The sequence below is a fragment of the Planosporangium spinosum genome, assembly GCF_049999945.1.
GTDB lineage: Bacteria > Actinomycetota > Actinomycetes > Mycobacteriales > Micromonosporaceae > Planosporangium > Planosporangium spinosum.
Map to the genome: position 1 here is coordinate 57,672 of NZ_JBLYUB010000004.1, position 57,215 is coordinate 114,886.

The 57,215-nt window shown below is 72.9% G+C and carries 54 protein-coding genes, 2 tRNA genes and 1 pseudogene (2 of these 57 cut by a window edge); 43 read left to right on the top strand and 14 right to left on the bottom strand.

From position 1 onward, the window contains the following. Positions 1-91: the 3' end of a hypothetical protein gene (locus tag ACNTMW_RS06905; RefSeq protein ID WP_426632570.1), read on the top strand. It extends 656 nt beyond the left edge of the window; only the last 91 of its 747 coding nucleotides appear in the window; its start codon lies beyond the left edge, outside the window; it ends in the stop codon at positions 89-91. Here the strand turns inward: ACNTMW_RS06905 and ACNTMW_RS06910 are convergent. Then, positions 75-932, bottom strand: a complete 858-nt coding sequence (locus tag ACNTMW_RS06910; RefSeq protein ID WP_426632571.1) for a 3-methyladenine DNA glycosylase — start codon at positions 930-932, stop codon at positions 75-77. The two genes, ACNTMW_RS06905 and ACNTMW_RS06910, sit on opposite strands and share 17 nt — an antisense overlap. A gap of 124 nt (positions 933-1,056) precedes the next feature. Here ACNTMW_RS06910 and ACNTMW_RS06915 point away from each other — a divergent pair, with 124 nt between their 5' ends. Then, positions 1,057-1,875 carry a shikimate 5-dehydrogenase gene (locus ACNTMW_RS06915; RefSeq protein ID WP_426632572.1) on the top strand — a complete coding sequence of 273 codons (819 nt, stop codon included), beginning with the start codon at positions 1,057-1,059 and terminating at the stop codon, positions 1,873-1,875. 195 nt (positions 1,876-2,070) lie between these two features. On the opposite strand, the gene ACNTMW_RS06920 is transcribed toward ACNTMW_RS06915, so the two are convergent. After that, positions 2,071-2,283 (bottom strand): hypothetical protein, encoded by a 213-nt coding sequence (locus tag ACNTMW_RS06920; RefSeq protein WP_426632573.1) that lies wholly within the window; start codon positions 2,281-2,283, stop codon positions 2,071-2,073. 148 nt (positions 2,284-2,431) lie between these two features. Here ACNTMW_RS06920 and ACNTMW_RS06925 point away from each other — a divergent pair, with 148 nt between their 5' ends. The 3 genes from ACNTMW_RS06925 to ACNTMW_RS06935 all read left to right on the top strand — a co-directional run bounded on the left by ACNTMW_RS06925 (position 2,432) and on the right by ACNTMW_RS06935 (position 3,505). Continuing rightward, positions 2,432-3,247 (top strand): fumarylacetoacetate hydrolase family protein, encoded by an 816-nt coding sequence (locus ACNTMW_RS06925; protein ID WP_426632574.1) that lies wholly within the window; start codon positions 2,432-2,434, stop codon positions 3,245-3,247. Positions 3,248-3,333: 86 nt separating this feature from the next. Further along, positions 3,334-3,405: transfer RNA gene (locus tag ACNTMW_RS06930), tRNA-Gln, on the top strand. A gap of 27 nt (positions 3,406-3,432) precedes the next feature. Further along, positions 3,433-3,505: transfer RNA gene (locus ACNTMW_RS06935), tRNA-Glu, on the top strand. A 436-nt stretch (positions 3,506-3,941) separates the two neighbouring features. On the opposite strand, the gene ACNTMW_RS06940 is transcribed toward ACNTMW_RS06935, so the two are convergent. Beyond that, positions 3,942-4,628, bottom strand: a complete 687-nt coding sequence (locus ACNTMW_RS06940) for an IclR family transcriptional regulator (RefSeq protein ID WP_426632844.1) — start codon at positions 4,626-4,628, stop codon at positions 3,942-3,944. Between the two features lie 49 nt (positions 4,629-4,677). On the opposite strand from ACNTMW_RS06940, the gene leuC reads away from it, so the two are divergent. From leuC to ACNTMW_RS06955, 3 genes are all read left to right on the top strand, one after another. Further along, positions 4,678-6,087, top strand: coding sequence for a 3-isopropylmalate dehydratase large subunit (leuC, locus tag ACNTMW_RS06945; RefSeq protein WP_426632575.1), 1,410 nt, complete (start codon positions 4,678-4,680; stop codon positions 6,085-6,087). 10 nt (positions 6,088-6,097) lie between these two features. Beyond that, the gene (gene leuD, locus ACNTMW_RS06950; protein ID WP_426632576.1) at positions 6,098-6,685 is read left to right on the top strand and encodes a 3-isopropylmalate dehydratase small subunit; all 588 of its coding nucleotides are present in this window, start codon (positions 6,098-6,100) and stop codon (positions 6,683-6,685) included. Between the two features lie 156 nt (positions 6,686-6,841). Further along, positions 6,842-7,579: an HU family DNA-binding protein gene (locus tag ACNTMW_RS06955; protein ID WP_426632845.1), complete on the top strand. Its 738-nt coding sequence runs from the start codon at positions 6,842-6,844 to the stop codon at positions 7,577-7,579. A 98-nt stretch (positions 7,580-7,677) separates the two neighbouring features. On the opposite strand, the gene ACNTMW_RS06960 is transcribed toward ACNTMW_RS06955, so the two are convergent. The 4 genes from ACNTMW_RS06960 to cofC form a co-directional block, all read right to left on the bottom strand. Then, entirely contained in the window at positions 7,678-8,556 is an 879-nt protein-coding gene (locus ACNTMW_RS06960; RefSeq protein ID WP_426632577.1) for an NUDIX hydrolase, read from the bottom strand. A gap of 134 nt (positions 8,557-8,690) precedes the next feature. Next, entirely contained in the window at positions 8,691-11,132 is a 2,442-nt protein-coding gene (locus tag ACNTMW_RS06965) for an RNA degradosome polyphosphate kinase (RefSeq protein WP_426632578.1), read from the bottom strand. Between the two features lie 48 nt (positions 11,133-11,180). Then, positions 11,181-11,378, bottom strand: coding sequence for a cold-shock protein (locus ACNTMW_RS06970; RefSeq protein WP_426632579.1), 198 nt, complete (start codon positions 11,376-11,378; stop codon positions 11,181-11,183). 63 nt (positions 11,379-11,441) lie between these two features. After that, the gene (cofC, locus tag ACNTMW_RS06975) at positions 11,442-12,074 is read right to left on the bottom strand and encodes a 2-phospho-L-lactate guanylyltransferase (RefSeq protein ID WP_426632580.1); all 633 of its coding nucleotides are present in this window, start codon (positions 12,072-12,074) and stop codon (positions 11,442-11,444) included. 129 nt (positions 12,075-12,203) lie between these two features. Here cofC and ACNTMW_RS06980 point away from each other — a divergent pair, with 129 nt between their 5' ends. From ACNTMW_RS06980 to ACNTMW_RS07000, 5 genes are all read left to right on the top strand, one after another. Beyond that, complete coding sequence (locus tag ACNTMW_RS06980) at positions 12,204-12,986, top strand: lysophospholipid acyltransferase family protein (protein ID WP_426632581.1); 783 nt, start codon at positions 12,204-12,206, stop codon at positions 12,984-12,986. Positions 12,987-13,047: 61 nt separating this feature from the next. After that, positions 13,048-14,043, top strand: a complete 996-nt coding sequence (locus ACNTMW_RS06985; protein WP_426632582.1) for an NAD(P)H-dependent glycerol-3-phosphate dehydrogenase — start codon at positions 13,048-13,050, stop codon at positions 14,041-14,043. Between the two features lie 35 nt (positions 14,044-14,078). Beyond that, complete coding sequence (locus tag ACNTMW_RS06990; RefSeq protein ID WP_426632846.1) at positions 14,079-15,197, top strand: cystathionine gamma-lyase; 1,119 nt, start codon at positions 14,079-14,081, stop codon at positions 15,195-15,197. Between the two features lie 10 nt (positions 15,198-15,207). Then, positions 15,208-15,882, top strand: coding sequence for a uracil-DNA glycosylase (locus ACNTMW_RS06995; protein WP_426632583.1), 675 nt, complete (start codon positions 15,208-15,210; stop codon positions 15,880-15,882). A 74-nt stretch (positions 15,883-15,956) separates the two neighbouring features. Continuing rightward, entirely contained in the window at positions 15,957-17,048 is a 1,092-nt protein-coding gene (locus ACNTMW_RS07000; protein ID WP_426632584.1) for a D-alanine--D-alanine ligase family protein, read from the top strand. Positions 17,049-17,106: 58 nt separating this feature from the next. Here the strand turns inward: ACNTMW_RS07000 and ACNTMW_RS07005 are convergent, their stop codons facing one another. Together ACNTMW_RS07005 and ACNTMW_RS07010 are read right to left on the bottom strand one after the other, a co-directional pair. Continuing rightward, entirely contained in the window at positions 17,107-17,667 is a 561-nt protein-coding gene (locus ACNTMW_RS07005; RefSeq protein ID WP_426632585.1) for a DUF3515 domain-containing protein, read from the bottom strand. A 46-nt stretch (positions 17,668-17,713) separates the two neighbouring features. Next, positions 17,714-17,947: an Lrp/AsnC ligand binding domain-containing protein gene (locus ACNTMW_RS07010; protein WP_426632586.1), complete on the bottom strand. Its 234-nt coding sequence runs from the start codon at positions 17,945-17,947 to the stop codon at positions 17,714-17,716. 331 nt (positions 17,948-18,278) lie between these two features. On the opposite strand from ACNTMW_RS07010, the gene ACNTMW_RS07015 reads away from it, so the two are divergent. Together ACNTMW_RS07015 and ACNTMW_RS07020 are read left to right on the top strand one after the other, a co-directional pair. Next, the gene (locus ACNTMW_RS07015; RefSeq protein ID WP_426632587.1) at positions 18,279-19,220 is read left to right on the top strand and encodes a thiamine-phosphate kinase; all 942 of its coding nucleotides are present in this window, start codon (positions 18,279-18,281) and stop codon (positions 19,218-19,220) included. Positions 19,221-19,326: 106 nt separating this feature from the next. Beyond that, entirely contained in the window at positions 19,327-19,794 is a 468-nt protein-coding gene (locus ACNTMW_RS07020) for a GNAT family N-acetyltransferase (RefSeq protein WP_426632588.1), read from the top strand. Positions 19,795-20,046: 252 nt separating this feature from the next. Here the strand turns inward: ACNTMW_RS07020 and rpmB are convergent, their stop codons facing one another. Then, positions 20,047-20,238 (bottom strand): 50S ribosomal protein L28, encoded by a 192-nt coding sequence (gene rpmB / locus ACNTMW_RS07025; RefSeq protein WP_426632589.1) that lies wholly within the window; start codon positions 20,236-20,238, stop codon positions 20,047-20,049. Positions 20,239-20,455: 217 nt separating this feature from the next. Between rpmB and ACNTMW_RS07030 the strand changes: the two genes are divergently transcribed. Then, a complete protein-coding gene (locus ACNTMW_RS07030; protein WP_426632590.1) occupies positions 20,456-22,531 on the top strand; it encodes a DAK2 domain-containing protein in 2,076 nt (691 codons plus the stop codon). Next, on the top strand, positions 22,528-24,714 hold the full coding sequence (gene recG, locus ACNTMW_RS07035) for an ATP-dependent DNA helicase RecG (protein ID WP_426632591.1): 2,187 nt from the start codon (positions 22,528-22,530) through the stop codon (positions 24,712-24,714). The genes ACNTMW_RS07030 and recG overlap by 4 nt, the downstream gene beginning before the upstream one ends. A 46-nt stretch (positions 24,715-24,760) precedes the next feature. Here recG and ACNTMW_RS07040 read toward each other — a convergent pair. Further along, positions 24,761-24,877, bottom strand: a pseudogene (locus ACNTMW_RS07040) (LPXTG cell wall anchor domain-containing protein); the annotation flags it as partial. A gap of 430 nt (positions 24,878-25,307) precedes the next feature. Here ACNTMW_RS07040 and ACNTMW_RS07045 point away from each other — a divergent pair. From ACNTMW_RS07045 to mutM, 10 genes are all read left to right on the top strand, one after another. Then, positions 25,308-25,439: a hypothetical protein gene (locus tag ACNTMW_RS07045; protein ID WP_426632592.1), complete on the top strand. Its 132-nt coding sequence runs from the start codon at positions 25,308-25,310 to the stop codon at positions 25,437-25,439. After that, complete coding sequence (gene rsmD / locus ACNTMW_RS07050; RefSeq protein WP_426632593.1) at positions 25,436-25,996, top strand: 16S rRNA (guanine(966)-N(2))-methyltransferase RsmD; 561 nt, start codon at positions 25,436-25,438, stop codon at positions 25,994-25,996. Before ACNTMW_RS07045 ends, rsmD begins: the two co-directional genes overlap by 4 nt. Beyond that, entirely contained in the window at positions 25,993-26,478 is a 486-nt protein-coding gene (gene coaD / locus ACNTMW_RS07055; RefSeq protein WP_426632594.1) for a pantetheine-phosphate adenylyltransferase, read from the top strand. Before rsmD ends, coaD begins: the two co-directional genes overlap by 4 nt. 261 nt (positions 26,479-26,739) lie before the next feature. Continuing rightward, a complete protein-coding gene (locus tag ACNTMW_RS07060) occupies positions 26,740-27,234 on the top strand; it encodes a hypothetical protein (protein WP_426632595.1) in 495 nt (164 codons plus the stop codon). 82 nt (positions 27,235-27,316) lie between these two features. Beyond that, positions 27,317-27,883 (top strand): YceD family protein, encoded by a 567-nt coding sequence (locus ACNTMW_RS07065; protein ID WP_426632596.1) that lies wholly within the window; start codon positions 27,317-27,319, stop codon positions 27,881-27,883. A 5-nt stretch (positions 27,884-27,888) separates the two neighbouring features. After that, positions 27,889-28,062 (top strand): 50S ribosomal protein L32, encoded by a 174-nt coding sequence (rpmF, locus tag ACNTMW_RS07070; protein ID WP_265253153.1) that lies wholly within the window; start codon positions 27,889-27,891, stop codon positions 28,060-28,062. A gap of 61 nt (positions 28,063-28,123) precedes the next feature. Then, positions 28,124-29,128 carry a phosphate acyltransferase PlsX gene (locus ACNTMW_RS07075; RefSeq protein WP_426632847.1) on the top strand — a complete coding sequence of 335 codons (1,005 nt, stop codon included), beginning with the start codon at positions 28,124-28,126 and terminating at the stop codon, positions 29,126-29,128. Further along, positions 29,125-29,988 (top strand): ribonuclease III, encoded by an 864-nt coding sequence (rnc, locus tag ACNTMW_RS07080; RefSeq protein WP_426632597.1) that lies wholly within the window; start codon positions 29,125-29,127, stop codon positions 29,986-29,988. Before ACNTMW_RS07075 ends, rnc begins: the two co-directional genes overlap by 4 nt. A 3-nt stretch (positions 29,989-29,991) precedes the next feature. Further along, positions 29,992-31,170, top strand: coding sequence for a mannosyltransferase family protein (locus ACNTMW_RS07085; RefSeq protein ID WP_426632598.1), 1,179 nt, complete (start codon positions 29,992-29,994; stop codon positions 31,168-31,170). An 11-nt stretch (positions 31,171-31,181) separates the two neighbouring features. Next, positions 31,182-32,036: a bifunctional DNA-formamidopyrimidine glycosylase/DNA-(apurinic or apyrimidinic site) lyase gene (mutM, locus tag ACNTMW_RS07090; RefSeq protein WP_426632599.1), complete on the top strand. Its 855-nt coding sequence runs from the start codon at positions 31,182-31,184 to the stop codon at positions 32,034-32,036. Here mutM and ACNTMW_RS07095 read toward each other — a convergent pair. Then, positions 32,033-32,695 (bottom strand): spherulation-specific family 4 protein, encoded by a 663-nt coding sequence (locus ACNTMW_RS07095; protein ID WP_426632600.1) that lies wholly within the window; start codon positions 32,693-32,695, stop codon positions 32,033-32,035. The two genes, mutM and ACNTMW_RS07095, sit on opposite strands and share 4 nt — an antisense overlap. A 35-nt stretch (positions 32,696-32,730) precedes the next feature. Then, positions 32,731-33,660: a CAP domain-containing protein gene (locus ACNTMW_RS07100; protein ID WP_426632601.1), complete on the bottom strand. Its 930-nt coding sequence runs from the start codon at positions 33,658-33,660 to the stop codon at positions 32,731-32,733. A gap of 361 nt (positions 33,661-34,021) precedes the next feature. Between ACNTMW_RS07100 and ACNTMW_RS07105 the strand changes: the two genes are divergently transcribed. The 3 genes from ACNTMW_RS07105 to ACNTMW_RS07115 all read left to right on the top strand — a co-directional run bounded on the left by ACNTMW_RS07105 (position 34,022) and on the right by ACNTMW_RS07115 (position 38,642). After that, on the top strand, positions 34,022-34,213 hold the full coding sequence (locus tag ACNTMW_RS07105; RefSeq protein WP_426632602.1) for a hypothetical protein: 192 nt from the start codon (positions 34,022-34,024) through the stop codon (positions 34,211-34,213). A gap of 215 nt (positions 34,214-34,428) precedes the next feature. Further along, positions 34,429-38,004, top strand: coding sequence for a chromosome segregation protein SMC (gene smc, locus ACNTMW_RS07110; protein ID WP_426632603.1), 3,576 nt, complete (start codon positions 34,429-34,431; stop codon positions 38,002-38,004). Positions 38,005-38,015: 11 nt separating this feature from the next. Next, positions 38,016-38,642 (top strand): HAD family hydrolase, encoded by a 627-nt coding sequence (locus ACNTMW_RS07115; RefSeq protein ID WP_426632848.1) that lies wholly within the window; start codon positions 38,016-38,018, stop codon positions 38,640-38,642. A 60-nt stretch (positions 38,643-38,702) separates the two neighbouring features. On the opposite strand, the gene ACNTMW_RS07120 is transcribed toward ACNTMW_RS07115, so the two are convergent. After that, the gene (locus tag ACNTMW_RS07120; protein ID WP_426632604.1) at positions 38,703-40,349 is read right to left on the bottom strand and encodes an alkaline phosphatase D family protein; all 1,647 of its coding nucleotides are present in this window, start codon (positions 40,347-40,349) and stop codon (positions 38,703-38,705) included. Positions 40,350-40,525: 176 nt separating this feature from the next. On the opposite strand from ACNTMW_RS07120, the gene ftsY reads away from it, so the two are divergent. The 13 genes from ftsY to ACNTMW_RS07185 all read left to right on the top strand — a co-directional run. Then, the gene (gene ftsY / locus ACNTMW_RS07125; RefSeq protein WP_426632605.1) at positions 40,526-41,887 is read left to right on the top strand and encodes a signal recognition particle-docking protein FtsY; all 1,362 of its coding nucleotides are present in this window, start codon (positions 40,526-40,528) and stop codon (positions 41,885-41,887) included. Beyond that, complete coding sequence (locus ACNTMW_RS07130) at positions 41,888-42,763, top strand: aminoglycoside phosphotransferase family protein (RefSeq protein WP_426632606.1); 876 nt, start codon at positions 41,888-41,890, stop codon at positions 42,761-42,763. It begins immediately after the preceding gene. A 204-nt stretch (positions 42,764-42,967) separates the two neighbouring features. Further along, complete coding sequence (locus tag ACNTMW_RS07135; RefSeq protein ID WP_426632607.1) at positions 42,968-43,744, top strand: DUF4190 domain-containing protein; 777 nt, start codon at positions 42,968-42,970, stop codon at positions 43,742-43,744. A 321-nt stretch (positions 43,745-44,065) separates the two neighbouring features. After that, positions 44,066-45,454: an ammonium transporter gene (locus ACNTMW_RS07140; RefSeq protein WP_426632608.1), complete on the top strand. Its 1,389-nt coding sequence runs from the start codon at positions 44,066-44,068 to the stop codon at positions 45,452-45,454. Positions 45,455-45,478: 24 nt separating this feature from the next. After that, complete coding sequence (locus tag ACNTMW_RS07145; RefSeq protein ID WP_426632609.1) at positions 45,479-45,817, top strand: P-II family nitrogen regulator; 339 nt, start codon at positions 45,479-45,481, stop codon at positions 45,815-45,817. A 9-nt stretch (positions 45,818-45,826) separates the two neighbouring features. Next, complete coding sequence (locus ACNTMW_RS07150; RefSeq protein ID WP_426632610.1) at positions 45,827-48,034, top strand: [protein-PII] uridylyltransferase; 2,208 nt, start codon at positions 45,827-45,829, stop codon at positions 48,032-48,034. A gap of 89 nt (positions 48,035-48,123) precedes the next feature. Next, positions 48,124-48,657, top strand: coding sequence for an AAA family ATPase (locus ACNTMW_RS07155; protein ID WP_426632611.1), 534 nt, complete (start codon positions 48,124-48,126; stop codon positions 48,655-48,657). 198 nt (positions 48,658-48,855) lie between these two features. Further along, on the top strand, positions 48,856-50,400 hold the full coding sequence (ffh, locus tag ACNTMW_RS07160) for a signal recognition particle protein (protein WP_426632612.1): 1,545 nt from the start codon (positions 48,856-48,858) through the stop codon (positions 50,398-50,400). A gap of 296 nt (positions 50,401-50,696) precedes the next feature. Continuing rightward, positions 50,697-52,820, top strand: coding sequence for a transglycosylase domain-containing protein (locus ACNTMW_RS07165; RefSeq protein WP_426632613.1), 2,124 nt, complete (start codon positions 50,697-50,699; stop codon positions 52,818-52,820). A gap of 117 nt (positions 52,821-52,937) precedes the next feature. Continuing rightward, the gene (locus tag ACNTMW_RS07170) at positions 52,938-54,017 is read left to right on the top strand and encodes an amidohydrolase family protein (RefSeq protein ID WP_426632614.1); all 1,080 of its coding nucleotides are present in this window, start codon (positions 52,938-52,940) and stop codon (positions 54,015-54,017) included. Positions 54,018-54,134: 117 nt separating this feature from the next. Further along, positions 54,135-55,541, top strand: a complete 1,407-nt coding sequence (proS, locus tag ACNTMW_RS07175) for a proline--tRNA ligase (protein ID WP_426632615.1) — start codon at positions 54,135-54,137, stop codon at positions 55,539-55,541. Beyond that, entirely contained in the window at positions 55,541-56,227 is a 687-nt protein-coding gene (locus ACNTMW_RS07180) for a ribonuclease FAU-1 family protein (RefSeq protein WP_426632616.1), read from the top strand. Before proS ends, ACNTMW_RS07180 begins: the two co-directional genes overlap by 1 nt. A gap of 63 nt (positions 56,228-56,290) precedes the next feature. Then, positions 56,291-57,215, top strand: the 5' portion of a protein-coding gene (locus ACNTMW_RS07185) for an alpha/beta fold hydrolase (RefSeq protein WP_426632617.1). The gene runs 665 nt beyond the window's last position; only the first 925 of its 1,590 coding nucleotides appear in the window; it begins with the start codon at positions 56,291-56,293; the stop codon falls past the right edge of the window.

The following is a 57,215-nucleotide window of genomic DNA, read 5'->3' on the forward strand; positions in this document are numbered from 1 at the left end:
CTCGGCGAAGCTGACCATGATGGTCCAGTCGGCGGTCTCGCTGCTGATCGTCGCGCTCGTGGTGGCGCGGGCGGTCAACATCCTGCGGTGACGTCCAGCAGTGACGCGGCCTGTACCAGGGCGGCCCGCAGCGGCGCCGCGCGCTCGGCGAACCCGCGCTGTGCGGCGGCGTACTCGGCGCGCCCCTCGGCCGTCTCGATCCGCACCGGCGGGTAACCGAGGGCGGCCAGGTCGTACGGGCTCGCCCGCATGTCCAGCACGCGGATGTCGCGGGCCAGCGCGAAGCAGTCCGCGATCAGCTCCGCGCCGGTGAGCGGGTACAGCTTGTAGGACCATTTGTACAGGTCCATGTTGGCGTGCAGGCAGCCCGGCTGCTCGTGCTCGGCCTGCGTTTCGCGGGTCGGGCGCAGCAGGTTCAGCGGCCGGGCCGGCGCGGTGAAGAACCGGTACGCGTCGAAGTGGCTGCACCGGATGCCGCGCTCCTCGACGACCCGGGCGATCCCGTCCGGCGGCAGGCGCAGCGGCCACGCGTTGTGCCGGACCTCGACCTGGGTCTGCCGGTAGACCATGGCCCACTCGTGGACACCGAAGCAGCCGAAGTGGGCCGTGCGGCCCGCGGTGGCGGTGAGCAGGTTCCGGATCCACCGCACCGACTCGCCGCGCTGCGCGCGGACCGCGTCGAGATCCACGCCGGCCGCGGCGTAGAACGGCCCCCACACGGCCGGGTCCGCGCCCTCGGCCACCACCCCGGGCCCCGGATGCCAGCGGCGCAGCTGCGCCGGCCGGTACGAGTAGTACGTGAAGAGGAAGTCCTCGACCGGATGCTTGATGCCGGCCCGGCGGCGGGCCAGGTGCGGGGTGATCCACCCGTCGACCCGCGACTCGTGCGCCGCCACGAGGGCGCGCCACTCCGCCTGGGCCAGAATCGTCACCCGCCAAGTGTGGCAGGTCGCAGCGGTGCCGGTCCCACCCTGTTGCTCAGGGCCGTCACCTGGGTGATTGGCTACCCTCTGGCGGGCTGGTAACCGGCCGCCGGACGAAAGGGTGTGGATCCACGTGGGCCGAGAGATCAACAAGGACACCGTGCTGTGCATGTCGCTGGCCGCCAGGCCGAGCAACCACGGGACGCGGTTCCACAACTTCCTGTACGACGAACTCGGCCTGAACTACGTCTACAAGGCGTTCACCACCACCGACCTGGCCGCCGCGATCGGCGGCATCCGGGCCCTGGGCATCCGCGGCTGCGGCGTCTCCATGCCGTACAAGGAGGAGTGCATCCGGTACGTCGACGCGATGGAGCCCTCCGCCGAGGCCATCCGGTCGGTGAACACGATCGTCAACACCGACGGTTACCTGCGCGCCTACAACACCGACTACATCGCGATCGCCACCCTGCTGGCCGAGCACGGGGTGGCGACGGACAGCGACTTCGCGGTCCTCGGCAGCGGCGGCATGGCCAAGGCAGTCGTCGCCGCGCTGCGTGACGGCGGGTTCGGCACGGGCACCGTCGTGGCGCGCAACGAGCAGACCGGCAAGACGCTGGCCGACCGGTACGGGTACACCTGGCGGCCGGCCCTGGGCCCGGCCCGGCCCCGGCTGATCGTCAACGCCACCCCGGTCGGCATGGCGGGCGGTCCCGTGGCCGAGGATCTGCCGGTCGACGCCGACGTCGTGGACGCCGCGGAGACCGTCTTCGACGTGGTCGCGATGCCGGTGCTGACCCCGCTCGTACGCCGGGGGCAGGCCCGAGGCAAGAAGGTCATCACCGGCGGCGAGGTGATCAGCCTCCAGGCGCTGGAGCAGTTCGCGCTCTACACGGGCGTCCGGCCCACCGTCGACCAGGTACGCCGGGCGTCGGAGTACGCCCGCTCGTAGGGCCGACCCCTCGGCGCGCGGCGCCCGTCGGTCGGGCCGGCGCCCGTCGGTCGGGCCGGCGACCGGGTCGGTCGGGACCACGATGATCCGCGCGTACGGTCCCCAGCCGCGGAACCGGACCGCCCCGATCACGCTCCACGGCACCCGGACCTCGCCGTGCTGCGCGGTCCCCACCGCCAAAGCGGTGGGGGATACCTACACCCGCCACGGTGTGCCGAACGTGCCACGGACTGCCAGAGCCATGGTCAGTACCCCGTACAACCCGCTCCCGATGCCGGCGGTCGGCGGTTCGCCGGAGATCAGCCACCAGGCCAGAGGCGCCGTCGCGTAGGCGGGCAGTAGCACCGGGACCGTCGCGGCGATCGCCCGGACACGGGAGCCGGTGAACACGACCGGCTCGTCGGGCACGGGAGCCGGTGAACACGACCGGCTCGTCGGGCACGGCGGACACGGCTGATCCGGGAGGGGTGCGGCGGGACGTGCCGGCTTGGTCCCACGGAAGGGCGAAGGGCCGGCGGGCGGTGTCCCGAGATCACGCAGCGGATAAATTGGCCAGATGCGTATCGCTCGTTTCGCCCACGCCGGTGGGATGTCGTTCGGAGTCGTCGAAGGTGAACCCGCGGCCGGCACGGAGGCGTTGACCGTGGCCCAGGTCGAGGGCCACCCGTTCGGGGAGATCCGGTTCACCGGGGAGCGCTGGGCGCTCGCCGACGTACGTCTATTGTCGCCCATCCTGCCGAGCAAGGTGGTCGCGATCGGCCGCAACTACGCCGAGCACGCCGCCGAATTCGGCAACGAGGTACCGGCCGAGCCGCTGATTTTCCTCAAGCCCACGACCTCCGTGATCGGCACCGGTGACGTGGTACGGCTGCCGGAGCAGTCCAAGCAGGTCGAGCACGAGGCCGAGCTCGCCGTGGTGATCGGTGCCTCGGGGGCCCGCCGCGCCGACCGGGCGGCCGCCGAACGGGCCATCTTCGGGTACACCTGCGCCAACGACGTGACCGCGCGTGATCTCCAGCGCAAGGACGTCCAGTTCACCCGGGCCAAGGGGTTCGACTCATTCTGTCCGCTCGGCCCGTGGATCGTCACCGGGGTTGACGCGTCCGACCTGGAGGTGCGCTGCGAGGTGCTGCCCGCCGGCTCACCGCCCGGCGCCGAGGCGGAGGTCCGCCAGCTCGGTCGGACCAGCCAGATGATCTTCGACCCGGTCACACTTGTGTCATATGTGTCACACGTGATGACGCTGCTGCCTGGCGACGTGATCCTCACCGGCACGCCGTCCGGTGTGGGGCCGATCGTGGACGGCGACACCGTCAACGTGACAATTTCGCAGGTGGGGACGCTGACGAACCGGGTTGTGGCGGTCGAGTAGCCGGGTCCGCCACGCCGATTCGGGGATCCGATTTGGCGGTGCGAATCGCGTCGGGTAATGTTCATCCCCGGTGCGGCAAGCACCGATGGGGTATGGGGTAATTGGCAGCCCAACGGATTCTGGCTCCGTTAGTCTAGGTTCGAGTCCTGGTACCCCAGCACTGTCGATGCTCGCATCGACGTCCTGGCCCCGTCGTCTAGCGGCCTAGGACGCCGCCCTCTCAAGGCGGTAGCGCCGGTTCGAATCCGGTCGGGGCTACAAGCAAGGCCCGCGCCACCCTCCGGGGTGGTGCGGGCCTTTTGCTGTGCCCGGGTGGAGTCGTGGGGCCGCTGTGGTTGCTGTGCCGTGCCCGGGTGGAGTCGCCGGGCCGCTGTGGTTGCTGTGCCCGGGTGGAGTCGCCGGGCCGCTGTGGTTGCTGTGCCCGGGTGGAGTCGTGGGGCCGCTGTGGTTGCTGTGCCGTGCCCGGGTGTGGGTTGCTGTGCCTCCGGTCGCTATCTGGCCGCCCGGGTGTCCGAACGCCCCGCGTTCCGCAACCTCAAGATCCGCGCAATGTCGCGAACATTGCTGTCTCGGCGACGGTGGTAGCAGCAATGTTCGCGACATTGCACGGATCTTGAGGGCGTGACGACGGCAGGGTGCGCGGCAACGGCGCGGGTGCGGGCGCGTGGTGGGCGGGCCGGCGCTGTGAGCTGGCTTACAGCCCCGACAGGCGCTGGCCGGCACGGACCACGGCCATCGCGTGCCGGTCGCCGGGCCGGCGTCCCAGGCGCTCGATCGGCCCGGAGATGCTGATCGCGGCGATCACCCGGCCGGTCCGGTCGCGGATCGGCGCTGAGACGCTCGCCACACCCGGCTCGCGCTCGGCGACGCTCTGTGCCCAGCCGCGGCGGCGTACCTCGGCCAGGGTGCGGCCGGTGAACTTGCAGCGGGGCAGCAGTGGCATCACGGCCTCGGGGGGCTCCCAGGCCAGTAACACCTGGGCGGCCGACCCCGCCGTCATCGGCAGGACAGAGCCGACCGGCACGGTGTCGCGCAGGCCGCTGGAGCGCTCGGCGGCCGCGACGCAGAGCCGCTCGTCTGCGCGGCGCAGGTAGAGCTGGGCGCTCTCGCCGGTGGTGTCCCGCAGTGCGGTCAGCATCGGCTCGGCGGCGGTCAGCAGGACGTCGGGGGCGGCGTTGGCGAGTTCGCCGAGCCGCGGCCCGGGCCGCCAGCGCCCCTGGGTGTCGCGGACGAGCATCCGGTGAATTTCCAGCGCCTGCGCGAGCCGATGTGCCGTGGCCCGGGGAAGCTTGGTGCGATCGACGAGTTCGGCCAGGCTGGCCCCGTCCACGCAGGCGGACAGGATGACCACCGCCTTGTCGAGTACGCCCACACCGCTCATACTGTGTCCCACGAACCGAAACTTACCTCCCAAACTTTAGGATGTCCAGATGCTGGGAGAAGCACCACGCACCCTGTCCGAGAAGGTGTGGGACGCGCACGTCGTCCGTTCGGCCGATGGCGAGCCCGACCTTCTGTACATCGATCTCCACCTGCTGCACGAGGTGACGAGTCCGCAGGCGTTCGACGGCCTGCGGGTGGCCGGTCGTCAGGTCCGCCGGCCCGATCTCACGCTCGCCACCGAGGACCACAACACGCCGACCGACAACCTGATCACGATCGCGGACCCGGTCAGCCGTACCCAGATCGAGACCCTGCGCAAGAACTGTGCCGAGTTCGGCGTCCGGCTGCACCCGCTCGGCGACGCCCAGCAGGGCATCGTGCACGTCATCGGGCCACAGCTGGGGGTGACCCAGCCCGGTATGACCATCGTCTGTGGCGATTCGCACACCGCCACCCATGGCGCGTTCGGCGCGCTCGCGTTCGGTATCGGTACCAGTGAGGTCGAGCACGTCCTGGCGACCCAGACGCTGCCGCAGCACAAGCCGAAGACCATGGCGGTCAACGTGACCGGCGAGCTGCCGGTCGGGGTGACCGCCAAGGACCTGATCCTCGCGCTCATCGCGAAGGTGGGCACCGGCGGCGGGCGCGGTCACATCGTCGAGTACCGCGGGCCGGCCATCGAGAAACTCTCGATGGAGGGCCGGATGACCATCTCGAACATGTCCATCGAGTGGGGCGCCAAGGCTGGCCTGATCGCGCCGGACGAGGTCACGTTCGCCTACCTCAAGGACCGCCCGCACGCGCCCAAGGGCGAGGACTGGGACCGCGCGGTGGAGTACTGGCGGTCCTTGCGTACCGACGAGGGCGCCACCTTCGACACCGAGGTGACCATCGACGCGAGCGCGGTCACCCCGTTCGTCACGTGGGGTACCAACCCCGGCCAGGGCGCGCCGCTCGACGCGGTCGTACCCGACCCGGCGAGCCTCACCGACGAGGTCGAGCGGACCGCCGCGGAGCGGGCCCTGGAGTACATGGACCTCCGGCCCGGAACGGCGCTGCGCGACGTCGCCGTGGACGTGGTGTTCCTCGGTTCGTGCACCAACGGCCGGATCGAGGACCTGCGCGCGGCGGCCGAGGTGCTGCGCGGGCGCAAGGTCGCCGACGGCGTACGGATGATGGTCGTCCCGGGGTCGGCCGCGGTGCGCGCGGCGGCCGAATCCGAGGGCCTGCACGAGGTCTTCACCGCCGCCGGTGCGGAGTGGCGCTTCGCCGGGTGCTCGATGTGCCTGGGGATGAACCCGGACACGCTCAAGCCGGGGCAGCGTTCGGCCTCCACCTCCAACCGTAACTTCGAGGGCCGGCAGGGCCGCGGTGGGCGTACCCACCTGGTGTCCCCGCCCGTCGCGGCCGCGACCGCGGTGACCGGACGGCTGACCGCACCCGCCGATCTGAGCTGAGGAAAAGAACATGGAGAAGTTCACCGTTCACAGCGGTACCGCGGTGCCGCTGCGCCGTTCCAATGTGGACACCGACCAAATCATCCCGGCGGAGTACCTGAAGCGGGTCACCAAGACCGGCTTCGCCGACGGTCTGTTCAACGCGTGGCGCGCGGATCCCGGTTTCGTGCTCAACAATCCGGCCCATGCCGGCGCCACGATCCTCGTCGCGGGCCCGGAGTTCGGCACCGGGTCATCGCGTGAACACGCCGTGTGGGCATTGCGGGACTGGGGATTCCGTGCCGTCATAGCGCCGCGATTCGGCGATATCTTCCGGGGTAACGCGCTCAAGGACGGCCTGCTGCCCGTGGAGCTTCCGGTCGACGCCGTGGCGGCACTCTGGGATGCCGTGGACACCGACCCGGCGCTGCCGGTGACCGTCGACCTCGAGGCCCGGGAAGTCCGTGCGGGTGGCAATGTCTGGGCTTTCCCGCTCGACGATTTCAGTCGTTGGCGGCTACTCGAAGGGCTCGACGACATCGGTCTCACGCTTCGCCATGAAGCCGCTGTGACGGCTTACGAACAGCGTCGTCCGGAGTGGATGCCGGCCGTCATCTAGGGCGCTGACAGGGGTTTGGCCGGTGGTCCATTTGGGTCACCGGCCACATCCGTTGCACCGCAATGATTTCTTTTTCCCAAACTGTTTGTATCCTGGCAGAGGAGTCCTATGTTGCGCGGCCGAAACAGACGCGCACTCCAGGTACAGGGGGAAATGGTGAACAAAGCGGAGCTCATCGATGCGCTGTCTGCTCGGTTGGGTGACAAGCGGGCCGCATCGCAGGCGCTGGACGCCGTGTTGACGGAGATCCAGCACGCCGTGACCAAGGGCGACAAGGTCGCCATCACGGGGTTCGGTGTGTTTGAAAAGAAGGTCCGCGCGGCCAGAACGGCGCGCAACCCACGCACCGGAGAGGCCGTGAAGGTCAAGAAGACGTCGGTGCCGGCGTTCCGGCCCGGCGCCGGATTCAAGGAACTGGTCGCCAGCGGCAAGCTGCCGAAGGCCGCCGCTGCGAAGAAGACCGCGGCCAAGGCGACCGCCGCCACCAAGGCAGCGCCGGCCACGAAGACCGCGGCCAAGGCGACCGCCGCCACCAAGGCAGCGCCGGCCACGAAGACCGCGGCCAAGGCGACCGCCGCGAAGACGGCCACCGCGAAGGCCACCAAGGCGGCCCCGGCCACGAAGACCGCGGCCAAGGCGACCGCCGCGAAGACGGCCACCGCCAAGGCCACCAAGGCGGCCCCGGCCACCAAGACGGCCAAGGCCACCAAGGCTGCGACGGCGACCACGGCGCGCAAGACGACCACGGCCAAGGCCACCACCGCCACCAAGGCGGCGACGAAGTCGACCCCGACCAAGTCGACCGCGGCCAAGGCCACCGCCGCGAAGACGGCCACCGCCAAGGCCACCAAGGCGGCGCCGGCCACGAAAAAGGCGGCCGCGAAGAAGCGCTGACCGTTACCGCGAGAAAAGGGCCGGGCACCATGCCCGGCCCTTTCTCATTTGTTCCGATGACTGTCTGTTAACGGGAGCGCGACGCGCCGCTGTTTTTCCTACATTGACGCGGGTTCGAGGTCGAGGCGGTCGGCCGCCACGAAATCCGTGCCCGCGAAACCGAGGACCCAGGCCGAACCCTTCGGCGTGTCCAGGGAACGGGCGCCGCGGCCGGTCAACGCCGCCACCACGTCCGGTATCAGGCCACCCTGGCTGCAGACCACGGTCACCCCGTCGCACGCGGCCAGTTCCCGGATGACGGACACGGCCCGCCGCGCGTCGGCCGCCTCGTCGAACCGGTCGTCGACCTCGATCGGCAGGTCCGCGATGGCGGCCAGTGGCTGCACCGTCTGGACGCAGCGGGCCGGCCGGGCACTGATCACCCGGGTCGGCCGGTAGGTCGCGAGCGGCCGCGCCAGCGCCTCCGCCGTGGCCCGGCCCTCGGCGGTCAGTGGGCGGTCGTCGTCGTCTCCGTCCCACGCGTCGCGCTCCCCGGCGTACGCGTGGCGCAGCAGCACCACGAGCCCGTCCACCCGAGCCAGCCGGGGATAGTCGGCCAGCACGCCACGGTCGTGGGCGTACGTCAGCATCCGCACCGCCTGCCCCACCGGTACCCAGCACAGGTCGTCGACCTCGTCGCCGGGGACGAACGGGTCGGAATCGCGGTAGACCATGGTCCAGTAGTCGACGGCCTTCTCCACGTCCGGGTCACCGGTCAGGTACCGCGTCCCCGGTAACCGCAGTTGCGGCGCCGCGCGTACCCCGGTCTCCTCCCAGACCTCCCGGACCGCACCCAGCAGCGGGTGCTCGCCCGGGTCGAGCTTGCCCTTCGGCAGCGTCCAGTCGTCGTAGCGGGGCCGGTGGACCAGTACCACCTCGACGCCGCCCGGACCACCGCGCGCGACCACCCCGCCGGCGGCCCGTACCACCCGGGTCACGACGGCGGCTCCACGGTCGGCCGCACGCCGGAACCGGCGTGCGGCAGAGATTCGCACCGGGCCACGACGGGGTCGTACCCGCAAAGCCGGCCGGTATCACGGTGAACCCCGGGCCGTATGTGGCGCACCGGCCGTCACTCCACCCTGTCGACGATGCGGCGCAGCAGCGCCTCCTGGGGATCCACCAGCGGCTGCCCGCCGTCGCAGACCCGCCGGTGCCAGGTGCCGTCGCCGGCCAACTCGAACGCCGCGGTGCGCTCGTCGAAGGCGACCCGCATGATCCGGTCCAGCTCCGCGCGCGCGGCCGGGTCGACGACCCGGACCAGCGCCTCCACCCGCCGGTCGAGGTTGCGGTGCATCAGGTCGGCCGACCCGATCCAGAACTCGCCGTCGGGTGTGGTCGGCGGCGCCGCGACGGCCGTGCCGTCGGCCGGCGTGGCGGCGCCGACCCGCGGCCCGACCGCGCCGTCACCGAAGCGGAACACCCGGGAGTGCTCCAGGAAGCGGCCCACGATCGACCGCACCCGGATGCGTTCGGACAGGCCGGGTACGCCCGGCCGGATCGTGCAGATCCCGCGGACAACGAGGTCGACGTCGACCCCGGCGCGGCTGGCCCGGTAGAGCGCGTCGACGATCTCCTCGTCGACGAGCGAGTTCACCTTGATCTGCACCAGACCCGGCCGGCCGGCCCGGGCGTGGGCGATCTCGCGCTCGATCCGCTCGACGATGCCGCGGCGCACGCCGTGCGGCGCGACCAGCAGTCGCCGGTACGCGGTCTGCCGGCTGTACCCGGTGAGCACGTTGAACAGGTCGGTCAGGTCGGCACCGACCTCGGGGTCGGCGGTGAGCAGCCCGAAGTCCTCGTACAGCCGGGCGGTCTTGGGGTGGTAGTTGCCGGTACCGATGTGGCAGTACCGCCGGATCTGGTTGCCCTCCTGCCGCACCACCAGGGCGGTCTTGCAGTGCGTCTTCAGGCCGACCAGGCCGTAGACGACGTGGCAGCCGGCGCGCTCCAGCATCCGCGCCCACCCGATGTTGGCCTGCTCGTCGAAGCGCGCCTTCACCTCGACCAGCACCACCACCTGCTTACCGGCCTCCGCGGCGGAGATCAGCGCGTCGACGATGGGCGAGTCGCCGCTCGTGCGGTAGAGCGTCTGCTTGATCGCCAGCACGTTCGGATCGGCCGCGGCCTGCTCGACGAAGCGCTGCACGCTCGTGGAGAACGAGTGGTACGGGTGGTGCACCAGGATGTCGCCGTCGCGCAGCCGGTTGAACACGCTGCGGGGAACCTCACCCTCGGCGAACTGAGGGTGGGTCGCCGGAACGAAAGGGCGGTCCTTGAGGTCCGGCCGCTCGGTGTCGTTGTAGATCTGCCACAGCGACGACAGGTCCAGCAGCGCCGGTACCCGCATCACGTCGTGGCCGTCCATGTCCAGTTCGCGGACCAGCAGTTCGAGCACGCGGTCGGAGATCGACGCGGCGACCTCCAGCCGGACCGGGGGGCCGAATCGCCGGCGTGCCAGCTCCCGTTCGAGGGCCTGCAGCAGATCCTCGTCGCGGTCCTCGTCGAGTTCGAAGTCGGCGTTGCGGGTGACCCGGAACAGGTGGTGCTCGACCACCTGCATGCCGGAGAAGAGCTGGCCCAGGTGTGCGGCGATCAGATCCTCGACCGGCAGGAAACGGTCCGGGGCGCCGCCGTCACGGGATACGCCGTCCTCGCGCTCCACCGCCACGAACCGGGGCACGTTGTTGGGCACCTTGACCCGGGCGAACAGTTCGGGACCACCGTCGGGGTCGCGGACGACCACGGCGAGATTCAGCGACAGGCCCGAGATGTACGGGAACGGGTGCGCCGGGTCGACGGCGAGCGGGGTGAGGACCGGGAAGACGTGCTCGCGGAAGTACGCCCGCATCCGCTCGCGCTCCGGGGCGGACAGCTCCGCCCAGCGCACGATCCGGATGTCCTCGGCGGCGAGCGCCGGTTGCACCTCGGCGGCGAAGCAGCGGGCGTGTCGCGCCACCAGTGCGGCGGCCCGCTCGGCGATCCGCTGCAACTGCTCACGGGGGAACAGCCCGTCGGGACCCCGGACGGCGAGGCCGGTCTGGTGGCGGCGCTTCAGTCCGGCGACCCGCACCATGTAGAACTCGTCGAGGTTGCTCGCGAAGATCGCCAGGAACTTGGCGCGCTCCAGCAGCGGGGTGCGCGGGTCCTCGGCCAGCGCGAGCACACGGGCGTTGAAGTCGAGCCAGGACAGCTCACGGTTGAGGTAGCGGTCGGCGGGCAGCGTGTCGTCCGGCGGTACCGCCGGTACGGCGGCGACAGGCGCGGCGGCGCCGGGGACGGTGGTGGTCGCGTCGGGGGTGACGGCGCGGTCGGCGGAGGTCGTGGCGCGGTCGAGGGCGGTGTCCGCCGGGGCGGACGGACGGGTGGCGGGGCGACCCTCGGTGTGCCGGGCCACCCGGGCACCACGCCTCGGCCGCTTCACGCCGTTGACCTGCTCGGCCGGCGGCGGGTCAGCGGGCCGGGCAGTGCCGGCACGGCGGGAGGGGCGCGGGCTCGGACTGGTGGTCACCACCTCATCATGGCCCGACGAAGGTTAACGGTAAATGAACTCGATCGTCGGTCACGGAAAGGTGGGCAGCGTAACCCTGGTCACTTCGCCGTCGGTGTTCCGGTCGAGGCGCACCCGTTGTCCCAGCCGCAGCAGTCGCAGGCCCGACGCGGCGAACGCCTCCGCTCCGAACGCCACCTCGGATCCGTCGTCGAGCAGCACCGAACCGGCCCCGGTCTGTTCGTCGAACGTCGCCACCGTTCCCTGCATGTCATGGTCCTCCCGATCGCCCGTGCCCGCCACCGGCGCCTCCCGTGCACACCACCGGCCGGGTCAGGGGCCACCGTAGCGTGCCGCGCCGACCAGTTCGGCGGTGTATCGGCCCAGGCCGAGCGCGGTCGCGGCGTCGAGGTCAGCGGCGGTGTCGACGTCCTGACGGAGCGAGGGCCAGTCACCGTCGAGGCGTACCGCGCCGGACCGGGCGTGGGCGCGCGCCGACGCCGGCCCGAACCGGGGGTCCAGCGCCACGCCGGCCCGGGCGGCCAACATCGCGGTGCCGGTACCCGCGGCGTCCGCTACGTACCCGCGCGGGCGGTGCGCCAGCGCCGTGAGGGCGGCGCCCAGCTCGTGCGGGCGCAGCGCCGGCAGGTCGGCGGTGAGGGCGACCACGGGCGCCCCGGTGGCCATCGCGGCGCCACGGGCCATCGCGGCGTTCAGCCCGGCCGCGGGGTGGTCGGGTACCGGCTGGGCGCCCAGCCCGGCCAGCGCGGTCGCCGCGGCCGGTTCGTCGGTCACCACCAGCGCGCGGTGGACCAGCGGGCACGCCAGAACGGCGGCGAGCGTGTCGCGGGCCATCGCTAGGACGAGATCGTCGTGCCGGGCCGGCGGGATCGCCCCGCGTAGCCGCGTCTTGGCCATCGCCAGCCGCTTGACCGGCAGCACCGCCACCCATCCCGTCGCCGTCACATCCCGCATCCTCGCCCACCCGCGCGGTCACCGGCGGGCCGGGGCCGACCCTGTCTGGCCCGACCATGGTCAGGCCAGGCATGATGCGTCAAGCCGGGTGAGGGCGGGTGGGGTAGCGAGGAGGGGGCCGTGGCGCGACGGAGGCTCGGTTTCTGGCGCCGTCTGGTGGTGGTCATCGCGAAGCCGTGGCTGACGCTGATGACGCACCGCACGTGGTCGGGCATGGAGCACGTACCCCGGAGCGGGGGCGTGATCTTCGTGGCCAACCACATCTCGCACGCCGACCCGCTGGTGGCCGGCCACTATGTCTACGACGCCGGGCGCTGGCCGCAGTTCCTGGGCAAGGCCAGCCTGTTCAAGGTGCCGGTGCTCGGGCCGCTGCTGTACGCCGTGCGGCAGATCCCGGTGCACCGGGGGACCGCGGACGCGGTCAGGGCGCTCGATGCGGCGGTGGCGGCCGTCAAGGACGGCGAGACGGTCATCATCTACCCCGAGGGGACCACCACCCGGGAGCCGGACCTGTGGCCGATGCGGGGCAAGACCGGCGTGGCCCGGCTGTGGTTATCCACCGACGCCCCGGTCATCCCGGTCGTGATGTGGGGGCCGCAGGACATCTTCGATCCGCGGACCAGCAGGCTGCGGTTGCGCCCGCGGACGCGGGTGACCGTGGCCGCCGGGCCGCCGCTGGACCTGTCGCGCTGGCGTGGCGCCGAGCCGACCGCGGCGACGTTGAACGAGATCACCGACGCGGTGATGCTGCACCTGCGTGACATGCTGGCTGAGATCCGGGGCGCCACGCCGCCGCCGCTGTACCAGCCGGGAAGGCCGGACCGACCCGAAATGCCGGACCGACCCGAAATGCCGGACCGACCCGGAACGCCGGACCGGCCACGCATCGAGGAGCAGGCATGAGTGAGCGTAGCGAGCGAATCGGTGGGCTCGGTGCGGTGGAGCCTCGTGACGGGGGTGGGCGATGAGCCGCGCGGCGGTGCTCGGCGCGGGTTCGTGGGGGACCGCGTTCGCGAAGGTTCTCGGTGACGCCGGCAACGAGGTCACGCTGTGGGCGCGCCGGCCGGAGGTGGCCACGGCGATCCGCGAGCAGCACGCCAACCCCGACTACCTGCCCGAGATGCGGCTGCCCGCGACGGTGACGGCGACCGCCGACCCGCGGCAGGCGATCGAGGGTGCCGACCTGGTCGTCCTCGCCGTGCCGTCCCAGACGCTGCGCGACAACCTGGGTGACTGGGCCGGCCACTTCGGGGCCGACGCGACCTTCGTCAGCCTGATGAAGGGCATCGAACTGGGCACGCTCAAGCGGATGAGCGAGGTGATCGTCGAGGCGGCGGGAGTCGAGCCCGAACGGGTCGCCGTGGTGAGCGGACCCAACCTCGCGCCCGAGATCGCCGCCGAGCAGATCGCCGCGACGGTCGTCGCGTGCACCGACACCGAGCGGGCCGCGCGGGTGCAGAAGGCCATCGCGACGCGGTACCTGCGGCCGTACACCAACGACGACGTCGTCGGCTGCGAACTGGGCGGCGCGGTGAAGAACGTGATCGCGCTGGCCTGCGGGATGGCCCAGGGCCTGGGGTTCGGCGACAACACCAAGGCCACGTTGATCACGCGCGGCCTCGCCGAGACCGCCCGGCTCGGCGTGGCGCTCGGCGCCGACCCGCTGACCTTCGCCGGGCTCGCCGGCGTCGGCGACCTGGTGGCCACCTGCTCGTCTCCGCTGTCCCGCAACCGGACGTTCGGCGAGCACCTCGGCCGCGGCGAGAGCCTCGAACAGGCGCAGGCCGCCACCCGGTACACCGCGGAGGGGGTGAAGAGCTGCCTGTCGATCCGGGACCTGGCGCTGAAGTACGGCGTGGAGATGCCGATCACCGAGCAGGTCGAGCGGGTCTGCCACGAGGGGCTCGACCCCCGGGTGGCGGTCGAGGCGCTGATGGGCCGGCAGTTCAAGGCGGAGTGAGTGGGGAGCGTCGAGGCGGAGTGAGCGGGGAGCGCATGGGCTACGGGGACGGCACCCGCAGCGTACGGGCCGGCCTGCCGGAGCCGGGCGAGCCGGGCCAGCCGTTCCTTCCCGGCCCGGTGTTCGCGGCGCCGTACCACCTCGACCCGGTGGCCGGACCGCAGCCGGGCGTCGACGGGTACGGACGCGGAGACAACGCCACCCGGCGGGCCCTGGAAGCCGCGATCGGCGACCTGGAGGGCGGGGAGTGCGTCACGTTCGCCTCGGGCATGGCGGCGGTGTCGGCGGTGTTGTTCACCCAGCTGCGGCCGGGCGACACCGTCGTACTGCCCGCCGACGGGTACTTCCTGACCCGGGCCTTCGCCGCCGAGTCGCTGCCCGGCGTGGATATCGTGCTCGCGCCGACCGCCGGCCCGTACCCGTCGTTCGACGGGGTACGGCTGGTGCTGCTGGAGACGCCGGCCAACCCCGGTCTCGACGTCTGTGACCTCGCCGACCTCGCCGATCGGGCGCACGCCGCCGGCGCCCTCGTCGCGGTGGACAACACCACGCCGACCCCGCTCGGCCAGCGCCCGCTCGACCTGGGCGCCGACCTGGTCGTCGCCTCGGCCAGCAAGGCGCTCACCGGGCACTCCGACCTGATCCTCGGGTACGTGTGCACCGCCTCGCCGGATCTCGCCGCGCGGACGAGGACCTGGCGCAGTGGTACCGGCGCGGTACCCGGCCCGTTCGAGGTGTGGCTGGCGCACCGCTCCCTGGGCACCCTGGACCTGCGCCTGGCCCGCCAGTCGGAGAACGCCGCCGCGGTCGCCGAGCTGCTCGCGGGGCGGCCGGAGGTGCGGTCGGTGCGCTGGCCGGGCCGGCCGGAGGACCCGTCGTACGAGGTGGCCCGCCGCCAGATGCGCCGGATCCCGGGCATCGTCACGTTCACGCTGCCGTCGAAGGCGCACGTCGACGCGTTCCTGACGGCGTCGAAGCTGATCGCGGCCGCGACGTCCTTCGGTGGTCTGCACACCAGCGCCGACCGCCGGGCCCAGTGGGGCGACGAGGTGCCGGAGGGGCTGGTACGCCTGTCGTGCGGGGTCGAGGACACCGCGGATCTCGTGGCCGACATCGCGGCGGCCCTCGACACTTCTGTCGTACCCGGTCCCTAGAGTTTCGGGTATGGCTCTGGACCTGATGCAGTTGCTGCCGCCCGACTGGCGGGACGCGATGAAGCCCCATCTCGACCTCGACACGGTGGCGGGGCTCAGCGAGTTCGCCGAGCGGGAGTACGGGTCGCATCCGGTCTACCCGCCGCTGCCCGACCTGTTCGCCGCGTTCCGGCTCTGCCCGGTGGACTCGGCGCGGGTGTTGATCCTCGGCCAGGATCCCTACCACAAGGCCGGCCAGGCGCACGGCCTGAGCTTCAGCGTCCGGCAGGGCGTCGCGGTGCCGCCGTCGCTGCGCAACGTTTTCAAGGAGCTGCGCGACGACCTGGGCGTGCAGCCGCCGGCGCACGGCGACCTGACCGGCTGGGCGGAGCAGGGCGTGCTGCTGCTCAACGCGGTGCTGACGGTGCGGGGCGGGGCGCCCGCGTCGCACGCCGGCCGCGGCTGGGAGCACGTCACCGACGCCGCGATCAAGGTGCTCGACGCCAAGGACAGCCGCGTCGTGTTCGTGCTGTGGGGTGGGTACGCGCGCAAGAAGGCGGCGCTGGTGACGAATCCGCGGCACGTCGTCCTGGAGGCAGGCCACCCGAGCCCGATGAACCCGCGCGGCTTCCTCGGTAGCCGCCCGTTCAGCGCGGTCGACCGGGCGCTCGCCGAGGCCGGCCTGCCGCCGGTCCGCTGGGCCTGACCGGACGCTTCCTCCACGGTGGAGCGCGCCGGCAGGGGAGGCGCCTGTGGTGCACGCACGGTAAGGTCTGGCGCGTGAGTACGCCACGCAAGACCCGCGTCGCCGTCGTGTTCGGCGGCCGTAGCGCTGAGCACGCGATCTCCTGTGTCAGCGCCGGCAGTATCTTTGCCGCGCTGGACCCGGACGAGTTCGAGGTGGTCCCCGTGGGCATCACCCGCGAGGGGCGCTGGGTGCTCACGGACGGTGACGGACAGTCACTGGCGATCAACGGCCGGACCCTCCCGGAGATCACCGACGGGTCGGGCTCCGCCGTCGTCCTCGCCCCGGACCCCATGGCCCGGGAGCTGGCGGCCGGCGACGCGATCAGCGCGCTGACCGACATCGACGTCGTGTTCCCGGTCCTGCACGGCGCCTACGGCGAGGACGGCACGATCCAGGGCCTGCTCGAGATGGCCGGCCTGCCCTACGTCGGCGCCGGGGTGTTCGCCTCGGCCGCCGGCATGGACAAGGAGTTCACCAAGAAGCTGGCCGCGGCCGAGGGCATCCCGGTCGGGCCGTACGCGGTGCTGCGCGCCGGCCAGTCGCTGTCCGAGGCCGACAAGGAGCGCCTCGGCCTCCCCGTGTTCGTCAAGCCGAGCCGGGCCGGCTCCAGCTTCGGCATCACCAAGGTCACCGACTGGGCCGACCTCGACCGGGCGATCGCGTTCGCCCGGGAGATCGACCCCAAGGTGCTCGTCGAGGCCATGGTGGTCGGCCGTGAGGTCGAGTGCGGCGTCCTGGAGGGCGAGTACGGCGGGGCACCCGAGGCGAGCCTGCCGGCCGAGATCCGGGTCGTGCGGGATCACGACTTCTACGACTTCGAGGCCAAGTACCTCGACGACGCGTGCGAGTTCGACCTGCCGGTGCAGCTGCCCGAGGCCGTGATCGAGAAGATCCGTGAGTACGCCTGCCGCACCTTCACCGCGCTCGACTGCGCCGGCCTGGCCCGGGTGGACTTCTTCGTGACCCCCGAGCTGGACGTGGTGCTCAACGAGATCAACACGATGCCGGGCTTCACGCCGGTCTCGATGTTCCCGCGGATGTGGGCCGCGTCCGGCCTGGAGTACCCGAAGCTGGTCTCCCGCCTCGTGCGTACCGCGCTGCGCCGCGGTACCGGGCTGCGCTGACCGGTCCGCGGCCGGCCTCCGTCGGCCGTGGACCGGGCCGGCCGGGCCGGCGGGGGAGTCAGCAGCCCGCCGGAGTATTCGCCGAGCGGGGCAGGGTGGCGGTGATCGGCCCGGAGAACTCGATCACCCACTGGCCGGGAGCACTGTACGACCGGGGCACGGTCACCTGTACCGACGTGTCCCGGTCGACCGTGGTCCACCGGGTGGCTCCGCCGTCGGACTGCGAGTACCAGCAGACCCCGGACAGGCCGTACACCTCCGCGCCGGGCGGCAGCGAGACCGGCGGGACGCCGCACGCCAGCGTGATCGCGGGATCCCCGTACGCCGCGTTCTGCCCGTCGCCGGCCGTCACCGGCCGACGCGGCCGGTCCCGCAGCGCGTCGGGCAGGTGGGTGGTCAGGTCGCGGCAGGCGGCCGCCTGCCGGGCGTCCAGCGGCGGTGCCGCCATCGACACCGGCGCGGTCGACTGGGGGCCGGGGCGTTCGGCCTGGTCGCCGCGGAAGCCGCCCAGCAGCCAGAAAAAGACGATCCCGACGATCACCGCGACCGGTAGGGCGATGAGCGTGGCCAGCCGGGCCGGGGACGGACCCGCGGCCGTGCCGGTGGTGCCTGTGGTCATGTCGGTCGTCGTACCCGTGGTCGTGTCGGTCGTGCCGGCGGTCATGTCAGAGGTGAACCACCGAACAGGTGAGCGTGCGCGTGATACCCGGCACGAGCTGGACCTTGCTCACTATCATCTTTCCGAGTTCGTCGACGTTGTGGGCTTCGGTGAGCACGACCACGTCATAGGGGCCCGTGACCGCGTCCACACGTACCACGCCGGCGATGCCGCTGATCGTCGTGGCCACCTCGCGCGCCTTTCCGACCTCGGTCTGGATGAGGATGTACGCCTGGACCACGCCATGACTCCTTCCCGCGCCGCCGGGACGCGGCTCGCAGGTGAAACTACCGCACGACCGGTCGGCAGGGCAGGTGTGCTTAGCTCTCCTGCCGGATAGCACACGTGGATGGCGCCGATCCGCCCGGTGCGCCGGTCAGGACCGCCGGAACGTGCAAGGCTCCCGGTGCGGGCGGCGGCACCCGCCCGGCGGGCGGGTGCGGCGACGATGGCGGATGACGGCAGTGGCGGTGGGGACGCCGCCGGCGGCCGGTACGGCGGTGACGGCGGCGAACGCCGGCGGCGCGGTGACGGTGGGGACTGGGGGTCGTGGTGACGGACGGAGCACTGTGGTGACGGTGGCGAACGCCGGCGAGTTCGGCCTGATCGGCCGGGTGACCGCGCGGCTGGCGACCGGGCGGGCCTGCCTGCTCGGGCCGGGGGACGACGCGGCCGTCGTCGCCGCACCCGACGGGCGGGTCACCGCCTCCACGGACGTGCTCGTCGAGGGCCGCCACTTCCGGCGGGACTGGTCGAGCGCGCGTGACGTGGGGCACCGGGCGGCCGCGGCGAACCTCGCCGACATCGCCGCCATGGGCGCGGTACCCACCGCGTTGCTGGTCGCCTTCTGCGCGCCGCCCGATCTCGACGTGCGGTGGGCGGAGGAGCTGGCCGACGGGCTGTCGGCGGAGGCGGCCAAGGTCGGTGCGGGCGTGGTCGGCGGGGACATGTCGGCGAGCCCGGTCCTGACCGTCGCGGTGACCGCGCTCGGGGACCTGGGCGGCCGGGCGCCGGTCGTCCGGTCCGGTGCCCGGCCCGGCGACGTGGTGGCGGTGCGGGGGCGGCTCGGGTACGCGGCGGCCGGCTACACCGTGCTCACCCGCGGGTTCCGCACGCCCAAGCTGCTGGTGGAGGCGTTCCGGCGGCCCGAGGTGCCGTATCCGGCCGGTCCGGAGGCGGCCCGATGGGGCGCCACCGCCATGATCGACGTATCGGACGGGCTGCTGGCCGACCTGGGGCACATCGCGAAGGCCAGCGGCGTCGGTATCGACCTGAAGCGGGAGGCGTTCGTGGTACCCGAGACCATGCGCAACGCGGCCGCCGCGCTCGGCGTCGACCCGTACCACTGGATCCTCGCCGGCGGCGACGACCACGCCCTGGCGGCGACGTTTCCGCCCGACGCCGCCCTGCCGGCCGGTTGGGTCGTCGTCGGCAGCGTCGGTGACGGCGGCGGGGTGACGGTCGACGGCCGGCCCTACCGGGGTGGGGCCACCGGCTGGGACCACTTCAAGTAGGAGCCGTTCGTACCTGGGAGCCGTTGCGGGAACAGGGGAACAGTTGCCGGGAACAGTCGTCAACGCCACAGCGGGTAACGGTTCAATCGCCTCGTACCCTTTACCCGTGACGACCATTGAACTCAGGACGACCCGGTTCGACGATCCGGTGGCCCGTACCCTGGTCGCGGCGGCGCTGGCCGACCTCGGCGCGCGCTACGGCGGCAGCGGTGACGAGACCCCGGTCCATCCGGACGAGTTCGCGCCGCCGGCCGGGAACTTCCTGGTCGCCTGGGTCGACGGGGTACCCGCCGGCTGCGGTGGCTGGCGGACCCTGGCGGACGACGACGCGGTCGCCGAGATCAAGCGGATGTACACGGCGCCCGAGTGGCGGGGCCGTGGAGTGGCGTCCGCGGTGCTGCGGGCGATCGAGGAGAGCGCCCGGGAGGCGGGTAAGAAACGCACGGTCCTGGAGACCGGCGACCGCCAGCCGGAAGCGATCGCGCTCTACCGCAGGCTGGGGTACGAACGGATCCCGAACTTCGGCTTCTACAAGGATTCGCCCGACTGTCTCTCGTTCGGCCGCCTTCTGTAGGGGCGGCGGACCGGAGCCCGTGCCGGTCCGCCGAGCCCGTGCGATCCGCCGATCCCGTGCGGTCGGTCGCCCGGAACATGTGGGTGGACCGTCCGGAGCCGGTGGGTCGACCGTCCAGAGTCGCGGGGCCGGGCTTCCGGGAGCGTGGCCCCGCGGCCCCGCAACGCCCGGCGCGGGGCCGGGCGTTGCACGGGTACGCGTAACCGCCGGGTCGCCCGAGGCGTCCCGGCGGTCGGCGAGCTGAAGCGGGGGTTAGGCCCGCGTGACCTTGCCGGCCTTCAGGCAGGAGGTGCAGACCTGCATACGGCGGGTCGTGCCGCCACCGGCCGGAGTGCGCACCGTCTGGATGTTGGGGTTCCAACGACGGTTCGTCCGCCGGTGCGAGTGGGACACGTTGTGGCCGAAGCCCGGCCTCTTGCCACAGACGTCGCACACGCTAGCCACGAGAATCTCCTGGGTTGATCGCAACTGGTCACCCGCGAGTCGGCCGGGCAACCTGACGAGAGTACCTGACACCGGAGCGGCGAAGCCAACCGGGCGCGGGTGCCGTCCGCCACCGGCGCGGGTACCGTCCACCGTACCGGTGACCTGGGGGCGCGGACGCGCCCGGATCGTGACGCGGTGGGGCGGATGTCGTGGCCCGGCACTAGGCTTTCCGGACGTGCTGGACACCCTCGATGCCGCGGCCGTGCGTGCCTGGTGCGCGTCCGGACTGGAGCGGCTGCGCCGGCACCAGCGGGAGATCGACGAACTCAACGTCTATCCGGTGCCCGACGGCGACACGGGCACCAACCTGGTGCTCACGGTGACCGCCGCGCGCGCGGCGCTGGCGACGGAGCCCGACGAGCCCCGCGGGACCACCGGGTCCACCGCGGCGGCTACGCCCACCGCGCTCGGCCGCGCCCTGCGGACCCTGGCCCGCGGCGCGCTGCTCGGCGCCCGGGGCAACTCGGGGGTCATCCTGTCTCAGATGTTCGCCGGCATGGCCGAGGCGCTGGCCGACGTGCCGGCCGCCGGTGGCCGGCACGTCGCGGCGGCGCTCGACCGGGCGGCGGTCGTGGCGCGCGAGGCGGTCGCCAACCCGGTCGAGGGCACGATCCTCACCGTGGCCCGGTGCGCCGCCGACGCCGGCATGGCCGCCGCCGGGGACCGTGCGGTCGACAGCGAGGACCGTGCCGGTGTGGAGCACGGTGGCACCGCCGGAGACCTGGCCGCGGTCGTCCGCGCGGTGTCACGCGCGGCGCGGGTGGCGCTGGCGCGCACCCCGCAGCAACTGCCCGCGCTGGCCCGCGCCGGGGTCGTGGACGCCGGCGGGCGGGGACTCGTCGTGCTGCTCGACGCGCTGGCGGAGGTGGTGACCGGCGACGTGCCAGCGGCGGACGTGGCGCAGGCGGACGTAGCGCGGGCGGACGCACCGCGGGCGGACGTAGCGCGGGCGGACGTAGCGCAGGCCGGGCCGGCCGCCGGTGCGCCGCCGCGGCGGCCGGCCGGCCCGGCGCTTCGGGAGACCGGCTCCGACGAGTACGACTACGAGGTGCAGTACCTGCTCGATGCCCGGGATGACGCGGTCGAGCGGCTGCGGGCGGTACTCGGGGAGCTCGGCGACTCGCTCGTCGTGGTCGGGGCGCCGGACGCCGGGGCCGGGCCGCGCACCTGGAACGTCCACGTCCACGTCAACGACGTCGGCGCCGCGATCGAGGCGGGCGTCGAGGCGGGGCGCCCGTACCGGATATCGGTGACCCGCTTCGCCGACCAGGTACCGGAGGTTCCGGTGCGGGCCGGTGCGCCGGCGGTGGCGGCCGCCGCCACCGAGCACGGCGCGTCCGCCGAGCCCGCCACGTCCACCGAGCACGGCGCGTCCACCGAGCACGGCGCGTCCACTGAGCACGGTGGGCCCGCCGGGCCCGCCGGGCCCGCCGGGCCCACCGTGGCGGCCGGGTCCACCGTGGCGGCCGGGTCCACCGTGGCGGCCGGGTCCACCGTGGCGGCCGGGTCCACCGTGGCGGCCGCGCCCGAGGGGCACCCGCGGACCGGCGCGCCCGATCGACCCGACAGGCATCCCGGGCCCCGGTCGGGTCGGGCGGTCGTCGTGGTCTGCGACGGCGACGGCATCGCCGCGCTGCTGGCCGCCGAGGGGGCCGCCGTCGTACGCCCGCACCCCGACGGGGCCGCGCCGTCGACGGGGGAGATCCTCGACGCGATCCGGGGCACCGGCGCCGTCGACGTGGTGGTCATGCCCAACGATCCCGACGTGCTCGCCGCCGCCACGGCGGCGGCGGCCGAGGCGCGGGCCGAGCGGATCCACGTCGGGGTGGTACCCACCCGCTCCGCGGTACAGGCGCTCGCCGCGCTCGCCGTGCGTGACCCCGGCCGCCGCTTCGAAGACGACATCATCGCCATGGCCGAGGCCGCCGGTGCCTGCCGGTACGCCGAGGTCACGACCGCCAGCCGGGACGCCCTGACGGTCGCCGGCCTGTGCCGGCGCGGCGACGTACTGGCGCTGGTCTCCGGTGAGGTGACCCTGATCGGTCAGGACCTCGTCGACACCTGCCGGCGGCTGCTCGACCGGTTGCTGGCCGCGGGGGGCGAGATGGTCACGCTGCTGACCGGCGACGGTGCCCCGGACGGCCTGGTCGACAGCCTCACCGAACACGCGGCCCGGCGGTGGCCGTTCGTCGAGGTGCACTGTTACGAGGGCGGCCAGCCGCACTATCCGCTACTGGTGGGGGTCGAGTGACGACGACGCTGGAGACGCCGCTGAAGGGCCTGGTCGGCGACAAGACGGCCAGGGCGCTCGCGGACCATCTCGACCTGCACACCGCCGGGGACCTGGTCTACCACTTCCCGCGCCGCTACGACGAGCGGGGCGAACACACCGACATCCGCTCGCTGGAGGTGGGTGAGCAGGTCACGGTCATGGCCCAGGTCCAGCGGACGGCTGTACGGCCGATGCGGCAGCGCCGCGGCCAGCTGCTGGAGGTGACCGTCGGCGACGGCAGCGGCGGCACGCTGACGCTCACGTTCTTCAGCCAACCGTGGCGGGAGCGCGACCTGAAACCGGGCCGCTGGGGTCTGTTCGCCGGCAAGGTGACCGAGTTCCGGGGCAAACGCCAGCTCAACAGCCCCGAGTACGTGCTGCTCGACGACGAGACCGCCACCAGCGAGGTGGAGGAGTTCGCCGGGGCGCTGATCCCGGTGTACCCGGCGGCCGCCGCCGTGCCGACCTGGGTGATCGCCAAGTGTGTCCGCGTGGTGCTCGACACCTTCACGCCGCCGGAGGACCCGCTGCCGGCGAGCGTACGGGCGGAGCGCGGCCTGATGGGACTGGACCGGGCACTGCGCGAGATCCACCGACCGTCGTCGCGCGAGTCGCTGGCGATCGCTCGGCGGCGGCTGAAGTGGGACGAGGCGTTCGCCGTCCAGCTCACGCTGGCCCAGCGCAAGCACCGGGCCAGCGACTGGCCGGCCAAGCCGCGGCCGCGCCGCGACGACGGCCTGCTCGCCGCGTTCGACGCGTCCCTGCCGTACGAGCTGACCGATGGCCAGCGCCGGGTCGGTGACGAGGTGGCGGCCGACCTGTCGCTGGCCCACCCGATGCACCGGCTGCTGCAGGGCGAGGTCGGGTCGGGCAAGACCCTGTGCGCGCTGCGGGCCATGCTCCAGGTGGTGGACGCCGGCGGCCAGGCGGCCATGCTGGCGCCCACCGAGGTGCTCGCCGCCCAGCACTACCGCAACGTGATCGACCTGCTCGGCCCGATGGGCCGCGCCGGTGAGCTGGACTCCACCCCGGACGCGACCAGGGCCGCCCTGGTGACCGGTTCGATGGGCGCGGCCGCCAAGCGTGCGGCCTTGACCGAGGTGGCTTCCGGCGCGGCCGGGATCGTCGTGGGTACGCACGCGCTGCTGTATGAGGGCGTCGACTTCGCCGACCTCGGCCTCGTGGTCGTCGACGAGCAGCACAGGTTCGGGGTGGAGCAGCGCGACGCCCTGCGGGCCAAGGGCGACCAGCCGCCGCACGTCCTGGTGATGACGGCTACCCCGATCCCGCGGACCGTGGCGATGACCGTCTACGGCGACCTGGAGGTCTCGGTCCTGTCGCAGCTGCCGCGCGGGCGGTCGCCGATCGCCTCCCACGTCGTACCCGCGGCCGAGAAGCCGGCGTTCCTCGACCGCGCGTGGCGCCGGTTGCGGGAGGAGGTGGCCGCCGGCCACCAGGCGTACGTGGTCTGCCCCCGGATCGGGGAGGCGACGGCTGGCGACGACGAGGAGGAAGCGCCGCCGCCGGAGGGGGCCGAGGAGGAGCGCCGTCCACCGTTGGCGGTGCTGGAGGTCGCGCCGCTGCTCGCCGAGGGACCGCTGAAGGGTCTGCGGATCGGGGTCCTGCACGGGAAGCTGCCCGCCGACGAGAAGGACACCGTGATGCGGGAGTTCGCCGCCGGCAAGATCGACGTACTGGTCGCGACGACCGTCGTCGAGGTCGGCGTGGACGTGCCCAACTCCACGATGATGGTCATCCTGGACGCGGACCGGTTCGGTGTGTCCCAGCTGCACCAGTTGCGCGGCCGGGTGGGCCGGGGCAGCGCCGCCGGTCTCTGCCTGCTCGTCACCGAGGCCCGGGAGGGCACGCCGGCGCGGGAGCGTCTCGACGCCGTGGCCTCCACCACCGACGGGTTCCGGCTGGCCGAGCTCGACCTCGAACAGCGCCGCGAAGGCGATGTCCTCGGCGCCGCCCAGTCGGGCCGCCGCTCCCACCTGCGGTTGCTGTCGTTGCTGCGCGACGCCGACCTCATCCGCGACGCGCGCGCCGACGCGCTCGCCGTCATCGAGGCCGATCCCGAGTTGACGGGGCATCCGGCGCTGGCCGCGATGCTGGCCCAGTTCGTGGACGAGGAACGCGCGGAGTACCTGGAGAAGGGCTGAGCGGGCGCCCCCGTGCCGGGAACGCCCGCTCAGCCGGCGGGGGCGATCAGGCCTTGAACGTGACACGGCGGCGGCGCGCCAGCACGAACATGCCGGCGCCGGCGGCCACCAGGACGGCGGCGCCACCGGCGTACAGGCCGGTCTGCGCACCGGTCACCGGGAGCACGACGACACCGGCCGTGCCGTCACGTAGATCGATGCGCCTCCCCGGGGGCCGCACGGCACCGAGGGCGTGGCCTCGTCGATGCCGGTCCGAAGCACAGGGGCTGATCGGCCAGCAAGAAAAGTTCGGTAATAGGAAGAATTTCGAGTAACTATCCGCTCACGCTGCGGCATGAGCCGAGGTGGTCGCCGTTCGGAGTCGGCGAGGTGATGGTCCCGTTTCATCGCCGTCGGCGTGCGGTGTCCCCTGTGGTCGCCGGGATTTCCGCTGGCCGCGCTTAGCGCCGGTAACGTCGGGTGTGGGCGGCCGGTCCACTCTGGATGGCGTCGTCGTGGTGCCCACGCGGGGGCGCGGTCCCGCTCCCCGGCCGTCCCCCGGTGGATGGATCCGGCCGGCCCCGGCGGCGGGCGCAGCGGGTACCGTCACCCGCATGGGTAACCCGCACCTGCGCGCCACGGCGCCGGCCGTGCCGCCGCGTCGCCGTCGGGCCGTGCCGTCGCGCGGGTTCCGGGCCGTGCCGTCGCGCGGGTTCCGGGCCGGCGGGGGCGGGCGGAGCCGGTGAGTCGCATCGTCGCCGGGACCCTGGGCGGCCGGCGCCTGGCCATGCCGCCCGGGCGTGGCACCCGGCCGACCTCGGACCGGGTCCGCGAGGCACTCTTCAGCGCCCTGGACACCATGGTCGACCTCGACGGTGCCCGCGTCGCCGACCTGTACGCCGGGTCCGGTGCGGTCGGCCTGGAGGCGGCGTCCCGCGGAGCGGCGCACGTGCTGCTCGTGGAGGCGGACCCGCGAGCCGCCCGGGTGGCCCGCGAGAACGTGGCGACCCTCGGGATGCGGGACGTGGCGCGGGTGGCGGCGGCGAAGGTGGAGCAGCTGCTGGCCGCCCCGCCGGACGAGCCGTTCGACGTGGTCTTCGCCGACCCCCCGTACGCGGTCACCGCCGGCGCGGTCACCGCGATGCTGACCGCCCTGGTGGACAACGGCTGGCTGGCTCCGGACGCGGTCGTGGTGGTGGAGCGCTCCAGCCGGGACGCGGACGTGGAGTGGGTGCAGGGCATCACTGGCGAGCGCAGTCGCCGCTACGGGGAAACCACACTTTGGTACGGTCGCCGATCATGAGACGTGTGGTCTGTCCGGGCTCCTTCGATCCGGTCACCAACGGACACCTCGACATCATCGGTCGCGTCGCGCGGCTGTATGAGGAGGTCGTGGTGGCGGTGCTGGTCAACCAGTCGAAGACCGGCCTGTTCACCATCGACGAGCGGCTGGAGATGCTGCGCGAGGTGACCAGGGACATCCCGAACGTGCGGGTCGAGGCGTTCCAGGGCCTGCTGGTCGACTTCTGCAAGGCCAACGACATCGACGCGGTGGTCAAGGGTATCCGCGCCGCCAGCGACTTCGATTACGAGTTGCAGATGGCCCAGATGAACGTGGGTCTGGCCGGCGTGGAGACGCTGTTCATGGCCACGAACCCGCTGTACTCCTTCGTGTCGTCGAGTCTCATCAAAGACGTGGCGAAGTGGGGCGGGGACGTGACGCAGCACGTGCCCGAACTGGTGGCCGCCCGGCTGCACGAACGGTTGGCGACGGGTACGCGGTAGCGCGCCCCGGCCGCCACCAAGGGTTTCTGGTCGCGAATCGGTCCGCTCCGGTCGCCGGAGGCGGCAGACTGCGGGTCGGGGCGGGTCGACCGTGGTGACGGCTCGTGCGGTCGGCCCATCGGGCGGCGCCGGCTGGCCGGACGGCCGGTCCGCCCGAACCGGACGGCGGTATGCCCTCTAGGCGCGGCCGGCGCCTGGGCGGCATCATGGTGTGCGACCGCATCGGTCCTGGTGGCCGATCGCTGACAGGAGTGACCTCAGGTGGATCCGCTCGATCGCATCGACGAGATGATCGCGCTGGTGGAAAGCGCGCGCTCGGTGCCGATGTCGCGTAACTGCATCGTCGACCGCGGCGAGATGATCGGCTCCCTGGAGCAGTTGCGGGTGGAACTGCCGGCGGAGCTGCGGCGGGCCGGTGCACTGCTGGAGGAGCGCGACAAGATCATCGAGGCCGGCCAGCGGGAGGCGGAGCGCATCATCTCCGAGGGTGAGGCCGAGCACGCCCGCCTGGTCTCCGTCAATGAGATCGTCGTGTCGGCCGAGCACGAGGCCGCCCGCATCATCGGCGAGGCGCGCACGGAGGCGCAGCGGCTGCGCGACGAGGTCGACGACTACGTCGACACCGCGCTGGCCAACTTCGAGCAGCTGCTCACCCGGTCGCTGGCGTCGATCGAGCGGGGACGGGACAAGATGCACGCGCTGCGTGAGATCGGTTCGTTCCAGGTCGAGGAGGACGAGCGGCCGTTGCCGTTCTAGAGTCACGGAAGCACCCGGTTCGACGCTCACCCTGCTGGTCGGGTAACCTTGCCCGACGGCCTCTCCTTGGCCGGAGCCTACGATGCAGCATCAGACACAGACCCACCTCGACCCGCGGTCGCCGCTCGTCCTCGATACGAAGGACCTGCCACGACGACCGGGGGCTATGCGTATGGTCGAACGGACGGTGCCCGCGCCCGACGGCCTCGGCCTGGAGTTGATCGGGGTGCCTGCCCGCTCCGACCTCACTCTCAGTCTCCGGCTGGAGTCCGTTTCCGAAGGCGTACTCGTCTCCGGTACGGTCACCGGCCGGCTCGCGGGGGAGTGCGGGCGGTGCCTGCAACCGATCGACGACACGCTGGACGTCGACATCCAGGAGCTGTACGCCTACGCGAACAGCGCCACGGAGGAAACGACCGACGAGGACGAGGTGGGCCGGATGCAGGGCGATCTGATCGACCTGGAGCCGGCTGTGCGGGACGCGGTGGTGCTCACGTTGCCGAACAACCCGCTGTGTCGCGAGGACTGCCCAGGGTTGTGCCCCGAGTGCGGGGTGCGCTGGGACGAGTTGCCGGCTGACCATGGTCACCAGCAGGTCGACCCGCGCTGGGTGGCTCTTACAGATTTGACCACAAAGACCGAGGAGTAAGACCCGTGGCCGTCCCCAAGCGGAAGATGTCGCGCAGCAACACCCGCTCGCGCCGGGCGCAGTGGAAGACCACGCCGGTTGCGACCGTGGCGTGCCCGCAGTGCCGTTCCCCCAAGCTGCCGCACGCGGCCTGCACCGTGTGCGGGACGTACAACGGCCGCCAGGTCATCGAGGTCTGACCCCACGGCCATCGGGTTGACGCGATCCGAGAGGCAGTTGCACTTCCAGCCGGCCCGGGGTGTGTCGGCGGCTCCGGATCCGGAGCCCCGCCGCCCGGAGCCAGCGGCTGGCGTCGCGCGGATCGCCGTCGACCTCCTCGGCGGGGACCATGCTCCCGCCGTCGTGGTTGACGGCGCTCTGCGCGCCTGCAGCGCCGATCCCCGGCTCCACCTTCTCCTCGTCGGCCCCGCCCGGGTCGCTGACGAGGTTCTCACCATGCTTCCCGCCGCCGACCGTGACCGGGTGGCCGTCCGCGACGTCACCGGCGTCGTGGGCATGGCCGACCCGCCCCTGCGCGGCGTCCGTACCGACACCACCGTGCGCGCGGCGGCCGGCGCGCTCGCCGACGGCCACGCCGACGCGGTCGTCTCCGCCGGTCACAGCGGCGCCGTGGTCACCGCGGCGGTGCACGCCCTGGGCCGCCTGCGCGGCATCCGCCGGCCGGCGCTGGCCGCCACCCTGCCCGGGCTGTCCGGGCCGGTCGTCCTGCTCGACGTCGGCGCCACCCCCGAGGTGAACGCCAAGGTGCTGGTCCAGCATGCGGCGCTCGGAGCCGGGTACGCCCGTGCGGTGCACGGCATCACCGCGCCGCGGGTGGGTCTGCTGTCCAACGGCGCGGAGCCGGGCAAGGGCGACCGCGCCCGCCGGGCTGCCGCCGCGACCCTCGCCGCCGGTGGGATCCTTCCCGGCGACGCCGGCTACGTCGGCGCCGTCGAGGGGTACGACGTGCCGCTGGGTGGCCCGGCGGACGTGGTCGTCACCGACGGGTTCACCGGTAACGTGCTACTCAAGGGCATCGAGGGGGCGTACGCGCTGGCCGGCGCGCCCGAGCCGGCCGTCCCTCGGGCCGCGGCGCTGCTGGGAGTGCCGGGTACGGTGGTGATCTGCCACGGCGGTGCCACCGGCGCGGACCTCGCGTCCGGCATCGCGCTGGCCGCCCGGTTGCACCGCACCGGCATGGTCGGCGGTATCGCGGAGACCATGCCGCCGGCCACGGCGGCGAGCATCGGTGAGGTGAGCACATGAGCAGTGAGCGGACGAAGGGACACCCTCCCGTCACCCACCTGGGGGCGGCGTTCGGGGTGGAGTTCGACGCCGCGTTGCTGCGCCGGGCGCTGACCCACCGCTCGTACGCGTACGAGAACGGCGGCCTGCCCACCAACGAGCGGCTGGAGTTCCTCGGCGACTCGGTACTCGGCGTAGTGATCACGACGGCCCTGTTCCACAACCATCCGGACCTGCCCGAGGGGCAACTGGCCAAGCTGCGCGCCAGCGTGGTCAACATGCGTGCGCTCGCCGACGTGGCGCGCGGCCTGGGCCCGGCCGGGCTCGGCCCGTACCTGCTGCTCGGCAAGGGCGAGGAGACCACCGGCGGGCGCGACAAGGCGAGCATCCTGGCCGACACCCTCGAAGCCCTGCTCGGCGCGATCTACCTCCAGCACGGCCTGGAGACGGCGACCGGGGTGATCCACCGGCTGTTCGACCCGCTGATGGCGGACGCGGCCGGCCGGGGCGCGGCGCTGGACTGGAAGACCAGCCTCCAGGAACTGACCGCCGGGCTCGGCCTGGGCGTGCCGGAGTACCGCATCGACGAGGCCGGCCCCGACCACGCCAAGACCTTCACCGCGTGGGCGGTGGTGGCCGGCGAGCGGTACGGCGGCTCCGACGGGCGCAGCAAGAAAGAGGCCGAGCAGCGGGCCGCCGAGGCGGCGTGGCGGGAACTGTCCGCCCGGGCCGAACGTGCCACCGCCACCGCGGTCGCGCAGGACAGCGCGGAGCCGGGTACAGCCGCCGAGGCCGGGCACGTCGCCCGGGACGCGGTCGACGACCAGGTGACGCCACCGGCCGGAGGGAAGCGGTCGGCCGGTCCGGCGCCGGCCACCTGAGCCATGGCGATCGACCAGACCCCGCCCGGTAGCGCCACGAGCCCGCAGGCCCGGCTTGCCGCCGCGAGGTGGCGGCGCTGGCGCTGGCTCGGGCTGCCGCTGGCGGTCTACCTCGGTACCCGGCTGGTCCAGTTCGCGCTGGTCGCCTGGATGCTGCCGCCGGACGGCAGCACCGTGGCCGACCGGCTACTGTCCTGGGACTCCGGCTGGTTCGTACGGGTGGCCCGCGACGGCTACCCGCACGGCGTGGCCGCCGATCCCGGCCGCGACGACACCTCCGGGGGCCTGGCGTTCTTCCCCGGGTACCCGTTACTGGTGCGCGGCCTGCACCAGGTGACCAGGCTGGACTTCGGCGACGCGGCACTGGTGGTGTCCTGGATCGCCGCCGCGGCCGCGGCCGTCGGCCTGTTCGCCCTCGCCCGGCGGCTGTACGACAGCCGGGTGGCGGCGATCCTGACCGTGCTGTTCTGCGCCCAGCCGATGTCGGTCGTGCTGTCGATGGGGTACTCGGAGGGCCTGTTCGTCGCGTTCGTCGCCGGCGCCCTGCTCGCCGCCCACCGGCGCTCCTGGCTCGCGGCCGGCCTGTGCGGGCTGGCCGCCGCGCTGACCCGGCCGACCGGTGCCGCGGTCGCGGTCGCGCTCGCCGTCGTGGCGTTCGTCGCGGTACGCGAGCGCCGGCCCGACCGCTGGCGCGCCGTCGCCGCGGCCGTGCCGGCGCTGCTCGGCGTGCCGGCCTACCTGGGGTGGGTCGGCTGGCGAACCGGTGACTGGCACGCCTGGTTCGACATCCAGACCGCCGGCTGGGGCACGACGTTCGACTTCGGTCTGGGCGCGGGCACGTTCGTGCTGAACGCGCTGCGCAGCGGCGACGGCTGGGTGCAGGTCAGCGTCGCCCTGTTGCTGATCGCCGCGGTGGTCGCCGCGGGCGTGGCGGTCGCCCGCCGGGTCTGGCCGCCGCTGCTGGTGTACGGGCTGGTCGCGCTCGTGCTCGCCATCGGCCAGAGCGGTTACTACCATTCCAAGCCGCGGCTGCTCGTACCCGTGCTGGTCATCCTCGTGCCGGGGGCGCTGGCGCTGGCGCGGGCCCGGCCCCGCACGGCGGTGTCCGTCCTGGCCGGCTATTCGCTGTTCGGCCTGTGGTACGGCGCCTACCTGATCACCGTCTGGCGCTTCGCCATCTAAGAGGAGGGGCAGTGCCCGAGCTACCCGAGGTCGAGACCGTCCGCCGGGGCCTGGACCAATGGGTCACCGGTCGCCGGATAAAGAGCGCCGAGGTGCTGCACCCGCGCGCCGTGCGCCGGCACGTGCCCGGCCCGGTCGACTTCGTCGCGGCGCTCGCCGACCGTACGGTGACCGGGGTCCGCCGCCGCGGCAAGTACCTGTGGCTGCCGCTCGACGACGGCGCGGCGGTCATCGGCCACCTCGGCATGTCCGGCCAGATGCTGTTGCAGCCGGTCGGCACGCCCGACGAGACCCACCTGCGGGTCCGGTTCCGTTTCGACGACGACGGTCCGGAGCTGCGCTTCGTCGACCAGCGGACGTTCGGCGGGCTGTCGATCTCGCCCGGCGGCGCGGAGCTGCCACCCGAGATCTCGCACATCGCGCTCGACCCGGTGGACCCGTCCTTCGTGGACGAGCGGTTCGTCGACGACCTGAGGCGCAAGCGCACCGGAGTGAAGCGGGCGCTGCTCGACCAGACGTTGATCTCCGGCGTGGGCAACATCTACGCCGATGAGTCGCTGTGGCGGGCCCGGCTGCACTGGGCGCGCCCGACCGAGACGCTCACCCGGCCGCAGGCGCGTACCCTGCTCGGTCACGTACGCGACGTGCTCAACGAGGCGATCGGGCAGGGCGGCACGAGTTTCGACGCGCTGTACGTCAATGTCAACGGCGACAGCGGGTACTTCGACCGGTCGCTGGCCGTCTACGGCAGAGGCGGGCTGCCCTGCCCGCGCTGCGCTGCACCGGTGCGCCGGGAGGCGTTCATGAACCGCTCGTCGTACTCCTGTCCGCGCTGCCAGCCCCGGCCGCGGCAGCCGCGCCCCTAGACCGGTACCGGCGCGGCCGGACCGGTCAACCAGGCCGGCAGGGTCGCGTACCCGTGCGGCGGCACCAGATCGCTGACCATGCCGAATCCGGCGTGCCGGACCGCCTGCAACAGCCACGCCTCGTCGAGCGCGTCCGGCGGCACGGCGTGGACCAGGTGACCGTCGCCCGGCTGCGCGCCCGCGCCGTCCCAGTGCCGGTACCGCCGCCAGGACCCGTCGAACACGCAGATCGCGGCGCCCAGCGTGCGGTAGCTCGGGTCCGGTGGCTCACCCGGGTTGAGGACGGCGTCGGGCAGGCCGGCCCGCCGCGCGGCGGCGACCGCGACGGCGACCGGGCCGATCGAGTACGGGCTGGTGGGCGCCCGGTCGAGGAACACGCCGTGTACGGGGTAGCCCGCCCACCGGTAGACGTCGGCGACGACCAGCTCCGGCGGCCGGGTGGCGAACCGCAGGTCGACGTATCCGAGCAGCCGCGCCCCGGCGGTGCGCAGACGGGCCGCCGCCGCCGTGTAGGCGGGGTCCCGGCCGTTGCCCGGTCCGTCGGCGACGTTGAGGACGACCGTCAGCGCGCCGGCACGCGCGGCCACGTAGCCGATGATCGTCTCCCACGCCTCCGGCGCCATGAGCGGATGGGCGTCCAGCCGGAGCAGCGTCGTCACACCGGGGACAACGACGCCCGCGCCGCCGGGTGTCGCTACTTCCCCAGGTCCTGGGTCCAGTACGGCGTGCCATCGGCCGAGACGGCGACGCCGACCCCGATCGCGCGCGCGTCGCAGTCCAGCATGCGCTGGCGCGACTGCTTGTTGTCCAGCCAGGCCTGTACGACGTCGCGGGCCGAGCCGGCGCCGCGCGCGACGTTCTCCGACAGCGGGTCGTGGTAGCCGGCGGCGCGCATCCGGTCCGCGGCCGAGCTGCGGTCGCTGCCGGTCTGGCCGAGGAAACCGTTCGCGGCCATGTCGGCGCTGTGCTCGCGGGCCGACGTGCGCAGCCGGGGGTCGGTGCGGACCGGGTCGCACTTGGTCCGGCGGCGCAGGCCGTTGACGAGCGCGACGGCGGCGTCCTCCACCGCGGTGTTGCCCACCGCGACCCGGCCCCCCGTCGCCGACGGGGTCGGTGACGGCGTCGGCGTCGGCGTGGCGTCGGGTGACTCGGTCGGGACCGGGATCTCCGGGGTGGCCTGCGGCGCGAGGGTGGCCGCCGGTGGCTGGTCGAGCAGTCCCGGCAGGTTGGGTTTGGCGTTGTCGTCGGACCTGCCGGCGAACACCGGGCCGAGCAGGACGGTGACGAGGCCGATGGAGATGACGATCGCGCAGACCATGCCGGTGATCGCCAGCGGGCCCATCCGGCGCCGGGCACCGGGCGCCGGCGCCGGTTCGTCGTCGTAGGTCTCCTCGTACGCCCACGGGCCGGGGGGCGGGCCGGCGTACGGCCTACCGCCGTAGTACGGGTCCGTGTCGTAGTACCGCTCGGTGGGGTCGTCGTCGTAGGCCTGCGTGCGGTCGTCGTACGGTCCCCGGCGCGCCGGACCGGGGTGTGCCGCCGGCAGCGGGGCCGTGTGCGCCCACGGGTCCGACGGGTGCGGGTCGGTTCTGTCGTCCGGCGTCCGGCCGCTCAGCTTGGACACGCGTCGCCTCCTGCCCGTCCCACCCCCGGTATCCGACGCGGCCGACCGTACGCGTGCGGACAGCCGCGTGACAACCACACGGCGACATCGTGGCAGTACAGACACGGTGAGAGTCGCATCACCAATCGACCGGAAGGGATGCGCTCGGGCCGTCGTCTTCGGTATGATGAGGACTATCGCTCGACGTCCCAGCAAGGCGCGTCTGCGCCGGCTGAGGCTGAGCTTGACTCCATAGCCACGGCGACGGACCATAGAGATGATGTCGCCAGTCGCGCCCAAGCCTGCCTTTGTGCAGTGACCGCGAAACGCACTGGGCGCGCGCTTAGGCCGGCCGACCGGCTGCGCATTACAAGGAGACGATATGGCGAAGGCCCTCTTCGGCCACGTTGGCAGCGCGCCCGACCGGCGTCTGCTCGACGAGGTCACCCAACTGCGTGCCAAGGTACGGGCACTTGAGTTCGAGGTAGCAAGGCTACGCGCGGAGAACGACCGGCTCGCCGCCGCGGCGTCGGACGCCGACCTGCTGCGCCTGCCAGAACCGGCACTGGCCTGAACTACGACGGACGAGCCCGCCGAATGCGGTTGGGCGGGCCCTGCCGCAAGCCGGACCGGCACAATGACACAAAGCGCGCCGACACACCTACCCGGTGATCGGCGCGCAGCCGTGTCCGAGGGCTGGGTCGGGGTGCCGCTACCAGGCCGGCCGTGGCCGACACGGTACCCTCGCGGGGTAACCGTCCGCCCGACCATTCGCCATACCGGAGATTCGTGCATCTCAAGACCCTGACCGTGAAGGGCTTCAAGTCCTTCGCCTCAGCGACGACCATGAAACTCGAGCCGGGGATCACCTGCGTGGTCGGGCCCAACGGCTCGGGCAAGTCGAACGTCGTCGACGCGATCGCCTGGGTCCTCGGCGAGCAGGGCGCGAAGGCGCTGCGCGGCGGCAAGATGGAAGACGTGATCTTCGCCGGCACGTCCGGCCGGGCCCCGCTCGGCCGTGCCGAGGTCACCCTCACGATCGACAACACCGACGGCGCCCTGCCCATCGACTACACCGAGGTGTCGATCACCCGCCGGATGTTCCGCTCCGGCGAGAGCGAGTACGAGATCAACGGCAACCACTGCCGTCTGCTCGACATCCAGGAACTGCTGTCCGACTCCGGTATCGGCCGGGAGATGCACATCATCGTCGGCCAGGGCCGGCTCGACGGCATGCTGCACGCCAAGCCCGAGGACCGCCGCGCCTTCATCGAAGAGGCCGCCGGTGTTCTCAAGCACCGCAAGCGCAAGGAAAAGGCGCTGCGCAAGCTGGACGCGATGCAGACCAACCTCAACCGGCTGTCCGATCTGACCGCCGAGCTGCGCCGCCAGCTCAAGCCGCTGGGCAAGCAGGCCGAGGTGGCCCGGCGTGCCGCCGGCATCCAGGCCGACCTGCGCGACGCCCGGCTGCGGCTGCTCGCCGACGACCTCGCGACGCTGCGCGAGACCCTCGACAAGGAGATCGCGGACGAGACGGCGCTACGCGAGCGGCGCGAGCAGATCGAGCGGGAGGCGGCCGCGGTCGGCGCGCGGCTCGCCGCCCTCGAGGCCGCCCACGCGGCCGACGCCCCGGTCCTGGCCCGGGCACAGGAGACCTGGTACCGGCTGTCGGCCCTGCAGGAGCGGTTCCGCTCCACCCACCAGCTGGCCGGCGAGCGGCTTCGCAACCTGTCGGTGAGCACCGAGGACGAGCGGCCCGGCCGTGACCCGGCGCAGTTGGAGGCCGAGTCCGAGCGGGTCCGCGAGCAGGAGGCCATGCTGCGCGCGGAGCTGGAGAGCGCGCGGGACCGCCTCGCCGAGGCGGTCGAGGAGCGCCAGCAGCTCGAACGGCAACTGGCAGAGGCGGAGAAGGCGCTGGTCGCGGCGCACAAGGCGATCGCCGACCGGCGGGAGGGGCTGGCGAAGCTGGCCGGCCAGGTCGAGTCGGCCCGCAGCCGCACCACCGCCGCCGGTGACGAGATCTCCCGGCTCGCGGCGGGTCTGGTCGAGGCGCAGGGCCGGCTGGACACCGCGCAGGAGGCGTACGACGCGCAGGCCGCCGGCGCCACCGAGGCCGACCGCGACGACGCCGAGCTGGAGCTGCGCCACAGCGAGGCGGTCCGCATCCACGACGCCGCCGCCGCCACGGTCAAGCAGCTCAGCGACGCCGAGCGCGCCGCCGAGCGCGAGGTCACCCAGTGGAAGGCCCGCGAGGAAGCGCTGTCGATGGGCCTTCGCCGCAAGGACGGCGCCGGCGCCCTGCTGGCCCGCGCCGACCGGGTCCCCGGCCTGCTGGGCAGCGTGGCCGCGCTGCTGTCGGTGGAGGCCGGCCATGAGGCGGCGCTGGCCGCCGCGCTCGGCGCACTGGCCGACGCCGTGGCCGTGGAGAGCGTCGACGGCGCCGTCGCCGCGGTCGAGCTGCTCAAGACCGACGACGCCGGCCGGGCCGCACTGCTGGTCGCCTCGGCCGACACCGACCAGGACGGGCTGCGTACCGAGCGCCCGCCGCTGCCGCCCGGCGCGCACTTCGCGCTCGACCTGGTGGAGGCGCCCGAGCAGCTACGGCCGGCGCTGAAACGGGCGCTGAACAACGTCGTCTTCGCCCCGGACGTCGCCACCGCACAGCGGATCGTCGGGTACGCCCCGGCGCTGCGCGCGGTCACCCCGGACGGCGACGTGTTCGGCGCGTACGCGGCGGTCGGCGGCTCGGGCAAGGCGCCGAGCTTCATCGAGGTACAGGCAGCCGTCGAAGAGGCCCGGCAGAAGAAGGTCGACGCCGAGACCCGGGTCGCGCAGCTGCGCGGTGAACTGGAGACGGCGCGGGAAGCCCTCGCCGAGGCCAAGGAGCGGGTGTCGGCCGCCGCCACGGCCAAGCGGCAGGCCGAGAGCGAGCGCAACGTCGCGGCGCGCAAGCTCGCCGAGCTGGGGGCCGCCGCGAAGTCGGCGCGCGCCGAGGCCGAGCGGCTGGCGGCCGGCAAGGCCAAGGCCGAGGCCGCCCGCGAAGAGGCCCTCATGAAGCTCGCCGAGCTGGAGGAGCGGCTGCGGCTGGCGGAGGACTCGCCGATCGAGGACGATCCGTCCACAGCGGAGCGCGACGAGTTGGCCGCGACCGTGCCACAGGCGCGCCAGCGCGAGATGGACGTGCGGCTGGCCGTGCGTACCGCGGAGGAGCGGGTCGGCGCCATCACCGGCCGCGCGGACTCGCTGGCCCGCCAGGCCGCGGCCGAGCGGGCGGCCCGGGAGCGGGCGGCCGCCCGGCGCGCGGCCCGGGCGCGCGGTGCCGCCGTCGCGAAGGCCGTCGTCACCGCCGCCGAGCACGCGCTCGCCGCGATCGCCCGGTCGCTGGAGGAGGCGGCGGCGCACCGCGACACCGTCGCCGAGGCCCGCGCGCTGCGCGAGGAGGAGCTGACCGCGGTCCGCACCCAGGCCGGCGAGCTGCGCACCGAGCTGGAGCGGCTGACCAGTGCCGTGCACCGCGACGAGGTGGCCCGCGCCGAGCAGCGGCTGCGCATCGAGCAGTTGGAGGCCAGGGCGGCCGAGGAGTTCGGGCTCGACCCGGACACGCTGGTCGCCGAGTACGGCCCGGACGTGCTCGTACCGCCGACGCAGGCCGAGATCGCCGCCGCGGCCGCCGCCGACCGGCCCGAGCCGAAGCCGGTGCCCTACGACCGGGCGACCCAGGAGAAGCGCGCCGCGAAGGGCGAGCGCGACCTGGCCCTGCTGGGCAAGGTCAACCCGCTGGCGCTGGAGGAGTTCGCGGCGCTGGAGGAGCGCTACAAGTTCCTGTCCGACCAGCTCGAAGACCTCAAGAAGACGCGGCGTGACCTGTTGACGGTCGTCAAGGACGTCGACGACCGGATCCTGGAGGTCTTCACCGAGGCTTTCCACGACACCGCCCGCGAGTTCCAGCAGGTCTTCAGCGTGCTGTTCCCGGGCGGCGAGGGCCGGCTGGTGCTCACCGACCCCGACGACATGCTCACCACCGGCGTCGAGGTGGAGGCCCGGCCGCCGGGCAAGAAGATCAAGCGGCTGTCGCTGCTGTCGGGTGGCGAGCGGTCGCTCACGGCGGTCGCGATGCTCTGCGCGATCTTCCGGGCCCGCCCCAGCCCGTTCTACATCATGGACGAGGTCGAGGCCGCGCTCGACGACGTCAACCTCGGCCGGCTGATCACGCTGTTCGAGCAGCTCAGGGAGAAGAGTCAGCTGATCATCATTACCCACCAGAAGCGCACCATGGAGGTCGCCGACGCGCTGTACGGCGTGACCATGCGCAACGGCGTCACCGAAGTGATCAGCCAGCGGCTGCGGCAGGACGAGGCGGCGTGACGACCCCGGCGATGCGGGCTGCCCGGCAGCCCGCCGACGTGCTGCTGGTGGACTTCGAGGGCGTGGTGTACCGGTACGACCCGGCGCCCGCCGCCGCGGCCGAGGAGCGCTACGGGCTGCCGGCGGGTACCGTGCGCGACCTCGGCGCGCAGTGGGGCCGGCTGCGGCAGGCCCTGGCCGGGGAGTCCTCGCGCGCCGACTGGCTCGACGGCATCGCGCACGCCCTGGTCGACCGGGTCGGCGGCCTGGAACCGGCCCGCGCCCTGGTGGCCGAGGCCCAGGGGCACCACGGCCACCTCGTACCGGAGGTACTGGCCTTCGTCGACGAGGTCCGCGCCGCCGGCCGCCGGGTCGGGCTGGCCGCCAACGCGATGGACGACTTCGACGCCGTCCTCACCCGGTACGGCCTGGCCGACCGGTTCGACGTGATCGTCAACTCGTCGAAGATCGGGGTGCACAAGCCGGCGAAGGAGTTCTTCGTGCAGGCGTGCCTGGCCATGGAGAAGCCTCCGAGCCGGTGCCTGTTCGTCGACGACGACGACCGCGACGTGCGCGCGGCCCGGGTCGCCGGGCTGTCGGCGTACCGGTACAACGGGCCCGAGGACTTCCCGTACCTGCGGGCCGTTCTCGGCCTGTGACGTGACGCCGGCCGCCAGCGGGTCGGCGCGCCTGCCGTGCTGACCGGCGGTCGGGCCGCGTCAGCGCCGCCGGTCGTGGAGCCGGACCGCGCCCAGCCGGTTCAGCCGCGCCCGCGCGTTCGTGCCCTCGATCAGCGCGTACCCCTCCCGGCCGCGGTGGACCAGGGTGCTGATCGCGTTGCCGAAGAACGGGCCCGCCACCAGCTTCCAGCGCACGCTCGGGGCCGGCGTGCCGGCCAGCTTCGCCAGCCCCCGGGCGAGCCGGCCCGCGCCGCGGCTCCAGCCCAGCCGGGTCGCCGCCCGGATCGGCCGCGGCAGCCCGTTGTGCACCGGTGAACAGGTCAGCTGGTGGATCCGGCTGCGCACGTCCGGGCCGAGCAGGGCGCGGGCCGCGTACGAGTGGTGCACGTCTCCGGAGAGCACGCTGATCGTGGCCGGCGCGTGCGGGGCGGACCCGAGCTGGGTCAGCAGCGCGCCGAGGGCGTCGAACGACCGGCCGAACGCGGCCCAGTGCTCCAGGTCGAGCACCTGGCGTACCTTCTCGGCGGGCGCGGCGACCCACGGGCTCGGCGAGTCGCACAACCGCTCGCTCATCGCCTCGACGTGGTGCACCGCCGGTGCGAGCAGCCACGGCAGCGACGAGCCGAGGACGAGGTGGTCGTAGTCGCCGTCGCTGACCGTGCGGGCCAGCCACTCCCATTCGGAGTCGGGCAGCATCGCCCGCCGGCCCGGCGTCAGCTCCCGCCCGGCCCGGTTGTCGATCACCACGAGGCGGGTACGCCCGAATGTCAGCGCGTAGCTCCACCGGTACCCGTCGCGCTCGCGGTCGGCGCGGGCACCGAACTCGGCGAGGATCCCCGTCGCGTCGTCGGTGGCGCGCACCGCCCGGTACACCGGGTCGGCGCCCACCTCGTCCGGGGAGAGGTTGCCCAGGTGCTGGTACACCCAGTACGACGACAGCCCCGCCGCGATCCGCTCGGCCCACCACGCCCGCGCGCGCTGGTCCCGGCGCCACGCCTCGGAGGTGTTCCAGTCGTCGATGATCTCGTGGTCATCGAAGATCATCACGCTCGGCACGGTGGACAGCAACCAGCGCACCTCCGGGTCGGTCCACGACTCCAGGTACAGCCGGGTGTACTCGTCGAAGCCGACGACCTGGGTGGCCGGCGCGTCCGGCCGGCGCCGGTGCCGGTGGCGGCGCAGCCAGCTGCGGACCGCCGGGGACGTCTCGTCGGCGTACACCTGGTCGCCCAGGAGGACCAGAGAGTCCGGCCACTGGGTCGCGGCGGTGCCGGCGCGCACCGCGGCGGCCAGGCGGACCGCGTACGCGTCCAGCGCGTCCGGCGGGTGCCGATGGTTGACGTACGGGGTGGCCTGCCGGCACGAGCCGTAGACCAGCCGGACCGGGTCCCCCTCGCCCCGGGTGCGGATCGCCGGGGCGGGGTACGGATAGCCGGCCGGCGGCCAGACCGGCTCGCCGTCGAGCAGCACCTCGTACCGGGTGGCGGCGGCCGGTGGCAGGCGATCGACCACGACGAGCGCGTAGTGCCGGCCGTACGCGCTGAAGGTCCGGGCCGCGCCGCCGGCGTCACCCGCGGTACGGATCTCGACGGTCGCGGGCCGGGCAGTCTGGACCCAGATCGTGGCCCGGGAACCGTCGATCCGCCGCAGGATCGGGCCGAGCAGCAGGTCTGAGGGGTCGGGCATACGGCGCTCCAGGGGGTGCGGAAGCACCGATCATGCCCGACCGGAGGCATTCACGGCCGCCCCCAGGGCCGCGGTGTGACCAAGGCGGCCGGTGGCGGCGTGGCCGGAGACGGCCGGCGGGCACGTAGCGCCTGACCCGACGGGCCGGCGCGGCGCGCATCTGCCAGGATTTCCGAATGGACACGTACGTCGCCATCGGTCTGGCCCTGCTCGTCCTGCTGGTGGCGGTGGCGGCCAGCCTGCTCGCGCCGCGCCGTCGCAAGCCGCCGGCACCGCCGGAAGCGCCGGAAGGCCGGGGACCCGCGACGGTCGAGGCGCCGCCGCGGCCACCCGCCCCGCCGACCGCGCCGCCCGAGGAACGGGTACCGGTCGAGAAGGCCCCGCCGGCCCCGCCGGTGAAGAAGGCTCCGCCGGCCCCGCCGGTGAAGAAGGCTCCGCCGGCCCCGCCGGTGAAGAAGGCTCCGCCGGCCCCAACGGCCCCGCCTGCGGTGCCCGCCCCGACGGCTCCTACCGCGCCGCCGCCCGCTCCTACCGCTCCGCCCGCTCCTACCGCTCCGCCCGCGCCGCCGGTCGAGGCCGCGCCACCGGCGCCCGTGATCGAGACTCCGGCGCCCACCGCCGGCCGGCTGGTCCGGCTGCGGTCGCGGCTGTCGCGGTCACAGAACGTCTTCGGCAAGACCATGCTCGCCCTGCTGTCGCGCGACAAGCTCGACGACGACACCTGGGACGAGGTCGAGGAGACCCTGATCGGCGCGGACGTCGGGGTCGCGGCCACGACGGAGATCGTCGAGCGGCTCCGCGAGCGGGCCCGGGTGCTCGGTACGTCGTCGGCGAGCGAGCTGCGCAAGCTGCTGGCCGACGAGCTGGTCGCCGCGCTCGCCCCCGACATGGACCGTTCGTTGAAGGCCACCCCGCACGACGGCCGGCCCGCCGTGCTGCTCGTCGTCGGCGTCAACGGTGCCGGCAAGACCACCACGTGTGGAAAGATCTCCCGGGTACTGATCGCCGACGGCCACAGCGTCCTGCTCGGCGCGGCCGACACGTTCCGTGCCGCGGCGGCCGACCAGCTCGCGACCTGGGCCGGCCGGGTCGGTGCCGAGGTGGTACGCGGGCCCGAGGGCGGCGACCCGGCCGCGGTCGCCTTCGACGCGGTCAAGCGCGGCACCGAGGCGGGCGTCGACAGCGTCCTGATCGACACCGCCGGCCGGCTGCAGAACAAGGTGGGCCTGATGGACGAGCTGGGCAAGGTGAAGCGGGTGATCGAACGGCACGGTCCGGTTGACGAGACGCTGCTCGTCCTCGACGCCACGACCGGGCAGAACGGGCTGGAGCAGGCGCGGGTGTTCACCGAGGTCGTCGATGTCACCGGGGTGGTCCTGACCAAGCTCGACGGTACGGCCAAGGGCGGCATCGTGATCGCCGTGCAGCGCAAGCTCGGCATTCCGGTCAAGCTGGTCGGACTCGGTGAGGGCGCCGACGATCTGGCGCCCTTCGAACCGGCGCAGTTTGTGGACGCTCTGCTGGGGGCAGAAGCGTAGATGCTCCGCGACCACCGGCACGGACAGGTACGCCGATCGGTCCGTCCCGCCACCGTCACCCGCAGGACCCCGGAGGAGTCCCCGACCGTGACACAACAGGAGATCCCGCTACTGGGCGGGAACACCTCTACGGTCGTCCGTGTCGGTGCGACGGTGCGCCGCAACACCGGCCCCTGGACCCCGTCGGTGCACGCCCTGCTGCGCCACCTGGAGTACGTCGGCTTCACCGGCGCCCCACGCGCCCTGGGGATCGACGAACGTGGGCGTGAGGTGCTGTCCTACCTCGAAGGCGAGTGTGGGGAGTATCCGTTGGCCCCGCACTGGGTCACCGACGAGGCGCTGGTCACCGTCGCGACGATGCTGCGGATGTTCCACGACGCGCAGTACGGCTTCCGCCCGGCGCCGGGCGCGGTGTGGCGCTCGTTCGGGCCGCCGCCCCCGGACACCGAGGTGATCTGCCACCACGACGCCGCTCCGCACAACGTCATCTGGCGACCGGACGGCACGCTCGCCCTGATCGACTTCGACCTGGCGTCGCCCGGGTCGCGGATCTACGACGTCGCGTACGCGGCCTGGACCTGGGTGCCGCTGTTCTCCGACCGGGACTCGTACACCCTCGGCTGGCAGCGGCCGGACCGGCCGCGGCGGCTGCGACTGTTCGCCGACGCGTACGGGCTGACCCCGCGCGACCGGCAGCGGCTGGTACGCATGATCCGTAAGCGGATCGTCGACCACATCGAGGGCATCCGCCGGATGGCCGCCGCCGGGGAACCGGCTTTCGTCCGGATCGTGCACAAGGGTCACCTACGCCGCCCCGTACGGGACCTACGACTCATCGACTACGAGCGGCACGCCCTGGAGTACGTGCTGCGCTGACGCGCATCCATTGACCGTCATATCCGCCACGTACGGTGTCGCAGCCCGGCCCGGCTGCGGTACTGTGCCGCGGTCAATGGATGCGCGGGCGGGTCCGGCAGGCGCCGGGCGTGCCCGGCACGGCTCGGACGCGCGGTAGGCGTCCGGGCACGGACCGCACGTCGGACGGTCCCCGGCCGTCCACCGCAAGGGAGGTCGAACACCGTGAGTCGACCCTCGTTCGGCGAACTCGGTGGGCAGGACCCGTACGACATCCTCGAACTGCCGCCGGACGCCTCCGACGCCGACGTACGGGCGGCCCGCAAACGGCTGCTACGCCGGTACCACCCCGACCTCCCCACCGGCGACCTGCGGCGCACCCAGTTGATCACGGCTGCCGCGGATCTCCTGCTCGACCCGATCCGTCGGATCGGCTACTACGACCTGCGCGACGAGGAGTCACGCCGTACGGTCTTCGCCCGGGCCGGGTCGGGTGCCGCTCCCACCAGCGGGCGCTCGGCCGGCGGTGGTTGGGCGCCCGGCAGCGCCACTCGTGGTGCGCGCGGCGCGCCCGGGCAGCCGATCCGGCCCACCTTCGTCACCCCACCGGATCACCCGGACGCCCCGCCCCGGACCGCGACGGGTACCGCGACCGGGCGCCCCGGTTCCACGACTGGCCGGGCCGCCGGCTCCACGGCCGCGGCCGGCTCCGCGACCGGGTCCGCCGCCGCGGCCGAGTCCACGGCCGGGCCCGCCGCCGCGGCCGACTCCACGACCATCCCGGTCGCTCCCGCGGCCGCGTCACGGTGGAACGCGCTGGCCATCGCGTCCGTGGTCACGATCCTGACGTGGACCCCGATCCCACTCGTCCTCGGTCTGCTCGCGCTGCGGCAGATCCGCCGGTTCGGTCAGCGGGGTACCCGGCTCGCCCTGACGGGCGTGGCCGTCGGCGGGCTGCTCGTCCTCGTCTACCTGTACGTGCTCGTCTTCTCCGGCCTTTAACGGGCCTGTCGTTTTCAATCTTGGAAAGTAAGGCGCCAATATTGGTGCCTTACTTTCCAAGATCTACGAAAACCCGTACGGTGCCGCCTTCTTCGGCTCCGGTCGCGCCGGGAATCCCCAGGAACGCACTGTCGGAGCGTGCCCGGGTGCGTCGGTCCGCCCGGTAACCGTCACACGTTCGAAACACATGGTCATGCGGTGGAAACCGAGGCACACCAATGCTCGAAACAACGGTTGGTGATCCTGTCGAAGATCCGGCAGCCGGGGCGGTGTCGCCCCAGGTCGGCCGGCAGGCAGGAAGACGAACCGAGAGGAGGCCGTGTGCCGCCGATCAACTACGGCGATACCGCCTGGGTGCTCGTTTCGGGTGCGCTCGTACTACTCATGACGCCGGGCCTGGCCCTGTTCTACGGCGGCATGGGGCGGGGCAAGAGCGTACTCAACATGCTCATGATGAACTTCGCCACCATCGGCGTGGTCAGCCTGTTGTGGGTGGTGTACGGCTACAGCCTCGCCTTCACCAGCGACCGGTTCCACGGCCTGATCGGCGGCTCCGGCGCGTTCGGCCTGCGGGGTACGTTCGACGCCCTCACCGGCGCCGACGGCGACAAGATCCCCGTACTCGCGTTCTCGTCGTTCCAGCTCATGTTCGCGATCATCACGCCGGCTCTGATCAGCGGCGCGGTCGCCGACCGGGTGAAGTTCAGCTCCTGGCTGATCTTCGTGGCGGTGTGGACGACCGTCGTGTACTTCCCGGTCGCGCACTGGGTGTTCTTCTTCGACTCCGGCAACGGCGGCTGGATCGCCGACCACCTGAAGGCGTTCGACTTCGCCGGTGGCACGGCGGTGCACGTCAACGCCGGTGCCGCCGCTCTCGCGCTGGTGTTGCTCGTCGGTAAGCGGGTCGGCTGGCCCAGGGAGAGGTTCAAGCCGCACAACGTGCCCATGGTCCTGCTCGGCGCCGGCCTGCTCTGGTTCGGCTGGTTCGGCTTCAACGCCGGCTCGGCGCTCGCCGCCAACGGCCTCGCCGCGACCGCCTTCATCAACACGCAGGTCGCGACCGGTGCCGCGCTGCTCGGCTGGATCATCGTGGAGTGGCTGCGCGACGGTAAGCCGACCGCCCTCGGCGGCGCGTCGGGCGCGGTGGCCGGTCTGGTCGCCGTCACCCCGGCGTGCGCGACGATTGAGCCCGTCGGCGCGATCGCGCTCGGCCTGATCGCCGGTGCGGTGTGTGCGCTGGCCGTCGGTCTCAAGTACCGGCTCGGCTACGACGACGCCCTGGACGTGGTGGGTGTCCACCTCGTCGGGGGCGCGCTGGGCGCGGTGCTCATCGGTTTCCTGGCGGCTCCGTTCATCGCCGGTACCGGTGGAGTGAAGGGCCTGCTCTACGGCGGCGGGCCGCTCCAACTGGGCAGGCAGGCGCTCGCCGTCGCCGTGGTCGGCGGGTACTCGTTCGTCCTGGCCTACGCGATCGGCTGGGTCATCCAGAAGACCATCGGACTGCGGGTCGGCCCCGAGGCCGAGATCGAGGGCCTCGACACCGCACTGCACGCCGAGAGCGCGTACGACTTCGGGCCGAGCACCGGCTCGGGTGGGGCGTTCGCGCTGGCAGGGGTCGGCGCGGCGAAGCCGGACGCCGGCAGCGGTAAGGCCGACAGCGGTACGGCTGACGGAAAGGCTGAGCAGGTCACTGAGACGGTCGCCGGATAGCGTGCGGTGATGGAGGGAATGGGCATGAAGCTGGTGACCGCGGTCATCAAGCCGTACCAGCTCGATGCGGTCAAGGAGAGCCTGCACGCCCTCGGCGTGACCGGCCTGACCGTCAGCGAGGTGCAGGGGTACGGGCGCCAGAAGGGGCACACGGAGGTCTACCGGGGCGCGGAGTACACGGTGGACTTCCTGCCGAAGATCAGGATCGAGGTCGTCACCGACGAGATCGACGTGGACAAGATCGTAGACGCGATCGTGGCGGCGGCCCGTACCGGCAAGATCGGCGACGGCAAGGTGTGGGTCACGCCGGTCGAGGACGTGGTCCGGGTCCGTACCGGGGAGCGTGGGCTCGACGCCCTGTAGGGAGGGGCGGTGACGATGCCGGCCGGGGTCGGGGCCGGGGCGCGCGCCGCCCGCGCCGAGGCGCTCGACGCGTGGCTCGCCACGCTGCTGCCGGACGCCGAGGGCCTGGCGCTGATGGCGGTCGGCGGCCTCGCCCGGCGCGAGTGCGCGCCGCACGGCGACCTGGACCTCGTCCTGCTGCACGACGGCCGGGCCGGGATCGACGGAATCGTCGAGAAGCTGTGGTACCCGATCTGGGACGCGCGGCTGCCGCTGGACCACTCGGTCCGCACCGTGGACGAGGCGGTCGACGTCGCGGGTACCGACGTCAAGGCGGCCCTCGGCATGCTCGACGCCCGGCTGGTCGCCGGCGACGGCGCGCTGGTCACCCGGTTGCGCGACCGGGTCACCACCCGGTGGCGCCGCGGCGCCGCCCGCTACCTCGCCGAGCTGCGGGAGCTGTCCGAGCGGCGCTGGCAGGCCCACGGCGAACTGGCGTTCCTGCTGGAGGGCGACGTCAAGGAGGCCCGCGGGGGCCTGCGGGACATCGGCGTGCTGCGCGGCATCGGGTACGCCGGCGTGGCCGACGCGACCCGGCCGGCCGTCCGGGCGGCGCAGCGCTGGCTGCTCGACGTCCGCGACGCCCTGCACACCGTGACCGGCCGGCGCGTCGACCGGATCCTCGCGCAGGACCGGGCCGAGGTGGCCCGCCTGCTGGAACTCGCGACCGGAGACGACGTACTCCGGCGGGTCACCGACGCGGCCCGCACCGTCTCGTACGCCCTCGACGACGCCTGGCGGGCGGTGGACGCCTGGCGGCACGGCCGGCCGGGCGGCCGTACCCCGCGCCGGCCGATCGGGCGGGACGTCGTCGAGCAGGACGGTGCGGCGGTACTCGCCCGGGCCGCCGTCACGCCCCGCCCCGACCCCGCCCTGCCACTGCGGGTGGCCGCCGCGGCCGCCCGGGCCGGGCTGCCGGTCGCCCGGCCGACCCTCGAATGGCTCGCCGAGTTCGCGCCGCCGCTGCCCGACCCGTGGCCGGCGGCCGCCCGCGACGCGCTGCTGACCCTGCTGGGCGCCGGTGACGCGCTGGTACCCACCTGGGAGGCGTGCGACCGGTACGGCCTGGTCATCCGCTGGCTGCCGGAGTGGGCGCGGATCCGCAGCCTGCCCCAGCACAACCCGATCCACCGGTTCACCGTCGACCGGCACCTGGTGGAGACCGCGCGGGTGGCCGCCTCGTACGCCCGTGAGGTGGCCCGCCCGGACCTGCTGGCGCTCTGCGCGCTGCTGCACGACCTCGGCAAGGGGCTGCCCGGCGACCACAGCGCCACCGGTGCGCCGCTGGCCGCCGCGGCCGCCGCCCGCATCGGGCTGCCACCCGGCGACGTCGCGCTCGTCGACCGGGTGGTGCGCCTGCACCTGCTGCTGTCCGACACCGCGACCCGCCGCGACCTGGCCGACCCGGTGACGGTACGGATGGTCGCCGATGCCGTCGGTGACCAGGACACGCTCGCGCTGCTGTACGCGCTGGCCCGGGCCGACGCCGCCGCGACCGGCCCCGGCGCCTGGTCGGCGTGGAAGGGCCGGCTGGTCGCCGAGCTGGTCGACCGGGTCGCGCACGCGCTGGACGGCGGCCGGGTGCCCGAGCTGCCGGTCGTCGGCGTACCGGTGGCGATCGGCCCGCTGCCGTCGGTACGGGTGGGGGAGGACCGGGTCGCGGTGACCGCGACCGACCATCCGGGCCTGCTCGCGGCGGTGGCCGGCTGCCTGTCGCTGCACCGCCTCGACGTGGTCGCCGCCGACGCCGCCGCGCACGGCGGCATCGCGCGGGTGGTGTGCCGGGTGCAGCCGCGGTACGGCGACGAGCCGATCTCCCAGGCGCTCGCCGCGGATCTGCGCCGCGCCGCCGCCGGGGAGCTGGACGTCGCGGCGCGGCTCGCGGCACGGGAGCGGTCGGCGCGGCGGCGGCCCGGTGGCGCGGACCCCCGCGTGGTCTGGCAGCCGGCGACCGGCGCGGCCATCCTGGAGCTGCGCGCCGCCGACTCGCCGGGGCTGCTGTACCGGGTCGCGAACGCCCTCGCCCGGGCGGGCGCGCGGGTTCGGGCGGCTCGGGTCTCGACGCTCGGCGGCGACGTCGTCGACGCGTTCTACCTGGTGGGGCCGTGGACGGACGAGGCGGAGCGGTCGGCGGTGGAGGTCGCCGTGCTGCGGGCCGCCGGCACGTCCGCCGGGTAGCCGCCGCGCTGCGGGCCGCCGGCACGTCCGCCGGGTAGCCGCCGCGCGGCCCCACCTGGCGGGTTGCGCCGCGGTTCTAGGGTCGATCCGTGATCATCTGGATCAATGGTGCGTTCGGCGCCGGGAAGTCGGCGGTCACCTCGGCGCTGCTCGCCGCCCGGCCGGGGTGGCGGGAGTTCGACCCGGAGCGCATCGGATACGTGCTGATGCGGGTCCGCGAGGTGCCGACCGGCGACTTCCAGGACCTGCCGTCCTGGCGGGCGCTCACCGTCCGGATCCTCGGCGGCCTCGCCAGGGTGCACGGGATCACCTGGGTGGTACCGATGACGCTGCTGCGCGCGGACTACCGCACGGAGATCCTCGGCGGTCTGAGGTCGCGAGGGATCCCGGTGCACCAGATGGTGCTCCGGGTGCCCGAGCCGGTCCTGCGGTCGCGCATCGACGGTGACGCGGAGCTCGTCGGGGCCCGGGAGTGGCGGCACGCGCACGTCGCGCCGGCACTGGCGGCCTTCGACGGACTCGCCGCGACCGAGCCCGGTACGGTCGAGGTGGACGCAGGCGACGGGCGTACCCCACAGCGGATCGCGGCGGAGATACTGGACCTGGTGGCGGCGCGCCGATGAGCGCCGGTACCGGCGTCGTGCCCGCCCGGCGACCGTGGCGCACCGGTGTTCCGCGGTATCCGTCACCGCCCCGTTTCCCGCGCTCTGCCGCGCCCGCCGCGGGTGACCATCCGGTTATCGCCTCCGGCCCTATACCCTTGCGTCGGGGCGGCTGCCTCGCAGACCAGCAACAAATCCGACATTCAGGGATGTAGCGCCGTGTTTGACACGCTTAGCGACCGGCTCTCCGGGATCTTCTCCAAGCTGCGGAGCAAGGGGCGGCTCACCGACGCCGACATCGACGCGACGGCTCGGGAGATCCGTCTCGCGCTGCTGGAGGCGGATGTCGCGCTGCCGGTGGTCAAGGCGTTCATCGCCCGCCTCAAGGAGCGCGCCCGGGGCGCGGAGGTCTCCCAGGCGCTCAACCCCGCCCAGCAGGTCATCAAGATCGTGCACGAGGAGCTGGTGCAGGTCCTCGGTGGCGAGAGTCGCCGGCTCCAGCTCGCCAAGCAGCCGCCAAGTGTCATCATGCTGGCCGGCCTGCAGGGTTCGGGCAAGACCACGCTGGCCGGCAAGCTCGCCCAGCACCTCAAGGCGCTGGGGCACCAACCGCTGCTGGTCGCCGCGGACCTCCAGCGGCCCAACGCCGTGAACCAGCTCCAGGTGCTCGGTGGGCGGGCCGGCGTCGAGGTGTACGCCCCGCAGCCGGGCAACGGCGTCGGTGACCCGGTGGCGGTGGCCCGGGAGTCGATCGAGCACGCCCGCCGCCAGATGCGCGACATCGTCATCGTCGACACTGCCGGCCGGCTCGGTATCGACGCCGAGATGATGGCGCAGGCCGCGGCGATCCGCGACGCGGTCGACCCGGACGAGGTCCTGTTCGTCATCGACGCGATGGTGGGTCAGGACGCGGTCGCGACGGCCGAGGCGTTCCGCGACGGTGTCGGCATCACCGGTGTCGTACTGTCCAAGCTGGACGGTGACGCCCGAGGCGGTGCGGCGCTGTCCGTACGCCACGTGACGGGCCAGCCGATCCTGTTCGCCTCCACCGGCGAGAAACTCGAGGACTTCGACGTCTTCCACCCCGACCGGATGGCTTCGCGCATCCTCGGCATGGGTGACGTGCTGACCCTCATCGAGCAGGCCGAGGCGGCGTTCGAGGAGGATCAGAAGGAGCGGATGACCGCCAAGCTCATGGGCGGTCAGCAGTTCACGCTCGAGGACTTCCTGGAGCAGATCGTGGCGGTGCGGCGGATGGGGCCCATCGCCAACGTCCTGGCGATGCTGCCCGGCATGGGGCAGATGAAGGACCAGCTCGCCGAGGTCGACGACAAGCACTTCGACCGCATCACGGCGATCATCCGCTCGATGACCCCGGGCGAGCGGGACAATCCGAAGGTCATCAATGCGTCCCGCCGGCTGCGCATCGCCAACGGTTCGGGCGTCACGGTGATGGAGGTCAACCAGCTGCTCAACCGCTTCGCCGACGCGCAGAAGATGATGAAGCAGATGGGCGGGATGATGGGGCTGCCCGGGGCGCGGCGCAAGGCCACCAAGTCGCCCAAGAACAAGCGCAAGGGCAAGAGCGGCGGGCGTCCCCGTGGTGGTATGCCGGCGGGGCTGCCCGGCGGTTTTCCCGGCATGCCGGCTCTGCCTCCGGGGCTGGACCCGAGCGCGCTCGACCCCAACAGCCCCGACGGACCTGCCGGGTTCAAGCCGCCGAAGATCGACTTCTCGAAGTTCGGCAAGCGCGACGGCAAGTGACCACCGCCTCGGACCGGTAGCCGTCACGCCGGCCGGCGCCGGGTCGGTACGAGACCCGGTGACCGGCCCCGGCCGGCCATCGCGTGGCGCCGGGGCCGGGGCGGTTTCCAGCGCCACGCCCCGGTTCCGGGCGGTTGGACGCCGTACGGGATAATCGTCCCAGCGTCGTTCGTCATTGTGACGTAGGCGACAGCTTCGATGTGCGCCGCTACCCCGCGAATCGGGTACGGCGTCTGGTGACCGGGGCCGGTCCGACGGTGGGCGGTCCGCAGGGTTGTGCCTATTGGGGGCGGTGCATGCGCGAGCAGGCCATCCGGAAGATCCTGTCGTTGCTCGGCTGCGGGGTGATAGCGGGCGTGGTGGTCGCCGCGGCGGCGCTCCCCGCCGCGGCGATGGCCGGAGCCCTGACAACGGCCGGCATGACCGCCTTCGACAACCTGCCCAGTGACTTCACCTCGCTGCCCGCCCCGCAGAGCTCGTTCATCTACGCCTCGGACGGCAAGACGCTGCTGGCGATGCTCTACGACGAGAACCGCCGCGACGTCCCCCTGTCGGAGGTGGCGCCGGTGATGCAGCAGGCCATCGTCGCGTCCGAGGACACCCGCTTCTACCAGCACAACGGCGTCGACCTCAAGGGCGTCGGCCGGGCCCTGGTCGCCAACAACGGCGGATCGTCCCAGGGCGCGTCGACCCTGACGATGCAGTACGTGCGCCAGAGTGCGATCTACTCGGCCAAGACCCCCGAGGACGTCGTCGCGGCGAGCGAGAGAACCAAGACCCGCAAGATCCGCGAGATGAAGCTCGCGATGGCGCTGGAGCAGAAGCTCTCCAAGAAGGAGATTCTGGAGCGGTACCTCAACATCGCCCCGTTCGGGCACGGCGCCTGGGGCATCTACGCCGCCAGCCACGTGTACTTCAACAAGGACCCCAAGGACCTGACCCTGCCGGAGGCGGCGCTGCTGGCCGGCCTGGTCCAGGCGCCGTCGGTGTACGACCCGGCCGACGCGGCCCACCCGGAGAAGCGGGAGGCCGCGCTCAAGCGCCGCGAGCACGTGTTCGACCAGATGGTCAAGGCCAAGAACATCACCGCCCAGCAGGCCGACGAGGCCCGGCAGGCGCCGCTGACCATCACCGACCAACGCCTGTCGCAGGGCTGCGTATCGGTGCCGTACCCGGCGCTGGGCGCCGGCTTCTTCTGCGACTACCTGTACCGGTGGTGGCTGGAGCAGCCCGCCTTCGGCGCGGACGCGTACGAGCGCGAGAACCGGCTGCGCAGCGGCGGGTACACGATCATCAGCTCCCTGGACATGGGCATCCAGCAGGCGATGAAGCGCAACGTCGACGCGAAGATCAAAGACACCGACCGGCGGGCCCTGATGCTCACCGCCGTCGAGCCGGGCACCGGCCGGGTACTGGCGATGGCCACCAACCGCACCTTCAGCCTCGACACCAGCGGCAACCAGACCAACCCGGACAAGAACAAGCGCGGGCCCGGTTCGTTCCCCAACACCACCAACCCGCTCATCGGCGGCGGCGGTGACGTGCACGGGTACCAGGCCGGCTCGACGTTCAAGATGTTCACCATGCTCGCGGCCCTGGAACAGGGCATGCCGCTCAACACCACGATCGACGCCCCGGCCACGTACAAGTCGAAGTACATCACCGACTCCACGAACTGCCCCGGCACCCACTTCTGGTGCCCGAGCAACGCCAGCAAGAGCGAGCAGGGCAGGTTCGACATGTGGACCGGCTTCGGCAAGTCGGTCAACACGTACTTCGTGCCGCTGATAGAACGGGCCGGCGCCGCGAAGGCGATCGACGTGGCGACCCGGCTGGGTATCAAGTTCCGCGAGCCGGGCGACCAGGAGAGGGCGACCGGCCGCGGCGCGGACCAGTGGGGCTCGTTCACCCTGGGCGTGTCGTTGACCACCCCGGTCGACCTGGCCGGCGCGTACGCCACCCTGGCCAACGACGGCACGCACTGCGAGCCGACCCCGATCCTGGAGATCCGCGACGCCAGCGGCAAGAAGCTCGACACCGGCAAGCCCAAGTGCACCAGGGCCGTCGACGCCGACGTCGCGCGCGCCGCGGTGGACGCCGCCCGCTGCCCCGTCGGTGACCGGGGCGGCCTCGGGCAGTGCCGCGGCGCGTCCACCGCCTCGGGCGTGTCGGCAACCGTCGGCAAGCCGGTGTTCGGCAAGACCGGTACGACCGACACCAACGAGTCCGCGACGCTGGTCGCCTCGACCCGCCAGGTGACGGTGGCCGGCATCGAGGCCGACCCGGACTGGCCGCGTGACCCGAGCGCCGACCACAACCACGTCGACGCCTCCGTCTCCGAGACCCTGCGCGACGCGATGGCGGGCAAGCCCGCCCAGGACTTCCCGGCCCCCAGTAAACGGATCGCGTTCGGCAAGTGATCACCGGTCGGCCGGCCCGCACCGGGACCGGCTGCCGGCCCCTCAACAGGACCGACGGTCGCTCGGCCGGATGATCTGGCGGCGGGTTCCGGGTGATCCAACGGTAGGTTGAGCCGCATGGCGTTGCATGTACGGGGCGTGGTGCTGCCCGACGACGAGGTACGCGACCTGTGGCTGGTCGGCGACCGGGTGACCCTGCATCCGGTGCCCGGCGCCGAGACCGTCGCCGATGGTGGCTTCGTCCTGCCCGGCCTGGTCGACGCGCACTGCCACATCGGGATCGCGCGCGGCGGGGCCCCGATCGGCGGGCTCGACGACGCGCGGGCCCTGGCAACCATCGACCGGGACGCCGGGGTACTCGCGATCCGGGACGCCGGCTCGCCCTACCCGTACCCGGAACTCGACGACGACCCGCAGGTGCCGCGCTTGAGCCGGGCGGGCCGGCACGTCGCCCCGCCGCGCCGCTACCTGCGCGACATCGGCGTGGAGGTCACCGCCGATGCGCTGCCCGGTGAGGTCGCCCGGCAGGCGGCGGCCGGCAACGGCTGGGTGAAGCTCGTCGGCGACTGGATCGACCGCGGCACGGGAGACCTCGCACCGGCCTGGGACCCCGCCGACATGGCCGCGGCGATCAAGGCGGCGCACGAGGCCGGTGCGCGCGTGGCGGTGCACACGTTCGCGGAGGAGTCGGTAGCGGCGCTGGTACGGGCCGGCGTGGACTCGGTGGAACACGGCACCGGGCTGAGCGACGACGACATCGCCGAGATGGCGCGCCGGGGGACGGCCCTGGTGCCGACGATGATCAACATCGAGACGTTCGGCGACATCGCCGCCCGGGCGGACGGCAAGTTCCCCGGGTACGCCCGGCACATGCGGGCGCTCGGCGACCGGTTCCCGCGCGTGGTGGCGGCGGCGGCCGAGGCCGGTGTGCCGATCTACGTCGGTACCGACGCCGGTGGCGGCATCAACCACGGCCTGGCCGTACAGGAGATGCTGCGGCTGCACCAGCGGGCCGGCATGTCGGCGCTGGACGTCCTGCGAGCCGGCTCGTGGGGAGCGCGCGCATGGCTCGGCTTCCCCGGCCTGGTCGAGGGCGGCCTGGCCGACCTGGTCGTGTACGACACCGACCCCCGCCGTGATCTTCGGGTGCTCGCGGCGCCCCGGCGGATCGTGCTGCGCGGCCGGGTCGTGCGGTGACGACGGCGCCGCAGCCGGGCTGTGCGGGTGACGACGGCGCCGCGGCCGGGCGCGGTGACCGGCGCAGGTGACGGCCGGCGGGCGGGCCGATGGGTGGAGCGCCTAGGATGACCGGTCATGGCGCGTGTGCTCACACCGAGGGCAGAAGACTTCCCCCGTTGGTACCAGGACGTGATCGCTAAGGCCGAGCTGGCCGACAACGGTCCGGTCCGCGGCACCATGGTGATCCGACCGGCGGGCTACGCGATCTGGGAGCGCATGCAGTCCGACATGGACGACCGGATCAAGGCGGCCGGTGCGCAGAACGCGTACTTCCCGCTGTTCATCCCGGAGAGCTACCTGCGCCGCGAGGCCGAGCACGTCGAGGGCTTCTCGCCGGAACTGGCGGTCGTCACGCACGGCGGCGGCAAGCAGCTCGCCGAGCCGGTCGTGGTCCGGCCGACCTCGGAGACCGTGATCGGCGAGTTCATGGCGAAGTGGGTCAGCAGCTACCGTGACCTGCCGCTGCTGCTCAACCAGTGGGCCAACGTCGTGCGCTGGGAGCTGCGCCCGCGGGTGTTCCTGCGCACCAGCGAGTTCCTGTGGCAGGAGGGGCACACCGCGCACGCCAGCGAGGCCGACGCCCGCGCGTACGCCCGGGCCATCCTGCACGACGTGTACGAGGAGTTCATGCGCCAGATGCTGGCCATCCCGGTGGTGGTCGGGCGGAAGACGGTGCGCGAACGGTTCGCCGGCGCGACCAGCACGTACACGCTCGAAGGCATGATGGGCGACGGCAAGGCGCTGCAGATGGGCACCAGCCACGAGCTGGGCCAGAACTTCGCGAAGGCGTTCGACATCGTGTACTCCTCGGCCGAGGGTCGCCAGGAGCACGCGTGGACCACGTCGTGGGGTACGTCGACGCGGATGCTCGGTGGCCTGATCATGGCGCACGGCGACGACAACGGGCTGCGGGTGCCGCCGCGGATCGCGCCGATCCAGGCGCACGTGATGATCGTCAAGGACGGCGACGGCGTGGCGGCGGAGGCGGCGAAGCTGCGTGACGCCCTGCGGGACGCCGGCATCCGGGTCGGCTTCGACGACCGGACCGACACCCCGTTCGGACGCCGGGCGGTCGACGCGGAGCTCAAGGGGTACCCGGTCCGCGTCGAGGTGGGGCCGCGCGACCTCGCCGCCGGCAACGTGGTGCTGGTCCGCCGCATCCCCGGTACGAAGACGCCGACGCCGGTCGCCGACGTCGTGTCGGCCGTCACCGCCGCGCTCGCCGAGGACCAGCAGGCGCTCTACGACGAGGCGCTGGCCCGCCGCGAGTCGCACACCGCCGACGTGGGAGGCGTCGACGAGGCGATCGAGGCGGCGGCCACCGGCTGGGCCCGGCTGCCCTGGTCGGCGGTCGGCGCCGAGGGCGAGGCGAAGGTCAACGCCCAGGGCGTGACGGTGCGCTGCCTGACCCGCGCCGACGGCTCGGTGCCCGGCTCCGAGGACGAACCCGACCTGGTCGCCTACCTGGCCCGCGCGTACTGATGCGGTTCGCCCCCGGCCGGGTGATCGTCCACCGGCACTTCCAGCGTGACCGGCTGGCCTGGGTCCGGGTCATGCGCGTGGTCAGTGACGACGAGCGCGGGCTGCTGCTGTGGATCGCACCCGGCAGCCCGGTGCTCAGCCTGCGCGCCGATGATGGGCGGACCATCCGGTCGATGCCGTTCGCGGAGTGGGTGACCCGGCAGCGGCGGCTGTCGTCCGGTAACTGGGAAGGGCCGGGGATCCTGAAGTTCGTCCCGCCGGGGGCGGCCCACTCGGTGTGGTGGTTCTGGGGCGACGACGGGGAGTTCACCGGCTGGTACGTCAACCTGGAGGAGTCCGGGGTGCGCTGGGACGACGGCGCCGCCGCCGGTCTCGACATCGTCGACCAGGACCTCGACATCTGGGTCGAGCCGGACCGGTCCTGGCTGTGGAAGGACGAGCACGAGCTGACTGAGCGGCTGCGCTTCCCGGACCACTACTGGGTGCCGGACCCCGACGCGGTACGGGCGGAGGGGGAGCGGGTGATCCCGCTGATCGAAGGCGGGCACTTCCCGTTCGACGGGACCTGGTGCGACTTCGAACCGGACCCGTCCTGGCTCACGCCGCCGGAGCTGCCCGCCGGCTGGGACCGGCCGCGCGCGCTCGAAGCCCGCGTTGCCGCATCCGGCAATACCGATCACGAATAGCCGCGGGGTTGCCACATCCGCCTAGGGTGCCGGAAGGTGCCAACGACGGATGGAGGTACACCGATGCGACGGCATCTCCTCACGGTGGCGGCGGTCGCCGCGATGGTCGCGGTTCTCACGCCACCGACACCGGGTCACGCGGCCGGCAGTTCGCCGGCCCTGGCCTGGGGATCCTGTCCACCAGCTCCCGCCGGGGTCGAACGCGATCCCCGCCAGCAGTGCACCACCCTTCAGGTACCCCTGGACTACCGCAAACCGCAGGGCCGGAAGATCGACATCGCCGTGTCCCGGATCCCCACGGCGAAGCCGGGCCTGCGCCACGGGATCCTGCTGTTCAACCCCGGTGGCCCCGGGGGCTCCGGGCTGGACTTTCCCGCCCAGTTGCTCCCGCTGCTGCCCACCGACGTCACCGACCGCTTCGACCTCATCGGCTTCGATCCCCGGGGGGTCGGCCACAGCACGCCGGTCACCTGCGGCATCGGTGCGGACACCGAGGTCGACCTGATCCTGCCGTACCCGACGCCGGACGGCTCGATCGACCGGAACGTGGCGTTCGGCCGGCAGACCGCGGAGAACTGCGCCCGACTCTCGGGGGACCTGCTGCCCCACATCACGACGGCGAACACCGCCCGGGACATGGACCGGATCCGGGCCGCCCTGGGCGAGCGCACGCTGTCGTACCTCGGGTACTCCTACGGCACCTACCTCGGCGCGGTGTACACCTCGCTGTTCCCCGGCACCAGCGACCGCATCCTGCTCGACAGCGCGGTCGACCCGAAGCTCGTCTGGTACGACATGTGGCGCACCTGGGGGCCGGCGATCGCGCTGCGGCTGCCCGACTTCACGAAGTGGGCCGCCGACCGGGACGCCACCTACCACCTCGGGGCCACCGCGCACGCGGTCGAGCACACCTACGAGGAGCTGGCCGCCCGGTTCGACCGCGACCCGCTGCCGCTGCCCGGTCTGACGGTCAACGGCAACGTCCTCC

What these genes read in the sequence shown, in the direction of transcription:
- ACNTMW_RS06925 (WP_426632574.1), top strand. Translation starts at nt 2,432, where the DNA reads ATGCGTATCGCTCGTTTCGCCCACGCCGGTGGGATGTCGTTCGGAGTC.
- ACNTMW_RS06940 (WP_426632844.1), bottom strand. Translation starts at nt 4,628, where the DNA reads ATGAGCGGTGTGGGCGTACTCGACAAGGCGGTGGTCATCCTGTCCGCC.
- leuC (WP_426632575.1), top strand. Translation starts at nt 4,678, where the DNA reads ATGCTGGGAGAAGCACCACGCACCCTGTCCGAGAAGGTGTGGGACGCG.
- leuD (WP_426632576.1), top strand. Translation starts at nt 6,098, where the DNA reads ATGGAGAAGTTCACCGTTCACAGCGGTACCGCGGTGCCGCTGCGCCGT.
- ACNTMW_RS06970 (WP_426632579.1), bottom strand. Translation starts at nt 11,378, where the DNA reads ATGCAGGGAACGGTGGCGACGTTCGACGAACAGACCGGGGCCGGTTCG.
- ACNTMW_RS06985 (WP_426632582.1), top strand. Translation starts at nt 13,048, where the DNA reads ATGAGCCGCGCGGCGGTGCTCGGCGCGGGTTCGTGGGGGACCGCGTTC.
- ACNTMW_RS06990 (WP_426632846.1), top strand. Translation starts at nt 14,079, where the DNA reads ATGGGCTACGGGGACGGCACCCGCAGCGTACGGGCCGGCCTGCCGGAG.
- ACNTMW_RS06995 (WP_426632583.1), top strand. Translation starts at nt 15,208, where the DNA reads ATGGCTCTGGACCTGATGCAGTTGCTGCCGCCCGACTGGCGGGACGCG.
- ACNTMW_RS07005 (WP_426632585.1), bottom strand. Translation starts at nt 17,667, where the DNA reads ATGACCACAGGCACCACCGGCACGGCCGCGGGTCCGTCCCCGGCCCGG.
- ACNTMW_RS07045 (WP_426632592.1), top strand. Translation starts at nt 25,308, where the DNA reads ATGGGTAACCCGCACCTGCGCGCCACGGCGCCGGCCGTGCCGCCGCGT.
- coaD (WP_426632594.1), top strand. Translation starts at nt 25,993, where the DNA reads ATGAGACGTGTGGTCTGTCCGGGCTCCTTCGATCCGGTCACCAACGGA.
- ACNTMW_RS07065 (WP_426632596.1), top strand. Translation starts at nt 27,317, where the DNA reads ATGCAGCATCAGACACAGACCCACCTCGACCCGCGGTCGCCGCTCGTC.
- rnc (WP_426632597.1), top strand. Translation starts at nt 29,125, where the DNA reads ATGAGCAGTGAGCGGACGAAGGGACACCCTCCCGTCACCCACCTGGGG.
- ACNTMW_RS07085 (WP_426632598.1), top strand. Translation starts at nt 29,992, where the DNA reads ATGGCGATCGACCAGACCCCGCCCGGTAGCGCCACGAGCCCGCAGGCC.
- ACNTMW_RS07105 (WP_426632602.1), top strand. Translation starts at nt 34,022, where the DNA reads ATGGCGAAGGCCCTCTTCGGCCACGTTGGCAGCGCGCCCGACCGGCGT.
- ACNTMW_RS07115 (WP_426632848.1), top strand. Translation starts at nt 38,016, where the DNA reads ATGCGGGCTGCCCGGCAGCCCGCCGACGTGCTGCTGGTGGACTTCGAG.
- ACNTMW_RS07120 (WP_426632604.1), bottom strand. Translation starts at nt 40,349, where the DNA reads ATGCCCGACCCCTCAGACCTGCTGCTCGGCCCGATCCTGCGGCGGATC.
- ftsY (WP_426632605.1), top strand. Translation starts at nt 40,526, where the DNA reads ATGGACACGTACGTCGCCATCGGTCTGGCCCTGCTCGTCCTGCTGGTG.
- ACNTMW_RS07130 (WP_426632606.1), top strand. Translation starts at nt 41,888, where the DNA reads ATGCTCCGCGACCACCGGCACGGACAGGTACGCCGATCGGTCCGTCCC.
- ACNTMW_RS07145 (WP_426632609.1), top strand. Translation starts at nt 45,479, where the DNA reads ATGAAGCTGGTGACCGCGGTCATCAAGCCGTACCAGCTCGATGCGGTC.
- ACNTMW_RS07165 (WP_426632613.1), top strand. Translation starts at nt 50,697, where the DNA reads ATGCGCGAGCAGGCCATCCGGAAGATCCTGTCGTTGCTCGGCTGCGGG.
- ACNTMW_RS07170 (WP_426632614.1), top strand. Translation starts at nt 52,938, where the DNA reads ATGGCGTTGCATGTACGGGGCGTGGTGCTGCCCGACGACGAGGTACGC.
- proS (WP_426632615.1), top strand. Translation starts at nt 54,135, where the DNA reads ATGGCGCGTGTGCTCACACCGAGGGCAGAAGACTTCCCCCGTTGGTAC.
- ACNTMW_RS07180 (WP_426632616.1), top strand. Translation starts at nt 55,541, where the DNA reads ATGCGGTTCGCCCCCGGCCGGGTGATCGTCCACCGGCACTTCCAGCGT.